General features: G+C 71.7%; 53 protein-coding genes (2 of these 53 only partly in view). 19 read left to right on the forward strand and 34 right to left on the reverse strand.

Annotation, left to right across the window (positions count from 1 at the left end):
* Both rarD and IE096_RS28475 read left to right on the forward strand, forming a co-directional pair.
* On the forward strand, positions 1-408 hold the 3' end of the coding sequence (rarD, locus tag IE096_RS28470; protein WP_189456548.1) for an EamA family transporter RarD. The gene continues 597 nt to the left of window position 1, outside the view; only the last 408 of its 1,005 coding nucleotides appear in the window; its start codon lies beyond the left edge, outside the window; its stop codon occupies positions 406-408.
* Between the two features lie 111 nt (positions 409-519).
* Entirely contained in the window at positions 520-1,899 is a 1,380-nt protein-coding gene (locus IE096_RS28475; protein WP_189456550.1) for a M20/M25/M40 family metallo-hydrolase, read from the forward strand.
* Positions 1,900-1,935: 36 nt separating this feature from the next.
* Here the strand turns inward: IE096_RS28475 and IE096_RS28480 are convergent, their stop codons facing one another.
* The 6 genes from IE096_RS28480 to IE096_RS28505 form a co-directional block, all read right to left on the reverse strand.
* Positions 1,936-2,808, reverse strand: a complete 873-nt coding sequence (locus IE096_RS28480) for an ABC transporter permease (protein WP_189456552.1) — start codon at positions 2,806-2,808, stop codon at positions 1,936-1,938.
* Positions 2,795-3,772, reverse strand: a complete 978-nt coding sequence (locus tag IE096_RS28485) for an ABC transporter ATP-binding protein (RefSeq protein ID WP_229820669.1) — start codon at positions 3,770-3,772, stop codon at positions 2,795-2,797. Before IE096_RS28485 ends, IE096_RS28480 begins: the two co-directional genes overlap by 14 nt.
* 95 nt (positions 3,773-3,867) lie before the next feature.
* Positions 3,868-5,178: a LolA family protein gene (locus IE096_RS28490; protein WP_189456557.1), complete on the reverse strand. Its 1,311-nt coding sequence runs from the start codon at positions 5,176-5,178 to the stop codon at positions 3,868-3,870.
* 164 nt (positions 5,179-5,342) lie between these two features.
* A complete protein-coding gene (locus tag IE096_RS28495; protein WP_189456559.1) occupies positions 5,343-6,356 on the reverse strand; it encodes a polyprenyl synthetase family protein in 1,014 nt (337 codons plus the stop codon).
* A 218-nt stretch (positions 6,357-6,574) separates the two neighbouring features.
* Complete coding sequence (locus tag IE096_RS28500) at positions 6,575-7,798, reverse strand: FAD-dependent oxidoreductase (protein WP_189456561.1); 1,224 nt, start codon at positions 7,796-7,798, stop codon at positions 6,575-6,577.
* 138 nt (positions 7,799-7,936) lie between these two features.
* Positions 7,937-9,229, reverse strand: a complete 1,293-nt coding sequence (locus IE096_RS28505; protein ID WP_189456563.1) for a carboxylate--amine ligase — start codon at positions 9,227-9,229, stop codon at positions 7,937-7,939.
* A 330-nt stretch (positions 9,230-9,559) separates the two neighbouring features.
* Between IE096_RS28505 and IE096_RS28510 the strand changes: the two genes are divergently transcribed.
* From IE096_RS28510 to IE096_RS28520, 3 genes are all read left to right on the forward strand, one after another.
* Positions 9,560-10,747: a fumarylacetoacetate hydrolase family protein gene (locus IE096_RS28510; RefSeq protein ID WP_189456565.1), complete on the forward strand. Its 1,188-nt coding sequence runs from the start codon at positions 9,560-9,562 to the stop codon at positions 10,745-10,747.
* On the forward strand, positions 10,744-11,514 hold the full coding sequence (locus IE096_RS28515) for a GOLPH3/VPS74 family protein (protein ID WP_189456567.1): 771 nt from the start codon (positions 10,744-10,746) through the stop codon (positions 11,512-11,514). The genes IE096_RS28510 and IE096_RS28515 overlap by 4 nt, the downstream gene beginning before the upstream one ends.
* A 73-nt stretch (positions 11,515-11,587) precedes the next feature.
* Positions 11,588-12,118: a hypothetical protein gene (locus IE096_RS28520; protein WP_189456569.1), complete on the forward strand. Its 531-nt coding sequence runs from the start codon at positions 11,588-11,590 to the stop codon at positions 12,116-12,118.
* A gap of 81 nt (positions 12,119-12,199) precedes the next feature.
* Here the strand turns inward: IE096_RS28520 and nuoN are convergent, their stop codons facing one another.
* Genes nuoN through IE096_RS28590 form a run of 14 tightly spaced genes read right to left on the reverse strand, consistent with a single transcriptional unit; the run spans position 12,200 to position 28,337 of the window.
* Entirely contained in the window at positions 12,200-13,855 is a 1,656-nt protein-coding gene (nuoN, locus tag IE096_RS28525; RefSeq protein ID WP_189456571.1) for an NADH-quinone oxidoreductase subunit NuoN, read from the reverse strand.
* Positions 13,852-15,474 carry an NADH-quinone oxidoreductase subunit M gene (locus IE096_RS28530; RefSeq protein ID WP_189456573.1) on the reverse strand — a complete coding sequence of 541 codons (1,623 nt, stop codon included), beginning with the start codon at positions 15,472-15,474 and terminating at the stop codon, positions 13,852-13,854. The genes nuoN and IE096_RS28530 overlap by 4 nt, the downstream gene beginning before the upstream one ends.
* Before the next feature lie 2 nt (positions 15,475-15,476).
* A complete protein-coding gene (gene nuoL / locus IE096_RS28535; RefSeq protein ID WP_189456575.1) occupies positions 15,477-17,417 on the reverse strand; it encodes an NADH-quinone oxidoreductase subunit L in 1,941 nt (646 codons plus the stop codon).
* Positions 17,418-17,430: 13 nt separating this feature from the next.
* The gene (gene nuoK, locus IE096_RS28540) at positions 17,431-17,730 is read right to left on the reverse strand and encodes an NADH-quinone oxidoreductase subunit NuoK (RefSeq protein WP_126914763.1); all 300 of its coding nucleotides are present in this window, start codon (positions 17,728-17,730) and stop codon (positions 17,431-17,433) included.
* Positions 17,727-18,566, reverse strand: coding sequence for an NADH-quinone oxidoreductase subunit J (locus tag IE096_RS28545; RefSeq protein ID WP_189456577.1), 840 nt, complete (start codon positions 18,564-18,566; stop codon positions 17,727-17,729). The genes nuoK and IE096_RS28545 overlap by 4 nt, the downstream gene beginning before the upstream one ends.
* Positions 18,563-19,174 (reverse strand): NADH-quinone oxidoreductase subunit NuoI, encoded by a 612-nt coding sequence (gene nuoI, locus IE096_RS28550; RefSeq protein ID WP_189456579.1) that lies wholly within the window; start codon positions 19,172-19,174, stop codon positions 18,563-18,565. Before nuoI ends, IE096_RS28545 begins: the two co-directional genes overlap by 4 nt.
* Entirely contained in the window at positions 19,167-20,504 is a 1,338-nt protein-coding gene (gene nuoH / locus IE096_RS28555; protein WP_189456704.1) for an NADH-quinone oxidoreductase subunit NuoH, read from the reverse strand. Before nuoH ends, nuoI begins: the two co-directional genes overlap by 8 nt.
* Before the next feature lie 38 nt (positions 20,505-20,542).
* The gene (locus tag IE096_RS28560) at positions 20,543-23,053 is read right to left on the reverse strand and encodes an NADH-quinone oxidoreductase subunit G (RefSeq protein WP_189456581.1); all 2,511 of its coding nucleotides are present in this window, start codon (positions 23,051-23,053) and stop codon (positions 20,543-20,545) included.
* Positions 23,050-24,420, reverse strand: coding sequence for an NADH-quinone oxidoreductase subunit NuoF (gene nuoF / locus IE096_RS28565; RefSeq protein ID WP_189456583.1), 1,371 nt, complete (start codon positions 24,418-24,420; stop codon positions 23,050-23,052). The genes IE096_RS28560 and nuoF overlap by 4 nt, the downstream gene beginning before the upstream one ends.
* Positions 24,417-25,223 carry an NADH-quinone oxidoreductase subunit NuoE gene (nuoE, locus tag IE096_RS28570; RefSeq protein ID WP_189456705.1) on the reverse strand — a complete coding sequence of 269 codons (807 nt, stop codon included), beginning with the start codon at positions 25,221-25,223 and terminating at the stop codon, positions 24,417-24,419. The genes nuoF and nuoE overlap by 4 nt, the downstream gene beginning before the upstream one ends.
* A gap of 17 nt (positions 25,224-25,240) precedes the next feature.
* Positions 25,241-26,617 carry an NADH-quinone oxidoreductase subunit D gene (locus tag IE096_RS28575; RefSeq protein WP_189456585.1) on the reverse strand — a complete coding sequence of 459 codons (1,377 nt, stop codon included), beginning with the start codon at positions 26,615-26,617 and terminating at the stop codon, positions 25,241-25,243.
* Positions 26,617-27,414 carry an NADH-quinone oxidoreductase subunit C gene (locus IE096_RS28580; RefSeq protein ID WP_229820670.1) on the reverse strand — a complete coding sequence of 266 codons (798 nt, stop codon included), beginning with the start codon at positions 27,412-27,414 and terminating at the stop codon, positions 26,617-26,619. Before IE096_RS28580 ends, IE096_RS28575 begins: the two co-directional genes overlap by 1 nt.
* The gene (locus IE096_RS28585) at positions 27,411-27,965 is read right to left on the reverse strand and encodes a NuoB/complex I 20 kDa subunit family protein (RefSeq protein ID WP_189456587.1); all 555 of its coding nucleotides are present in this window, start codon (positions 27,963-27,965) and stop codon (positions 27,411-27,413) included. The genes IE096_RS28580 and IE096_RS28585 overlap by 4 nt, the downstream gene beginning before the upstream one ends.
* Positions 27,966-27,977: 12 nt before the next feature.
* Positions 27,978-28,337 (reverse strand): NADH-quinone oxidoreductase subunit A, encoded by a 360-nt coding sequence (locus IE096_RS28590; protein ID WP_126914770.1) that lies wholly within the window; start codon positions 28,335-28,337, stop codon positions 27,978-27,980.
* 781 nt (positions 28,338-29,118) lie between these two features.
* Here IE096_RS28590 and IE096_RS28595 point away from each other — a divergent pair.
* Complete coding sequence (locus tag IE096_RS28595; protein WP_189456589.1) at positions 29,119-29,940, forward strand: C40 family peptidase; 822 nt, start codon at positions 29,119-29,121, stop codon at positions 29,938-29,940.
* A gap of 255 nt (positions 29,941-30,195) precedes the next feature.
* Here the strand turns inward: IE096_RS28595 and IE096_RS28600 are convergent, their stop codons facing one another.
* On the reverse strand, positions 30,196-31,476 hold the full coding sequence (locus IE096_RS28600) for an AAA family ATPase (RefSeq protein WP_189456591.1): 1,281 nt from the start codon (positions 31,474-31,476) through the stop codon (positions 30,196-30,198).
* A gap of 82 nt (positions 31,477-31,558) precedes the next feature.
* Here IE096_RS28600 and IE096_RS28605 point away from each other — a divergent pair, with 82 nt between their 5' ends.
* Complete coding sequence (locus IE096_RS28605) at positions 31,559-31,747, forward strand: hypothetical protein (protein ID WP_189456716.1); 189 nt, start codon at positions 31,559-31,561, stop codon at positions 31,745-31,747.
* Here IE096_RS28605 and IE096_RS28610 read toward each other — a convergent pair whose 3' ends face one another.
* Positions 31,748-32,194 (reverse strand): ATP-binding protein, encoded by a 447-nt coding sequence (locus IE096_RS28610; RefSeq protein ID WP_189456593.1) that lies wholly within the window; start codon positions 32,192-32,194, stop codon positions 31,748-31,750.
* A gap of 269 nt (positions 32,195-32,463) precedes the next feature.
* Here IE096_RS28610 and IE096_RS28615 point away from each other — a divergent pair, with 269 nt between their 5' ends.
* From IE096_RS28615 to IE096_RS28645, 7 genes are all read left to right on the forward strand, one after another.
* Positions 32,464-33,312, forward strand: coding sequence for a helix-turn-helix domain-containing protein (locus tag IE096_RS28615; RefSeq protein WP_189456596.1), 849 nt, complete (start codon positions 32,464-32,466; stop codon positions 33,310-33,312).
* A gap of 10 nt (positions 33,313-33,322) precedes the next feature.
* Positions 33,323-33,511, forward strand: coding sequence for a DUF397 domain-containing protein (locus IE096_RS28620; protein WP_189456598.1), 189 nt, complete (start codon positions 33,323-33,325; stop codon positions 33,509-33,511).
* The gene (locus IE096_RS28625) at positions 33,508-33,696 is read left to right on the forward strand and encodes a DUF397 domain-containing protein (RefSeq protein ID WP_189456601.1); all 189 of its coding nucleotides are present in this window, start codon (positions 33,508-33,510) and stop codon (positions 33,694-33,696) included. Before IE096_RS28620 ends, IE096_RS28625 begins: the two co-directional genes overlap by 4 nt.
* Entirely contained in the window at positions 33,693-33,881 is a 189-nt protein-coding gene (locus tag IE096_RS28630; RefSeq protein WP_189456602.1) for a DUF397 domain-containing protein, read from the forward strand. Before IE096_RS28625 ends, IE096_RS28630 begins: the two co-directional genes overlap by 4 nt.
* A gap of 85 nt (positions 33,882-33,966) precedes the next feature.
* The gene (locus tag IE096_RS28635) at positions 33,967-34,317 is read left to right on the forward strand and encodes a DoxX family protein (protein WP_189456604.1); all 351 of its coding nucleotides are present in this window, start codon (positions 33,967-33,969) and stop codon (positions 34,315-34,317) included.
* 43 nt (positions 34,318-34,360) lie between these two features.
* Positions 34,361-34,810 carry a hypothetical protein gene (locus tag IE096_RS28640; protein WP_189456605.1) on the forward strand — a complete coding sequence of 150 codons (450 nt, stop codon included), beginning with the start codon at positions 34,361-34,363 and terminating at the stop codon, positions 34,808-34,810.
* Positions 34,811-34,852: 42 nt separating this feature from the next.
* Complete coding sequence (locus tag IE096_RS28645) at positions 34,853-35,446, forward strand: DUF4291 domain-containing protein (RefSeq protein ID WP_189456608.1); 594 nt, start codon at positions 34,853-34,855, stop codon at positions 35,444-35,446.
* Here the strand turns inward: IE096_RS28645 and IE096_RS28650 are convergent.
* On the reverse strand, positions 35,425-36,105 hold the full coding sequence (locus IE096_RS28650) for a DUF4232 domain-containing protein (RefSeq protein WP_189456610.1): 681 nt from the start codon (positions 36,103-36,105) through the stop codon (positions 35,425-35,427). The genes IE096_RS28645 and IE096_RS28650 overlap by 22 nt on opposite strands.
* Positions 36,106-36,334: 229 nt before the next feature.
* On the opposite strand from IE096_RS28650, the gene IE096_RS28655 reads away from it, so the two are divergent.
* Complete coding sequence (locus tag IE096_RS28655; protein ID WP_189456612.1) at positions 36,335-37,741, forward strand: helix-turn-helix domain-containing protein; 1,407 nt, start codon at positions 36,335-36,337, stop codon at positions 37,739-37,741.
* A gap of 15 nt (positions 37,742-37,756) precedes the next feature.
* Here IE096_RS28655 and IE096_RS28660 read toward each other — a convergent pair whose 3' ends face one another.
* The 7 genes from IE096_RS28660 to IE096_RS28690 form a co-directional block, all read right to left on the reverse strand.
* Positions 37,757-38,446, reverse strand: a complete 690-nt coding sequence (locus IE096_RS28660; RefSeq protein ID WP_189456614.1) for a hypothetical protein — start codon at positions 38,444-38,446, stop codon at positions 37,757-37,759.
* Positions 38,447-38,547: 101 nt separating this feature from the next.
* Complete coding sequence (locus IE096_RS28665) at positions 38,548-39,834, reverse strand: geranylgeranyl reductase family protein (RefSeq protein ID WP_189456616.1); 1,287 nt, start codon at positions 39,832-39,834, stop codon at positions 38,548-38,550.
* A gap of 75 nt (positions 39,835-39,909) precedes the next feature.
* The gene (locus IE096_RS28670; RefSeq protein ID WP_189456618.1) at positions 39,910-42,186 is read right to left on the reverse strand and encodes a serine/threonine kinase C-terminal domain-containing protein; all 2,277 of its coding nucleotides are present in this window, start codon (positions 42,184-42,186) and stop codon (positions 39,910-39,912) included.
* 216 nt (positions 42,187-42,402) lie between these two features.
* A complete protein-coding gene (locus IE096_RS28675) occupies positions 42,403-43,101 on the reverse strand; it encodes a demethylmenaquinone methyltransferase (RefSeq protein WP_189456619.1) in 699 nt (232 codons plus the stop codon).
* Positions 43,102-43,465: 364 nt separating this feature from the next.
* Positions 43,466-44,149, reverse strand: coding sequence for an amidohydrolase family protein (locus tag IE096_RS28680; RefSeq protein WP_189456621.1), 684 nt, complete (start codon positions 44,147-44,149; stop codon positions 43,466-43,468).
* 12 nt (positions 44,150-44,161) lie between these two features.
* On the reverse strand, positions 44,162-45,373 hold the full coding sequence (gene mqnC, locus IE096_RS28685; RefSeq protein WP_189456623.1) for a cyclic dehypoxanthinyl futalosine synthase: 1,212 nt from the start codon (positions 45,371-45,373) through the stop codon (positions 44,162-44,164).
* Between the two features lie 113 nt (positions 45,374-45,486).
* Positions 45,487-47,064 carry a protein kinase domain-containing protein gene (locus IE096_RS28690; protein WP_189456625.1) on the reverse strand — a complete coding sequence of 526 codons (1,578 nt, stop codon included), beginning with the start codon at positions 47,062-47,064 and terminating at the stop codon, positions 45,487-45,489.
* Between the two features lie 164 nt (positions 47,065-47,228).
* Here IE096_RS28690 and IE096_RS28695 point away from each other — a divergent pair, with 164 nt between their 5' ends.
* Positions 47,229-48,617, forward strand: a complete 1,389-nt coding sequence (locus IE096_RS28695; RefSeq protein WP_189456627.1) for an alpha/beta hydrolase — start codon at positions 47,229-47,231, stop codon at positions 48,615-48,617.
* A 92-nt stretch (positions 48,618-48,709) separates the two neighbouring features.
* Here the strand turns inward: IE096_RS28695 and IE096_RS28700 are convergent, their stop codons facing one another.
* A complete protein-coding gene (locus IE096_RS28700; RefSeq protein WP_229820671.1) occupies positions 48,710-49,600 on the reverse strand; it encodes a menaquinone biosynthetic enzyme MqnA/MqnD family protein in 891 nt (296 codons plus the stop codon).
* 283 nt (positions 49,601-49,883) lie between these two features.
* On the opposite strand from IE096_RS28700, the gene IE096_RS28705 reads away from it, so the two are divergent.
* Positions 49,884-50,087 carry a cold-shock protein gene (locus IE096_RS28705; protein WP_126914791.1) on the forward strand — a complete coding sequence of 68 codons (204 nt, stop codon included), beginning with the start codon at positions 49,884-49,886 and terminating at the stop codon, positions 50,085-50,087.
* Between the two features lie 149 nt (positions 50,088-50,236).
* Here IE096_RS28705 and IE096_RS28710 read toward each other — a convergent pair whose 3' ends face one another.
* Positions 50,237-52,057, reverse strand: a complete 1,821-nt coding sequence (locus tag IE096_RS28710) for an AMP-dependent synthetase/ligase (RefSeq protein WP_189456630.1) — start codon at positions 52,055-52,057, stop codon at positions 50,237-50,239.
* Between the two features lie 159 nt (positions 52,058-52,216).
* On the opposite strand from IE096_RS28710, the gene IE096_RS28715 reads away from it, so the two are divergent.
* Positions 52,217-53,245 carry an AraC family transcriptional regulator gene (locus IE096_RS28715; protein ID WP_189456632.1) on the forward strand — a complete coding sequence of 343 codons (1,029 nt, stop codon included), beginning with the start codon at positions 52,217-52,219 and terminating at the stop codon, positions 53,243-53,245.
* Positions 53,246-53,338: 93 nt separating this feature from the next.
* Positions 53,339-54,493, forward strand: coding sequence for a lipase family protein (locus IE096_RS28720; protein ID WP_189456634.1), 1,155 nt, complete (start codon positions 53,339-53,341; stop codon positions 54,491-54,493).
* 31 nt (positions 54,494-54,524) lie between these two features.
* Here the strand turns inward: IE096_RS28720 and IE096_RS28725 are convergent, their stop codons facing one another.
* Entirely contained in the window at positions 54,525-56,441 is a 1,917-nt protein-coding gene (locus tag IE096_RS28725; protein WP_189456635.1) for an AMP-dependent synthetase/ligase, read from the reverse strand.
* A 156-nt stretch (positions 56,442-56,597) separates the two neighbouring features.
* Positions 56,598-57,034, reverse strand: the 3' portion of a protein-coding gene (locus IE096_RS28730) for a TetR/AcrR family transcriptional regulator (protein WP_189456637.1). Its footprint extends 211 nt past the window's final position; only the last 437 of its 648 coding nucleotides appear in the window; its start codon lies beyond the right edge, outside the window; the stop codon is at positions 56,598-56,600.

The raw sequence follows: 57,034 nt of genomic DNA on the forward strand, positions 1-57,034 counted from the left end.
GTCCTCGGCGCGCAGGGGAAGTCGAGCTTCGTCTCCGAGGGCGGCGGGCACACCCTGCTCCTGCTGGGCACCGGTGTGATCACCGCGATTCCGCTGGTCTCCTTCGGCGCGGCGGCGGTACGGCTGCCGCTGTCGGTGCTCGGGATGCTCCAGTACCTGGCGCCGGTCTTCCAGTTCGCCCTGGGGCTGCTGGTCTTCCACGAGGCGATGCCGGCGGAGCGCTGGGCGGGCTTCGCGCTCGTCTGGCTCGCGCTGGCCGTGCTCACCTGGGACGGGCTGCGCACGGCGCGGCAGTCCCGGGTGGAGCTGAAGGAGGCCCAGGAGCGGACGGTCACAACTGGCAACACAGAAAACACAATTGCCACTGAGACCTCTCAGGACACAGAAACCACAGCTCAGCGCGGTTGAGCGGACGACCGATATCCGGAAACCGGTGATCGGTGTCCGAAACGCGCTCTTGACGTGCTTTCAGGGGGCCCTCAACATCATGGCCACGTCAAACAGAGTTGGGAGCCCCCCATGCTTGCACTCAACGGACCAGCCCTGACCCCGCCCCGAAGAGCCCGTACCGCCACCGCCGCCCTGTTCGCCTCGGGCGCGGCCGTCACGGCGGCCCTCCTGGGCATCTCCTCCGTCCCGGCGACCGCGGCTCCCACCACCGCGACCGCCGGCCGGAGCACCGCCGCCAAGTCCGTGGCGGCACCGGACATATCCGGGGCCAACGTCAAGGCCCACCTGACCCAGCTCCAGTCGATCGCCACCGCCAACGGCGGCAACCGCGCCCACGGCCGCGCCGGCTACAAGGCGTCCCTCGACTATGTGAAGGGCAAGCTGGACGCGGCCGGCTTCACCACGACCGTCCAGCAGTTCACCTCCTCCGGCTCGACCGGCTACAACCTCATCGCCGACTGGCCGGGCGGCGACACGAGCCACGTCGTCTTCGCCGGCGCCCACCTCGACTCCGTCACCCGGGGCCCCGGCATCAACGACAACGGCTCCGGCTCGGCGGGCATCCTCGAGGTCGCCCTCACCGTCGCCAAGCAGAACTACAAGCCCGACAAGCACCTCCGCTTCGCCTGGTGGGGCGCCGAGGAGCTGGGCATGGTCGGGTCGAAGTACTACGTCAACAACCTGCCCGCCGCCGAGCGCTCGAAGATCGACGGCTATCTGAACTTCGACATGATCGGCTCGCCCAACCCGGGCTACTTCGTCTACGACGACGACACGCGGCTCGAAGGCGTCTTCAAGGACTTCTTCGCCACCCGCAACATCCCCACCGAGATAGAGACCGAGGGCGACGGCCGCTCCGACCACGCGCCCTTCAAGAACGCGGGGATAGCCGTCGGCGGCCTCTTCAGCGGCGCGGACTACATCAAGACCGCCGAGCAGGCCCAGAAGTGGGGCGGCACGTCGGGCCTGGCGTTCGACCGCTGCTACCACGCCTCGTGCGACTCGATCTCGAACATCAACGACACGGCGCTCGACAACAACAGCGACGCGATCGCCTACGCCATCTGGAACCTGAGCGGCGGCTCCACCACCCCGCCCAGCGGCACCGTCTTCGAGAGCAAGGCCCAGGTCGCCATCCCCGACGCGGGCCCGGCCGTGGAGTCCCCGATCTCCGTCTCCGGCGTCACCGGCAACGCGCCCGGCGCGCTGAAGGTCGGCGTCGACATCAAGCACACCTACCGGGGCGACCTGAACGTCGACCTCGTCGGCCCGAGCGGACGCGCCTACCGGCTGAAGTCCGCCGACTCGAACGACTCGGCGGCCGACATCAGCACCACCTACACGGTCAACGCCTCGACGGAGACCGCGAACGGCACGTGGAAACTCCGCGTCCAGGACGTCGCCGCCCAGGACGAGGGCTACGTGGCGGGCTGGAAGCTCACGTTCTGACCGGGCTCCGCCCCGGACCTCGTCCGGGGCGGAGGCTCACACCGTCACGTCCCGTGACGTAAAGCGCGCCCACGCCGCCGAACCGAAGACGGCCACGTAAAGGGCCTGCAACCCCAGGTTCCGCGCGATCTGATCCCAGTACACCGGATCCCGCAACAGATCCGCGAACCCCAACCAGTAGTGCGGAAAAAGATACGGCTGCACCGCACTCAACTGCGGAAACTGATCAAGTATCTGCACCGTGATCAGCAACCCCACCGTCGTGGCCATCGCCGCGATCCCGCTGTTGGTGAGCGTCGAGACGAACAGCCCCAGCGCCGCGAGCCCGGTCAGCGACAGGGCGACCACCCCGGCGATCGCCAGCGCGCGCAGCAGCCCCTCGCCGAACGACACGGTCGTGCCGCTGATCAGCGTCACCTCGCCGACGGGGAAGAGCAGCGCGCCCACCGCCAGCGCCGAGGCGGCGACGACGAGCGTGGCGGCGAAGGCGAAGAGGACGGTCGTCGTGAACTTGGCGAGCAACAGCCGGGTCCGCCCGGCCGGGGCGACCAGCAGATAGCGCAGCGTGCCCGCCGAGGCCTCGCCCGCCACGGAGTCGCCCGCGATCACCCCGATCGCCATCGGCAGGAAGAACGGCAGGGTCGCGGCGAGCGAGGCGAAGACGAGGAAGAGGCCGTTCCCGGCGACCTGCCCGATGAACGCCGGACCGCCACCACCGCCACCGTCGCCACGCCCGCCGCCACCGCCACGGCTCGTCTCGATCCGCACCGCGATGCCGACGAGCACCGGCACGGCCGCCAGCACGCCCAGCAGGGCGAGGGTGCGCCAGCGCCGGAAGGTGGTCGTCACCTCGCTGCGGAACAGCGACAGCGACGGCATCCCGATCGGCAGTGTCTCAGCCCGCGACATCGAAACCCTCCCCCGTCAGCGCGACGAACGCGTCCTCCAGCGAGGCGCGCTCGGTGCCGAAGGACCGCACGCGCACGTCCGCCCGGACGAGCGCGGCGTTGAGGTCGGCGAGGTCCACGGGGGGAAGTTCGCCGGTGACGCGGTCGTCGGTGACCGTCAGGTCGTGCACGCCGTGCTCCTTCAGGACCCGCACGGCGTCCGCCGTGTCGGGAGTGGTGACGGCCAGCCGGGCGCGGGCCGAGGCGGCCAGCTCCCGGACCGTGCCCTGGGTGAGGAGCCGGCCCTGCGCCATGACGGCGGCGTGGGTGCAGACCTGCTCGATCTCGTCGAGGAGGTGGGAGGAGAGGAAGACCGTGGTGCCCTCCGCCGCCAGCCCGCGCACCAGGGCGCGGATCTCGCGCATGCCCTGCGGGTCGAGGCCGTTGGTGGGCTCGTCCAGGACGAGGAGCTCGCGCGGCCGGAGCAGGGCGGCGGCCAGGCCGAGCCGCTGCTTCATGCCGAGGGAGTAGGCGCGGGCCTTCTTCCCGGCCGCGCTCGTCAGCCCCACCCGTTCCAGCGCGGCGCCGACGCGGGCGGCGCGGGTGCGGGGGGCGGCGGTGGGGTCGGCGGCGTCGAACCGTAGGAGGTTGTCGCGGCCGGAGAGGAAGCCGTAGAGCGCGGGGCCCTCGATCAGGGCCCCCACCCTGGGCAGGACGCGCCGCCCGGCGCGCGGCATCTCCTGGCCGAGCACCCGGGCGGCACCGGAGGTGGGCTCGATGAGGCCCATGAGCATCCGGATGGTGGTGGTCTTCCCGGAACCGTTGGGACCGAGGAAGCCGAAGACGCTGCCGCGCGGCACGACGAGGTCGAGCCGGTCGACGGCGAGCTGACCGCCGCGGTAGCGCTTCGTCAGCGCGGCCGTCTCGATCACGGCACCCTCCCCCACGGCCCCGGGCCACGGACCCGGCTTGGACCGGCCCTCCACGGTGTCTCCTCTCGCGTGCGGCCCGGCGCCACCAGGTGGCCCTGGGGCGCCGGGCACGCCGGCGCCCGCGGGCCATGGCAGGAGCAGCAGCCTGCTTACTTCGCGTTCGCGGCCTTGACCAGCGCGTCCTTGGTGACCGCGCCGATGTAGACCTTGCCGTCGTCCGTCATCAGGGCGTTGACGATCCGGGTGCTGTAGACGCGGCCGGAGCCGAAGTCGCCCGAGACCTTGGTGCCGAAGCCGTCCAGCAGGGCCTGCGCGTCCGCGCCGCCCTTGCCGCCCGCGCTCTTCTTCCCGGCGCCCTTGCCGTTCAGCGCGGACCCGGCGTCCTTGCCCGCGTCGAACTCGGCGATGGAGCTCCAGCCCTTGCCGAGGACCTTCGACTTGCCGGCGCCCGCCGCGTCGGTGCCGGGCATGCCCAGCATCCCGGGGAGGCCGCCCTCACGACCGTCCTTGTGGTCGGCCTTGTGGTCGCGGTCGGCCTTCTGGTCGTGACCGGCCGCGCCCCCCTCGGTCACCTTGGCGCCCTTGGGCGGGGTGAAGTCGAACGTACCGGCGCCCGGCTTGCCGAAGTCGACCTTGGTGAAGGCCGCGTCGACGACCGCCTTGCCGCCGCCCTTCGCCGCGAGGGTGAACTTCAGCGGCACGCCGTTCTTCGCGTCGACCGCGATCCGGATCGAGCCGACCGTCGTGTCGTCCGCCTTGGGCTTGATCAGCAGCTGGTAGGCGTCCCGGCCGGCCACCTTGGCCGTGCCGTCGACCGTGACGGCCGTGGTCTCGTCGGCGGCGGCGAGGACCTTCTTGGCCAGCTCCTGCGGCGAGGCGCCGCCCAGGTCCTTCGGCAGGACGTCGTCCTTGGCGCCCTTGCCGTGGCTGCGCTGCGCCTCGGGCGCCTTGGAGTGGTGCACGGTGTTGCTCGAGCTGTCGTACGCCCACACCTCGTCGCCGTTGCGGACGACGCTGTACTCGGCGGCGCGCTCGACGATCGACACCCGCTGCTTGTCGGGGCCGTCCACGGCCAGCCGCAGGGTGTGCGAACCGGCGGCGAGCTCGGTGAGCTTGGACTGCGGGGACGGCGCGGAGCCGCCCTTCTTCCCCTCGCCCTTGTTGCCCCCGTCGCCGAAGGAGAGGCCCGACGGGAGCGAGGGCAGGCCCAGATCGGTGTTGATCTTGACGCTTCCGGACATCTGCTGGGTGTCCGACTGCGCCATCTTGGCTATGAGGTCCTGCGCGCTGATCTTCGGCAGATCCGGGTCACCGGTGCTGGCGAGCGCCGACCCGATCCCGATCGTGGCCGCCGCGACGCCCGCCACCGCGACCGGCACGGCGTAGCGGACGGCTTTGCGACGGCGCCGGGCCGGGCCCTCGAAGTCCTGGACCTCTGATGTCGGCTGGTTCCCTGCCATGTGCTCTACCCTCCGTCGTCGGCAGCGGCCTTACCCTTCGATTCCATCAGGGTGGCGGCTTCCCGTCGTCAGCCGACGGGATCAACTCCCCGTACGCCTTGGGTATGACGCGCGAGCCGAGCGGCGGAGTTCCCCCGGAGCCGTCGGGCCATCAGCCGCGGCCGCTAGCCCGCGCGGTGCACCACCGCGTCGCACAGCTCTTCGAGCGCCGTCCGCGCGGCGCACGCGGGCAGCGGGGCCAGGGTGGCCCGCGCCTCCTCGGCGTAGCGGACGGTGTCCCGGCGGGCCTGCTCCAGCGCCGGGTGGGCGCGCAGCCGGCGGAGCACCTCGGCGTGGCGGGCGTCGTCGTCGAGGTCGCCCTCGAGCATCCGGCACAGCTCCAGGTCCTCGGGGTCGCCGGTGGCGGCGGCCCGGGCCCGCAGGTGGAGGACGGGCAGGGTGGGGATGCCCTCACGGAGGTCGGTGCCGGGGGTCTTGCCGGACTCGTGGGAGTCGCTGGCGATGTCCAGCACGTCGTCGGCGAGCTGGAAGGCGATGCCCAGGCGCTCGCCGTAGTGGGTGAGGATCTCGACGATGCGCTCGTCGGCGCCGGACATCATGGCGCCGTAGCGGCCGGCGACGGCGACCAGGGAGCCGGTCTTGCCGGCGAGGACGTCGAGGTAGTGGTCGATGGGGTCGCGGCCGTTCTGGGGGCCGGCCGTCTCCAGGATCTGGCCGGTGACCAGGCGCTCGAAGGCCTCGGCCTGGATCCGCACGGCCTCGGGGCCGAGATCGGCGAGGATCCGGGAGGCGCGGGAGAAGAGGAAGTCGCCGGTGAGGACGGCCACGGAGTTGCCCCAGTTCACATTGGCGCTGGGCACACCGCGGCGGACGTCGGCCTCGTCCATGACGTCGTCGTGGTAGAGGGTGGCCAGATGGGTGAGCTCGACGACGACGGCCGAGGGCACCACGCCGGGGGCGTAGGGGTCGCCGAACTGCGCGGCGAGCGACACCAGCAGGGGGCGGAACCGCTTGCCTCCGGCCTTGACCAGGTGCTGGGCGGCCTCGGTGATGAAGGGCACGCCGCTCTTGGTGGCCTCGATGAGGCCCTCCTCGACAGCGGCCAACCCGGCCTGGACATCGGCTTCAAGAGCCTGGTCCCGCACGCTCAGCCCAAAGAAAGGCCCGACGACGGTCACGAGGGTCACTCCTGTCTGCCTGCGAACACGGGGATTGTCGATGTGTCGCTGTCTTCACCAAAAGTCAGCGTATCCGGTCGGCTGTCGATCACCGTGGGCACCCTCAGCCACCACAGCAGGACAGTGGCCCCGGCGCCGCCGTTCGGCAGCGCCGGGGCCACTGTTCTTTTTCCAGCCAATACTCCCCTGAAAGGCACGGCCCCCTAAACCACGGGCCATCACCCCAGCCCCGCCACCGCCCTGGCCAGCCGGGGGGAGGCGTACGCGGTGCCGCAGACGAAGCGCATGACGGGCCCGTAGCTGGCGGCGGCGGGCAGGCCGGTGAAGTGCAGTCCCGGTACGGAGGAGCGATATCCGGCCATCAGCCGGGGCCCTCCGGCGCTCACCTGGAGGCGGGTGCGCAGCCCGGTGCCGAGGAAGTCCATGGCCGCCACATCCATCCGGTAGCCGGTGGCGGCGATGACGTGGTCGGCGCGGAGTTCGCTCTCGGTGCCGTCCCGGTCGGGGCCGTCGCCCGACGCTGTCAGCGTAAGAACTGGACGGCCTGATTCCACTCGGGCGCGGACGATCCGCTTCCCCTCGGTGACCTCCACCCGGCCCACGAAGCGCTCGCGCAGCCACCACGCGCCCAGCGGCCCCAGCACCCGGCGCACCAGGTACTGCCGGGTGGGCGCGGGCAGCCGGCGGAAGCCGTCCGCGTAGTACGAGAAGGCGTACAGCGACCAGGCGCGCCCGAAGGGGGTGTCGGGCTTGAACAGCGGCTGCCCGTCGGGCGCCGCACCGAAACGGACCGCGCCCCGCCGCCGGGCCAGCACCCGTACGGACGCCGCGCCCGCCTCGGCCAGCAGCACGGCGGTCTCCAGCGCCGACTGCCCGGCACCCACGACCACGACGTCCTTGCCCACCAGCGGCGAGAGGTCGCGGTGCTGGGAGCTGTGCGAGATCGGCCCGCTCGCCGAGGGCCCGCCCGGGACGGCCGCCGCGAGCTCGGGCGGCAGCTGGGCGAGCCCGCTCAGCCCCGTGGCGACGACCACGGCCCGTGCCGTGAACTGCTCCCCCGAGTCCAGCTTCAGCTCGAAGCCACCGCCGGGGCCGCGCCGGTCGACCGACACCACCCGCTCCCGCTCCAGCTGGGGCACCAGCCGCTGCTGGAACCACATCCCGTACCCGGCGAAGGTCTCCACCGGAATGGCGTCCCAGTCGGACTCGAAGCGGCGCTCGCCGACGTCCTGGCAGTAGTCGAAAAGGGTGTGACCGGGCTGAGGGGCGTCGATGTCGGAGGCGGCGGGAGTGGATTTCAGCAGCATCCCGGCGGGCATGTGCTCCCGCCAGCTCACCATGGGCGAGCCGAAGACGCGTGTCGGCACGGCACGCGCTTTGAGGTGGGCTGCGGTCGAGAGGCCGTACGGACCGGCCCCGATGACGGCTACGGGAAGTGTCACGGATCCCCTCCCAGGGCACGCGGGGTGTTCGGCGTGGCGAATACGGGCGTTGTCGCGTTCTCGGGTGGTGCTCGTTACCGCTGGTGCTCGTTATCGGTGCAGATCGTTATCGGTGCTGATCGCTATCGCTGGTGCTCGTTATCGGTGGTGCTCGACGGACGAGGCCGCCGAAGCGGCCGAGGCAGCCGAGGCGGCGCGGCGCCGGCTGCGCCACAGCTGCCACAGATGCCGGGCACCCGGTCGTACGAACCGGGCGAGCATGGTGAAGAAGGGCTTCATGTCGTCACGGGCGGCCCACGCCAGCTCGGTGCCGCTGGCCCGGGCGGGGGCGTGCGGCGTGGTGTAGCCGCTGCGCCGGTAGGCGGCGAAGGCGGGCAGGTCGATGTTCTCCACGATGAAACGGCGGCCGGTGAGCTGCTCGGCCTCCGGGACGGCCCGGCCGGTGAGGTCCAGGTGCTGGGCCCGGACGACGTCGATGCCGGCCTCGTTCTCGAAGAGGCGGAACTGGGCGCCCATGCGGGGGTTGAAGTCCAGCAGCTTGTACCGGCCGTCACGCCGGTCGAAGCGCCAGTCCAGGTCGATGATCCCGCAGAAGCCGATCTGCTTGATGAACTGCGCCGCCATGGCCGCCAGTTCCGGGTTGTCGACGACGTAGGCGTTGGCGGTCATGCCCGCGTGCGGCGGCCAGGAGCGCACCTTCACGCCCGTGAACATCGCCAGCGGGGTGGACTCGGCGTCGAAGTAGGCGTGGACGATCCAGTCCTCGGCGTCCTCGCGCGGCAGGTACTCCTGGAGGATCACCCCCGGGGAGGGCCCCCAGCCGCGCGCCAGCTCCAGCAGCTCCCGCGGCCCGCCGATCCGGGTGGTGCCGTGCACCGCGGGGCGCCGCCGCCGCTCGAACGCCTCGCGGTTCTTGGCGACGACCGGGTACGTGGCGATCGCGGCGTACTTCTCGATCTCCTCGAACGACGCGGGGAACAGCGTGGCCGGGGCGGGCACCCCGTGCTCCACGCACAGCTCGTGCAGCCCCTGCTTGCTGGCCAGCCGGCGCGGCAGCGCGGGCTCCACGGGCGGGAAGAGGAAACGGCCCGCGAGCGACTCGGCGTGCTCGGCGATCAGGACCGCCGCCTCCTCGTCGGTGGGGATCAGCACGGCCGGGCGCCCGATCCGCCGCCCGATCCCCAGCAGGCCCGCCACCAGCTCCTCCGCCCGCTCCGTACCGGTCGTCGGCCAGACGAAACCGGAACGCAGATAGCGGGAGAGGGCGGCGGGGGTCCATCTGTCCTCGGTGACGGCGTACATCGGAACGCCCAGCCTGCCGAGGCTGCGGATGGCGCCGACGCCGCCATGGTGCAGGGGATAGTCGCCGATCTTCACAATCAGCCCGGGTACGGACCGGTCCGCCGCCACGGGCGCGATCCTGCTCGCCACCAGCACCCCCCTCGGCCACCCAGCCTCAGCGGCCCCCCACTGTGTGTGACCCGACTTAGGACGCTACTTCGGAATCGACTACTCCAGCAAGGAGTTACCGGACATTGCCCTCCCTTTAGCCAGCGGTCGGACACCTGTCGGACACCTCGTGCCCGGACGGCTTCACCCTTGCGGTGTCTTCCGGGGGACAACCCCCGGACCCCCGGCCGGAACCGCAGGCCCACGGGGGCTGCCGAACCTATATCGCGGAGGGAAACGTAAGTACTGTGTGGATCAGGTCACCGGGCCCATCAGGCCCCTGAGCTCACCGGAAGGCGAGGCAGCGTCCCCATGCCCCAGAACCGCCCCGAGCTGCCCGAAGGCGACCCCTTCGGCGCGGACACCCTCCCGTACGGCGTCTTCACCACCGCGGACGCTCCCGACCGCCCCCGGATCGGCGTGCGCTACGGCGCGTACGTCCTGGACGTCGCCGCGGCCGCCGCCGACCACGGCTCCGCCCACGCCGAGCTGCTCGCCGCGCCCACGCTCAACCCCCTGCTGGCCGCCGGCCGCCCCACCTGGCAGGCTGTGCGCGCGGAGATCCGCGGCTGGCTGGACGGGCCGTACTTCCACCCGCTGGCGGAGGTCACGCTGCGGCTGCCCTTCGAGGTCGCCGACTACGTCGACTTCTACGCCAGCGAGCACCACGCCTCCAACGTGGGCCGCATCTTCCGCCCCGACGCGCCGGAGCCGCTCACCCCGAACTGGAAGCACCTGCCGATCGGTTACCACGGCCGCGCCGGCACGATCGTCGTCTCGGGCACCGACGTCGTCCGCCCCCAGGGCCAGCGCAAGGCCCCCACCGACACCACCCCCACCTTCGGCCCCTCCCTGCGCCTGGACATCGAGGCCGAGGTCGGCTTCGTCGTCGGCACCCCCGCCCCCGAGAACACCCCCGTGCCGCTCGACGCCTTCCGCGAGCACGTCTTCGGCGTCTGCCTCGTCAACGACTGGTCGGCCCGCGACCTCCAGGCCTGGGAGTACGTGCCGCTGGGCCCCTTCCTCGGCAAGTCCTTCGCCACGTCCGTCTCCGCGTGGATCACCCCGCTGGACGCCCTCGACGCGGCGCGCACGCCCGCGCCGGAGCGCACCCACCCGCTGCTCCCCTACCTGGACGACGCGAAGGCCGAGCCCGGCGGCATCGACCTGCGCATCGAGGTGCGGATCAACGACGAGCTCGTCTCCCGGCCGCCCTTCTCCGCCATGTACTGGACGGCCGCCCAGCAGCTGGCCCACATGACGGTCAACGGCGCCTCGCTGCGCACCGGCGACTTCTACGCCTCCGGCACGGTCTCCGGCCCCGAGCCGGACCAGCTGGGCTGCCTGCTCGAACTCACCAAGGGCAAGGGCCCCTGGCTGGCGGACGGCGACGTGGTGACCATCACCGCGTGGGCGCCCGGCGCGAACGGCGCGCGCGTCGGCCTGGGCGAGGTCACCGGGCGGATCGCCCCGGCGCGCGAGGCGGCGCCCGGCGCATGAGCACCACCCCCTCCTCCGGCCTCACCTTGCCGGAGGAGCTGATACTCCTCTCCCACGCCCCGTCCGACGGCAAGCGGCTGTGCGCCACACGGAACCTGGCGTACGGCCTGGCCGGGGCGGTCCTGGCCGAGCTGGAGCTGCGCGGGCTCGCGGCGGAGGACCGCGGCGGCCCCGTCAGGGTCCCCGGCATCCCGCCGGCGGACCAGCGGCTCGCCCTGCCGCTGGCGAGCCTGCCCGAGCTCGGCAAGCCCGGGTCGAAGGGCCGCTCGCGCCTCTTCCGGCTGGGTACCTCGACGCACCGGTGGGTCCGGACGGCCGCCCGGCACGTGGAGGAGCCCTGGATCGTCGGACTGGTGGAGCGCGGGATCCTCACCCCGAAGGCTCCGGAGCGGTTCGCCGTCGTCCGGCAACTGCGCTACGCCGTGGGGCCGAACGACCTCACCACCGCGGCCCGGCAGCGCTTCGCGGAAGCCCGGGAGGCCGGTTTCCCCGTCCGGCGGGACCGGATGCTCGCCGGGCTGGTGTCCGCGACCGGTGTCGGCGCGGCCCTCTACCCGGGCTGGGGCCGCCGGGCCGACCGCAAGGAGCTGCGGCGCCACATGCGCGACGAGTGGACCGCCTACGCCGTGTACCGCAACGTCTCGGCGGACTCCTCCTCCAGCGGCAGTAGTAGCGGCGGTGACGGTGGCGACGGCGGTGGTCACTCCGGCGGGCACGGCTGCGGAGGCGGTGGCGGCTGCGGTGGGGGCGGCTGCGGAAGAGGTTGACCCACCGGCGTGCTGCTAGCTTGTCGTGCCCGGCCCCACCGGGTCGGGACATGACAAAAGAAAGGGCGCACACGTGCGCAAGGCAGTACAGATCACGGGGGCGGCCGCGGTGGCCGCTGTGCTGATGACCGGCTGCGGCAGCAGCAGCGACAAGGGCGGGGACAAGAGCAAGGAGACCGGGGCCACCGCCCCGGCGACCGCCGACAGCGGCAAGCCCACCCCGGGCGGCGCCGCGACGAGCGCCCCCGCGCAGCGCGTCTCGGCCGCCGACCTCAAGGGCGGCTGGTCGAAGGGCAAGCTGTCCGACCAGAGCCTGCTGATCCTGTCGTTCGCCGGCAACAAGGTGGGACTCAGCGGGAAGACGGCGTGCTCCGGCACCGTCGTCGACAACGCGCAGCCCGTCACGCTGGAGATCACCCACTGCCAGGACGGCAGCACCGACTACAGCAAGGGCACCGTCAAGAGCTTCGACGGCAAGTCGCTGACGATCGCCTGGGCCTCCGGCAAGGAGGACACCCTCACCAAGGCCGTGGGCGCCGACGGCAAGCCCGCGGGTCTGCCCGCCGGCCTGCCGGCCGGCATCCCGGCCAAGCCCGCCGGCTGACGTCGCCCCTGACGTACGGACGGACGTATGACGGCGCCCGGCACCCCTCGCGGGGGTGCCGGGCGCCGTCACGTCGTACGACTACCGTACGAAGACGCCCGCCTGACCGGCCAGTTCCAGGAAGTACTGGGGGGCCAGGCCGAGGACGAGGGTGACCGCGACGCCGATGGCGATGGCCGAGGACGTCAGCGGGCTGGGCACCGCGACGGTGGGCCCGTCGGCCTTGGGCTCGCTGAAGAACATCAGCACGATCACCCGGATGTAGAAGAACGCCGCGATCGCCGAGGACAGCACGCCGACGATGACCAGCGGCGCCGCGCCGCCCTGCGCGGCCGCCTTGAACACCGCGAACTTCCCCGCGAAGCCGCTGGTCAGCGGGATTCCCGCGAAGGCCAGCAGGAAGACCGCGAAGACCGCCGCGACCAGCGGCGAACGCCGCCCGAGCCCCGCCCACTTCGACAGGTGGGTGGCCTCGCCGCCCGCGTCCCGCACCAGCGTCACCACCGCGAACGCGCCCAGCGTGACGAAGGAGTAGGCGGCCAGATAGAAGAGGACCGACGAGACGCCGTCGGGGGTGGCCGCGATGACACCGGCGAGGATGAAGCCCGCGTGGGCGATGGAGGAGTAGGCCAGCAGCCGCTTCACATCGGTCTGGGTGACGGCCACGATCGCGCCGACGAGCATCGTGACGATCGCGACGCCCCACATCACGGGCCGCCAGTCCCAGCGCATCCCCGGCAGGACCACGTAGAGCAGCCGCAGCAGCGCGCCGAAGGCCGCGACCTTGGTGGCCGCCGCCATGAAGCCGGTGACCGGCGTGGGGGCACCCTGGTAGACGTCGGGCGTCCACATGTGGAACGGCACCGCGCCGACCTTGAACAGCAGCCCCATCAGCACCATCGCCACGCCGACCAGCAGCAGCGCGTCATTGGCCGTGCTCCCCGCCAGCGCCGGGTCCATGACCCGCGTGGTGCCGCTGACCACGTCGGCGATGCCCGCGTAGGTGACGGTGCCCGCGTAGCCGTAGAGCAGAGCGATCCCGAAGAGGAGGAACGCGGAGGAGAAGGCGCCCAGCAGGAAGTACTTGACGGCCGACTCCTGCGACAGCAGCCGCTGGCGGCGGGCCAGGCCGCACAGGATGTACAGCGGGAGCGAGAACACCTCCAGGGCGACGAACAGCGTCAGCAGGTCGTCGGCGGCGGGGAAGACGAGCATGCCGCCGACGGCGAAGAGCACCAGCGGGAAGACCTCGGTGGTGACCATGCCCGCCGCCACCGCCTCCCGCTCGGCGTCCCCGCCCGGCACGGCGGCGGCCTGCGCGGCGAAGGAGTCGACGGGCCGGCCGTCGGCCGCCGGGTCGAGCCGGCGCTCGGCGAAGGTGAACACGGCCACCAGGGCGACGAGGAGAATGGTGCCCTGCAGGAACAGCGCGGGCCCGTCGACGGCGACGGCGCCCATGGCCGCCACGTGGGACTTGTCCGACGCGTAGCCGCCCGCCGCCAGGGCGACGACGGCGGCGAAGGCCGCCGCCAGGCCGAGGGCGGCCAGCCCGAGCTGGGCGCGGTGCCGGACGCCGCGCGGCAGGAAGGCCTCGGCGAGGACGCCGAGGAGCGCGGCGCCGAGCACGATCAGCGTGGGGGACAGCTGGACGTACTCGATGTGCGGGCCGGGGATCTTCTTCGGCGCCTCGGCCGCCGCCAGTGTCCACAGGCTGTGGACAGTTTCCACGTGGCTCACTTGGCGGCCTCCACATCGTTCACGTGGGCGTCGTTGACATGCACAGCGGGCTGGGGATCGCTCTCGTGGACCTGCGACATGGTGTGCGCGACCGCCGGGTCCAACAGCTGCGTCACGGGCTTGGGGTAGACGCCCAGGAAGAGCAGCAGCGCGATCAGCGGCGCCACGACGGCCAGTTCCCGCGCCCGCAGGTCGGGCATCTCCCGCACGGGCTCGGCGACCGGGCCCGTCATCGTCCGCTGGTAGAGCACGAGGACGTAGAGCGCGGCGAGCACGATGCCGACGGTGGCGACGGCACCGGCGACCGGATAGCGGCTGAAGGTGCCCACCAGGACCAGGAATTCGGAGACGAAGGGCGCGAGCCCCGGCAGCGACAGGGTGGCCAGACCGCCGATCAGGAAGGTGCCGGCGAGCACGGGGGCCACCTTCTGCACCCCGCCGTAGTCGGCGATGAGCCGGGAGCCGCGCCGGGAGATCAGGAAGCCCGCGACCAGCATCAGCGCGGCGGTGGAGATCCCGTGGTTGACCATGTAGAGCGTCGCGCCGCTCTGGCCCTGGGTGGTCATCGCGAAGACGCCCAGGACGATGAAGCCGAAGTGGGAGATCGAGGCGTAGGCGATCAGGCGCTTGATGTCCCGCTGCCCGACGGCCAGCAGCGCCCCGTAGAGGATGCTGATCAGCGACAGCACGAGGATCACCGGCGTCGCCCACTTCGACGCCTCCGGGAAGAGCTGGAGGCAGAAGCGGAGCATCGCGAACGTGCCGACCTTGTCGACCACCGCGGTGATCAGCACGGCGACGGGCGCGGTGGCCTCGCCCATGGCGTTGGGCAGCCAGGTGTGCAGCGGCCACAGCGGCGCCTTGACGGCGAAGGCGAAGAAGAAGCCGAGGAACAGCGCCCGTTCGGTGGTGGTCGCGAAGTCCAGCTTCCCGGCCGCCCGCGCCTGGACAATCTCCGTGAGGGAGAAGGTGCCGCTGCCCAGCTGGTCGGCGGTGACCGCGTACAGCCCGATGACGGCGGCCAGCATGATCAGCCCGCCGACGAGGTTGTAGAGCAGGAACTTCACCGCCGCGTACGAGCGCTGGGTGGCGCTCTCGGCCTCGCCGCGCTCCCCCGCCCGGTCGCCGAAGCCGCCGATGAGGAAGTACATCGGGATGAGCATGGCTTCGAAGAAGATGTAGAAGAGGAAGACGTCGGTGGCCTCGAAGGCGATCACCACCATCGCCTCGACCATCAGGATCAGCGCGAAGAAGCCCTGGGTGGGCCGCCACCGCGAGGAGTGGGTCTCCAGGGGGTCGGCGTCGTGCCAGCCGGCGAGGACGATGAAGGGGATCAGCAGCGCGGTCAGCCCGATCAGGACGACCGAGATGCCGTCCACGCCCAGGTCGTAGCGGACGCCGAACGCGGCGATCCAGGCGTGCGACTCGGTGAGCTGGAACGGGCCCTTCGCGTCCGGGTCGAAGCGCACGAGCTGCGTCGCCGCCAGCACCAGCGTGACCAGCGAGACGGCCAGCGCGAGCCACTTGGCGGCCGCGCGCCGCTCGGCCGGGACGGCGGCCGTGGCGACCGCGCCCAGCGCGGGCACCGCCGCCGTGGCCGTCAGCAGGGGAAATGACATGACTAGACCGCCCTCATCAGCAGGGTCGCGGCGATGAGCACCGCCGCACCGCCGAACATCGAGACCGCGTACGACCGCGCGAAGCCGTTCTGGAGCCTGCGCATCCGGCCCGACAGCCCGCCGACGGCGGCGGCCGTGCCGTTGACGACGCCGTCCACCAGCGTGTGGTCGACGTAGACCAGGCTCCGCGTCAGGTGCTCGCCGCCGCGGACCAGCACGATGTGGTTGATGTCGTCCTGGAGGAGATCGCGGCGGGCGATCCGCACCGGCAGGCTCCCGGGCGGCGCGGTGACGGGCACCGGCCGGCGCCCGTACTGCGCCCAGGCGAGCGCCACGCCGACGAAGAGGACCACCAGGGTCGCCGTGGTGACCTGCACGGCGGTGACGGGCGAGTGGCCCTCCTCATGGCCGGTGACGGGCTCCAGCCAGGTGAGGAAGGCGTCGTTGAGGCTGAACAGGCCGCCCGCGAGAACCGAGCCGGCGGCGAGCACGATCATCGGGATCGTCATCACCTTGGGCGACTCGTGCGGGTGGGGCATCCGGCCCTCGCCACGGGTCTCGGCGGCCGGTTCGGCGCCGGGCTCCTCGGGCGAGGGCGCGGGCTGCCAGCGCTTCTCGCCGAAGAAGGTCAGCAGCATCACGCGCGTCATGTAGTACGCCGTGATGGCCGCGCCCAGCAGGGCCGCGCCGCCCAGGATCCAGCCCTCGGTGCCGCCCTTGGCGAAGGCCGCCTCGATGATCTTGTCCTTGGAGAAGAAGCCGGACAGGCCGGGGAAGCCGATGATGGCGAGGTAGCCGAGGCCGAAGGTGACGAAGGTGATGGGCATGTAGCGGCGCAGTCCGCCGTAACGCCGCATGTCGACCTCGTCGTTCATGGCGTGCATCACCGAGCCCGCCCCGAGGAAGAGGCCGGCCTTGAAGAAGCCGTGGGTGACCAGGTGCATGATCGCGAAGGGGTAGCCGATCGGGCCCAGCCCGGCGGCCAGGACCATGTAGCCGATCTGGGACATCGTCGAGCCGGCGAGGGCCTTCTTGATGTCGTCCTTGGCGCAACCGACGATCGCACCGAACAGCAGCGTCACCGCGCCGACCGTGACGACGGCCGTCTGGGCGTCCGGCGCCCCGTCGAAGATCGCCCCCGAGCGGGTGATCAGGTACACCCCGGCGGTGACCATCGTCGCCGCGTGGATGAGCGCGGAGACCGGCGTGGGGCCCTCCATCGCATCCCCGAGCCAGGACTGCAGCGGCACCTGGGCCGACTTGCCGCAGGCGGCCAGCAGCAGCAACAGCCCGATGGCCGTCAGCCTGCCCTCGCCCGCCTTGTCCGCGTTCTCCAGCACCGGCCCGAAGGCGAAGGTCCCGAAGGTGGTGAACATCAGCATGATGGCGATGGACAGGCCCATGTCGCCGACGCGGTTGACGAGGAACGCCTTCTTCGCCGCCGTGGCCGCGCTGGGCTTGTGCTGCCAGAAGCCGATCAGCAGGTACGACGCGAGGCCGACGCCCTCCCACCCGACGTACAGCAGCAGGTAGTTGTCGGCGAGGACGAGCAGCAGCATCGCCGCGAGGAAGAGGTTGAGATAGCCGAAGAAGCGCCGCCGCCGCTCGTCGTGGGCCATGTAGCCCACCGAGTAGAGGTGGATCAGCGAGCCCACGCCCGTGATCAGCAGGACGAAGGTCATCGACAGCTGATCGAGCTGGAAGCCCACGTCGGCGCGGAATCCGCCGACGGGCACCCAGCTGAACACGGTCGCGGCCAGCTCGCGGTCCTCGCCGCTCCGGCCCAGCATGTCGGCGAAGAGCACCACGCCGATGACGAACGACAGGGCGGCCGCGAACGTGCCGATCCAGTGGCCCGCGCGGTCGAGCCGCCGCCCGCCGCACAGCAGCACGCCCGCGCCCAGCAGGGGCACCAGGACGAGCGTTCCGATGAGGTTCTCCACCGTCAGTGTCCCCTTACAGCTTCAGCAGGCCGGCGTCGTCGACCGAGGCGGAGTGGCGGGACCGGAAGATCGTCACGATGATCGCGAGGCCCACCACGACTTCGGCGGCGGCCACGACCATCGTGAAGAACGCGATGATCTGGCCGTCGAGATTGCCGTGCATCCGGGAGAAGGTGACGAACGCCAGGTTGCAGGCGTTCAGCATCAGCTCGACGCACATGAAGATGACGATCGCGTTCCGCCGGATGAGCACGCCGGTGGCACCGATGGTGAACAACAGCGCCGCCAGATACAGGTAGTTGACGGGGTTCACTTGGCTCCCTCCTCGGTGCGCTCCCCGGCACGGCGCTTGTCCCGCTCCAGCCAGTCCTCGGAGCGCTGCTCCAGCGCGGCCAGCTCCGCGAGCGCCTCGCCCGACACGTCACGGATCTGGCCCCGCGCGCGCAGCGTCGGGTTGACGGTGAGCTCGGAGGGCGTGCCGTCGGGCAGCAGGCCGGGGATGTCGACGGCGTTGTGCCGGGCGTAGACGCCGGGGGCGGGCAGGGGCGGCAGCTGCTTGCCGCCGCGCACGCGCCGCTCGGCCAGCTCGCGCTGGGTGGCGGCGGGCCCGGTGCGCTCGCGGTGGGTCAGCACCATCGCCCCGACGGCGGCCGTGATGAGCAGGGCGCCGGTGATCTCGAAGGCGAAGACGTACTTGGTGAACAGGAGCGCGGCGAGCCCCTGGACGTTGCCTCCGGCGTTGGCCTGGCCCAGCCCGTCGAAGTCGCGCAGCGCGGCGTTGGCGATGCCGGCGGTCAGCAGGACGCCGAAGCCCAGGGCGCACAGCCCGGCGAGGAGCCGCTGGCCCTTGATGGTCTCCTTCAGCGAGTCCGCGGCGGTGACGCCGACGAGCATCACGACGAACAGGAACAGCATCATGATCGCGCCGGTGTAGACGACGATCTGCACGACGCCCAGGAAGTAGGCGCCGTTGGCGAGGTAGAACACCGCCAGGACGATCATCGTCCCGGCGAGGCAGAGCGCGCTGTGCACGGCCTTCTTCATCAGCACCGCGCCGAGCGCGCCGGCCACGGCGACGACGGCCAGGATCCAGAACTGGACGGCCTCGCCCGTCGACGTCAGGTACGAGGCGGCGGCGAGACCGCTCATGCCTCCACCCCCTCGTCCTCTTGCTTCTCCCCCTTGGAGACCGCTACCTGCCGGGTCGTGCCCGGGGCGGCGCCCGTCACCAGGCCCCGGTAGTAGTCCTGTTCGGTCATCCCGGGGAAGATCGCGTGCGGGGTGTCGACCATGCGGTCCTCGAGGCCCGCGAGGAGCTGCTCCTTGGTGTAGATCAGCGACTCGCGGCTGGCGTCGGCCAGTTCGTACTCGTTGGTCATCGTCAGGGCGCGGGTCGGGCACGCCTCGACGCACAGGCCGCACAGGATGCAGCGGAGGTAGTTGATCTGGTAGACGCGGCCGTAGCGCTCACCGGGCGAGTAGCGCTCCTCGTCGGTGTTGTCCGCGCCCTCGACGTAGATCGCGTCCGCCGGGCAGGCCCAGGCGCACAGCTCGCAGCCGATGCACTTCTCCAGGCCGTCGGGGTGGCGGTTGAGCTGGTGGCGGCCGTGGAAGCGCGGCGCGGTGTGCTTCTTCTCCTCCGGGTACTGCTCGGTCAGCCGCTTCTTGAACATGGCCTTGAAGGTCACGCCGAAGCCGGCCACGGGATTCTGGAAGGGAGCCCGGGGGGCGTCCCCCCGGGAAGACTCGCTAGACACCGTCGGCCTCCTCTCGGTCACTCTGAGTGTCCACCCCACCACTGACAATCAGCTCCCGGTCCTGGCGGGACCGGCGCCGGGGCACGGGCGGCAGGCTCTGGCCGGGCAGCGGTGGCACCGGGAATCCCCCCGCCATGGGGTCGAAGACGGGCGCCGGCCCCTCGGCCCCCTCCCCCGCCTCCTCGCCGTCCTTCTCGCCCCTGCCCCCGTGGAACAGGTCGAAGAGCAGCGACAGCAGGAGCAGCCCGAGGACCCCGCCGCCGACGTACAGCACGATGTCCTGGAAGGCGTAGTTCTCGTTCCGCAGCGCCCGCACGGTCGCGACGAGCATCAGCCAGACCACCGAGACCGGGATGAGCACCTTCCAGCCCAGCTTCATCAGCTGGTCGTAGCGCACCCGGGGCAGCGTGCCGCGCAGCCAGATGAAGAAGAACAGCAGCAGCTGCACCTTGATGACGAACCACAGCATCGGCCACCAGCCGTGGTTCGCGCCCTCCCAGAACGCGGAGAGCGGGTACGGGGCCCGCCAGCCGCCCAGGAAGAGGGTGGTCGCGACCGCCGAGACCGTCACCATGTTCACGTACTCGGCGAGCATGAACATCGCGAACTTGATGGACGAGTACTCGGTGTTGAAGCCGCCGACGAGGTCGCCCTCGGACTCCGGCATGTCGAAGGGGGCCCGGTTGGTCTCGCCGACCATCGTGGCGATGTAGATGACGAAGGAGACCGGCAGCAGCAGGATGTACCAGCGGTCGTGCTGCGACTCGACGATCGCCGAGGTCGACATCGAGCCGGAGTAGAGGAACACCGACGCGAAGGCCGCGCCCATCGCGATCTCGTACGAGATCATCTGCGCGCAGGAGCGGAGCCCGCCGAGCAACGGGTACGTCGAGCCGGACGACCAGCCGGCCAGCACGATGCCGTAGATGCCGACCGAGGCGACCGCGAGGATGTACAGGATCGCGATCGGCAGGTCGGTGAGCTGCATCGTCGTGCGGTGGCCGAGGATCGAGACCTCGTTGCCGGACGGGCCGAAGGGGATCACCGCGATGGCCATGAACGCGGGGATGGCGGCGACGACCGGCGCGAGGACGTACACGATCTTGTCCGCGCGGCGGACGATCACGTCCTCCTTGAGCATCAGCTTGACGCCGTCCGCCAGCGACTGCAGCAGCCCCCAGGGGCCGTGCCGGTTGGGGCCGATGCGCAGCTGCATCCAGGCGACGACCTTGCGCTCCCAGACGATCGAGAAGAGCACCGTCACCATCAGGAACGCGAAGCAGAAGACCGCCTTGATCACCACCAGCCACCAGGGGTCCCTGCCGAACATCGACAGGTCCTCCGTGGCCAGTTGAGTCAGCGCAGGACTCACGACCGCACCTCCGGCCTCATCGCTCCACTCTCGTCACCGGCGTCGGCGCCGATGCGCACCACCTCGCCCGGCCGCGCCCCGACGTCGGAGGCGACGCCCCCGCCGACGGAGTTCAGCGGGAGCCACACCACCCGGTCGGGCATGGCCGTGATCCGCAGCGGCAGCCGCACCGAGCCGTACGGGCCCGTCACGGCGAGGAGTTCGCCGTCGCGCACCCCCGCCTCGGCCGCCGTCGCCGCCGACACCCGGGCGAGCGCCGGATGGCGGGTGCCGGCCAGCGCCTCGTCCCCGTCCTGGAGCCGCCCCCGGTCCAGCAGCATCCGGTGCCCCGCGAGGACCGCCTCGCCGCGCTCGGGCCGCGCCGGGGCCCGGCCGGGCTCCGCGGGGCCGGCCGGCCGCTCGCCGTCCCAGGCCCCCAGCCGCGTCAGCTCGGCCCGCACGGCCGGGAGGGCGTCCAGGGCGAGGGGCACGTCCATGGCGTCGGCCAGCATGTGCAGCACCCGGAAGTCCGGCTGGGTGTGCCGCACGGCGAGCTGGTCCGGCTTGAGCGCCGCCTCGAACGGCCGTGCCCGGCCCTCCCAATTGAGGAACGTCCCGGACTTCTCGGCGACGGCCGCGACCGGCAGCACCACGTCCGCCCGGTCCGACACCTCGCTCGGCCGCTGCTCCAGGCTGACGAGGAAGCCCACCGCGTCCAGCGCCTCGCGGGCCCGCGCCGGATCGGGCAGGTCCGCGACCTCCACGCCGCCCACGAGCAGCGCGGCCAGCTCTCCCGTGGCCGCCGCCTCCACGATCTGCCCGGTGTCCCGGCCCGCGCCGCGCGGCAGCCCGGCCACGCGCCACACCGCCGCCGTCTCCTCCCGCGCCCTCGGGTCGGTGACGGGCCGGCCGCCCGGCAGCAGCCCCGGCAGGGCCCCCGCCTCCAGCGCGCCCCGCTCGCCCGCCCGGCGCGGCAGCCACACCAGCCGCGCGCCCGTCGCCCCGGCCGCCGCCACGGCGGCCGACAGCCCGCCGGGCACCCCGGCCAGCCGCTCGCCGACGAGGATCAGCGCACCCGGCGCGCGCAGCGCCTCCGACGCCGCCCGCCCGGCCGCGTCCAGGCCCGACGAGTCCGCCAGCGCCCGCAGCCACTCCGGCTCCGTGCCGGGCGCGGCCGGCAGCAGCGTGCCGCCCGCCTTCGTCAGGCCCGGGGTCGCGTAGGGGGCCAGCGAGAACAGGCGCTGCCGGCGCTTGCGCCACGCCTTGCGCAGCCGCAGGAAGACGCCCGGCGCCTCCTCCTCGGCCTCCAGCCCCACGAGCAGCACACCCGGCGCCTGCTCCAGGGCCGTGTACGTCACCCCCGTGCCGTCGAGGTCCCGGCCGCGCCCGGCGACGTGGGCGGCGAGGAAGTCGGCCTCCTCGGCGCTGTGCGTCCGCGCCCGGAAGTCCACGTCGTGGGTGTCGAGGGCGACGCGGGCGAACTTGGCGTAGGCGTACGCGTCCTCCACCGTCAGCCGGCCGCCGGTCAGCACCCCGGCCCGGCCGCGCGCGGCCGAAAGACCACGGGCCGCGATCTCCAACGCCTCCGGCCAGCTCGCCGGCGTGAGGACGCCGCTGTCGTCACGCACCAGCGGGGTGTCGAAGCGCTCGGGCCGCTGCGCGTAGCGGAAGGCGAAGCGGCCCTTGTCGCACACCCACTCCTCGTTGACCTCGGGGTCCTCCGCGGCCAGCCGGCGCATCACCTTGCCGCGCCGGTGGTCGGTGCGCAGCGCGCAGCCGCCCGCGCAGTGCTCGCACACCGACGGCGAGGAGACCAGGTCGAAGGGGCGGGCGCGGAACCGGTACGCCGCCGAGGTGAGGGCACCCACCGGGCAGATCTGGATGGTGTTGCCGGAGAAGTACGACCGGAAGGGGTCGCCCTCGCCCGTGCCGACCTGTTCGAGCGCGCCGCGCTCCAGCAGCTCGATCATCGGGTCGCCCGCGATCTCGTTGGAGAAGCGGGTGCAGCGCGCGCACAGCACACAGCGCTCGCGGTCCAGCAGGATCTGCGTGGAGATGGGGATCGGCTTCTCGTACGTGCGCTTGCGGCCCTCGAAGCGGCTGTCCGCCTGGCCCGCCGACATGGCCTGGTTCTGCAGGGGGCACTCGCCGCCCTTGTCGCAGACGGGGCAGTCCAGCGGGTGGTTGATGAGCAGCAGCTCCATCACGCCGCGCTGCGCCTTCTCGGCGACGGGCGAGGTGAGCTGGGTCTTCACCACCATGCCGTCGGTGCAGGTGATGGTGCAGGACGCCATGGGCTTGCGCTGGCCCTCGACCTCGACGATGCACTGTCTGCACGCGCCCACCGGATCCAGCAGCGGATGGTCGCAGAAGCGCGGGATCTCGATGCCCAGCAGCTCGGCCGCCCGGATGACGAGCGTGCCCTTCGGCACGGAGAGCTGGATGCCGTCGATGGTGACGGACACCAGGTCCTCCGGCGGGACGGCCGCGTTCCCTCCTCCGGAAGGGGCGGACGTGGTCACTGTCATGCGTTCACCCCCAGGTGAGCGTGCTGGTTGGTGGCGGGACCGTCGGCCCACACCGTCGACTTCGCCGGGTCGAAGGGGCAGCCCTTGCCCTTGATGTGCTGCTCGTACTCCTCGCGGAAGTACTTCAGCGAGGAGAAGATCGGGCTGGCGGCGCCGTCTCCCAGCGCGCAGAACGACTTGCCGTTGATGTTGTCGGCGATGTCGGCGAGCTTGTCGAGGTCGGCCATCCGCCCCTTGCCCGCCTCGATGTCGCGGAGCAACTGGACGAGCCAGTACGTGCCTTCGCGGCAGGGCGTGCACTTGCCGCAGGACTCGTGGGCGTAGAACTCGGTCCAGCGCGTTACGGCGCGCACGACGCACGTCGTCTCGTCGAAGCACTGGAGGGCCTTGGTGCCGAGCATCGAACCGGCGGCGCCCACCGCCTCGTAGTCCAGGGGGACGTCGAGGTGCTCGTCGGTCAGCAACGGGGTCGAGGAGCCGCCGGGCGTCCAGAACTTGAGCCGGTGACCGGGGCGCATCCCGCCGCTCATGCCCAGCAGTTGCCCGAGGGTGATCCCCAACGGGGCCTCGTACTGGCCGGGGTTGGCGACGTGGCCGCTGAGGGAGTACAGCGTGAAGCCGGGCGACTTCTCGCTGCCCATCGAACGGAACCATTCCTTGCCCCGGTTGAGGATCGCGGGAACCGAGGCGATGGATTCGACGTTGTTCACCACTGTGGGGCAGGCGTAGAGACCTTCGACCGCGGGGAAGGGGGGCCGGAGCCGGGGCTGGCCGCGGCGGCCCTCCAGCGAGTCGAGCAGGGCGGTCTCCTCGCCGCAGATGTAGGCGCCCGCCCCCGCGTGCACGGTGACGTCGAGGTCGAGTCCGCTGCCCAGGACGTTCCGGCCGAGGAAGCCCGCCGCGTACGCCTCGCGCACGGCCTCGTGCAGCCGGCGGAGCACGGGGACGGTCTCGCCGCGCAGATAGACGAAGGCGCGGTCGGAGCGGATCGCCCAGCAGGCGATCACCATGCCCTCGATGAGGGAGTGGGGGTTGGCGAAGAGGAGGGGGATGTCCTTGCAGGTGCCGGGCTCGGACTCGTCGGCGTTGACGACGAGGTAGTGGGGCTTGCCGTCGCCCTGCGGGATGAACTGCCACTTCATCCCGGTGGGGAAGCCGGCGCCGCCGCGGCCGCGCAGCCCGGAGTCCTTCACGTACGCGATGACGTCGTCGGGGGTCATCGCGAGGGCCTTGCGCGCGCCCTCGTAGCCCTCGTGCCGCAGATAGGTCTCCAGCGTCCAGGAGCGCGGCTCGTCCCAGAAGGCGCTGAGGACGGGTGAGAGCAGCTTCTCGGGGCTGGTCTCGAAGATCTCGGGCGCCATGGTCATTCCTCCCCCTCCTCGGTGACCGGTCCGCTGGGGTGCGCGGGGTCCGAGGCGGACGTCTCCTGCGGCGCGTCGTGGGAGCTGAGGTGCTCCGCCGGGCGCTCGTCCTGCGGCGGCTCGCCGCGCGGCGGCACCACCCGATGCCCGCCCTCGCCCCTGGCCAGCCGCAGCCCGGCCAGCGAGGCGGAGCCGGCCCCGCCGCCCGCCTCGACGGCACCCGGCCGCCGGTCGGGGAAGCCCGCCAGGATGCGGGCCGTCTCCTTGTACGTGCACAGCGGCGCCCCGCGCGTGGGCTCGACGGTGCGGCCGGCGCGGAGGTCGTCGACGAGCCGTTTGGCGCTCTCGGGCGTCTGGTTGTCGAAGAACTCCCAGTTGACCATCACCACGGGCGCGTAGTCGCAGGCCGCGTTGCACTCGATGTGCTCCAGCGTGACCTTGCCGTCGTCGGTGGTCTCACCATTGCCGACGCCGAGGTGGTGCTTGAGCTCGTCGAAGATGGCGTCGCCGCCCAGCACCGCGCACAGGGTGTTGGTGCACACCCCCACCTGGTAGTCGCCCCCGGGCGCGCGCCGGTACATGGTGTAGAAGGTCGAGACCGCCGTGACCTCCGCCGTGGTGAGCCCGAGCCGCTCGGCGCAGAAGCGGATGCCGGTGCGGGTGACGTGCCCGTCCTCGGCCTGCACGAGGTGCAGCAGCGGCAGCAGCGCGCTGCGGCTGTCGGGGTAGCGGGCGATCACCTCGTCGGCGTCAGCGTCCAGCCGGGCGCGGACGTCGGCGGGATAGTCGGGGGCGGGGAGCGCGGGCATCCCCAGGCTGACGTCACTCACCGGTCGACGCCTCCCATCACGGGATCGATGGACGCCACCGCCACGATGACGTCGGCGACCATGCCGCCCTCGCACATCGCCGCCATGGCCTGGAGGTTGGTGAAGGAGGGATCCCGGAAGTGGACCCGGTAGGGGCGGGTGCCGCCGTCGCTGACGACGTGGACGCCCAGCTCCCCCTTGGGGGACTCCACGGCGACGTACGCCTGCCCCGGCGGCACCCGGAAGCCCTCCGTCACCAGCTTGAAGTGGTGGATCAGGGCCTCCATCGAGGTGCCCATGATCTTCTTGATGTGGTCGAGGGAGTTGCCGAGCCCGTCCGGCCCGAGGGCCAGCTGCGCGGGCCAGGCGATCTTCTTGTCGGCGACCATGACCGGGCCGGGCTGGAGCCGGTCCAGGCACTGCTCGACGATCCGCAGCGACTGCCGCATCTCGTCCAGCCGGATCAGGAAGCGGCCGTAGGCGTCGCAGGTGTCGGCGGTCGGCACGTCGAAGTCGTAGTTCTCGTAGCCGCAGTAGGGCTGGGCCTTGCGCAGGTCGTGCGGGAGCCCGGCGGAGCGCAGGATCGGCCCGGTGGCGCCCAGCGCCATGCAGCCGGTGAGGTCGAGGTGGCCGATGCCCTCCATCCGGCCCTTGAAGATGGGGTTGCCGGTGGCGAGCTTGTCGTACTCCGGCAGGTTCCGGCGCATCTTCTTGACGAACTCACGGACCTGGTCGACCGCGCCGGGCGGCAGGTCCTGGGCGAGGCCGCCGGGGCGGACGTACGCGTGGTTCATCCGCAGGCCGGTGATGAGCTCGAAGATGTCGAGGACCATCTCGCGGTCGCGGAAGCCGTAGATCATGATCGTGGTGGCGCCGAGCTCCATGCCGCCGGTGGCGATGGCCACCAGGTGGGAGGAGATTCGGTTCAGCTCCATGAGCATCACCCGGATGACGGAGGCCCGGTCGGGCACCTGCTCCTCGATGCCGAGCAGCCGCTCCACGCCCAGGCAGTACGCCGTCTCGTTGAAGAACGGCGTGAGGTAGTCCATGCGCGTCACGAAGGTGGTGCCCTGGGTCCAGTTGCGGAACTCCAGGTTCTTCTCGATGCCGGTATGGAGGTAGCCGATGCCGCAGCGGGCCTCGGTGACCGTCTCGCCGTCGATCTCCAGGATGAGCCGGAGCACTCCGTGGGTGGAGGGGTGCTGGGGACCCATGTTGACGACGATCCGCTCGTCGTCGGCCCGCTTGGCGGCGTCGGCGATCTCGGCCCAGTCGCCGCCGGTGACGGTGTAGACGGTGCCCTCGGTGGTCTCGCGCGCGCCGGCGGGGGCGCCGCTGTCGTTGGCGGTGCCGTTGGGGGTGGTGCCGTTGGCGGTCCCGTTGGGAGTGGACATCACGAGTACGACCTCCGCTGGTCGGGGGCCGGGATCCGGGCGCCCTTGTACTCGACGGGAATGCCGCCGAGGGGGTAGTCCTTGCGCTGCGGAAAGCCCTGCCAGTCGTCCGGCATCATGATCCGCGTGAGCGCCGGATGGCCGTCGAAGATCAGGCCGAAGAAGTCGTACGTCTCGCGCTCGTGCCAGTCGTTCGTCGGATAGACGTCGACGATCGACGGGACGTGCGGATCGGCGTCGGGAGCGCTCACCTCCAGCCGGATCAACCGGTTGTGGGTGATCGAGCGCAGGTGGTAGACGGCATGGAGCTCGCGCCCCTTGTCCCCGGGAAGGTGCACCCCGCTGACCCCGGTGCACAGCTCGAAGCGGAGCGCCGGGTCGTCGCGCAGCGTCCGGGCGACGCGCGGCAGGTGCTCGCGGGCGATGTGGAAGGTGAGCTCGCCCCGGTCGACCACGGTCTTCTCGATCGCGTTCTCGGGGAGAAGCCCCTGCTCCTCCAGGGCCCCTTCCAGCTCGTCCGCCACCTCGTCGAACCAGCCGCCGTAAGGACGGGTGGCCTCGCCCGGCAGCCGTACGGTGCGGACGAGCCGGCCGTAGCCGGTGGTGTCGCCGCCGTTGTTCGGGCCGAACATGCCGCGCCGGACGCCGATGACCTCGCCGTGGTCGAGGCGCTGGCCGGGCAGGTTCTGGGCGCCGAGGTCCTTGTCGGGGTTGACGCCGTTGGGAGGCTTGGGACCCTCGGTGGGCTTGGGGCCTTCGGCGGGCTTGGGACCCTCGGTGGGCTTCGGGTCGCTCATCGCAGCAGCCCCTTCATCTCGATGAGGGGCAGGGCCTTCAGGGCCGCCTTCTCCGCCTCGGCCTCCGCCTCCGCGCGCTGCGGGCCGAGCTTCTCGTGCTGGATCTTCTTGTGCAGCTTGAGGATCGAGTCCATGAGCATCTCGGGCCGGGGCGGGCAGCCGGGCAGATAGATGTCGACGGGCACGATGTGGTCGACGCCCTGCACGATCGCGTAGTTGTTGAACATGCCGCCGCTGGACGCGCAGACCCCCATGGAGATCACCCACTTGGGGCTGGGCATCTGGTCGTAGACCTGACGCAGCACGGGCGCCATCTTCTGGCTCACCCGCCCCGCCACGATCATCAGATCGGCCTGGCGGGGGGAGCCCCGGAAGACCTCCATGCCGAAGCGGGCGAGGTCATAGCGCCCCGCTCCCGTCGTCATCATCTCGATGGCGCAGCAGGCCAGGCCGAAGGTGGCCGGGAAGACGGACGCCTTGCGCACCCATCCCGCGGCCTGTTCGACGGATGTCAGCAGAAAGCCGCTCGGCAGCTTCTCCTCGAGTCCCATGCGACGAGCCCCCTAGTCCCATTCCAGGCCGCCGCGCCGCCATACATAGGCGTAGGCGACGAAGACGGTGAGCACGAAGAGGAGCATCTCCACGAGCCCGAACAGCCCCAGGGAGTCGAAGGTGACCGCCCAGGGGTAGAGGAAGACGACCTCGATGTCGAAGACGATGAAGAGCATCGCCGTCAGGTAGTACTTGATCGGGAACCGGCCGCCACCGGCCGGGTGCGGGGTCGGCTCGATGCCGCATTCGTACGCCTCGAGCTTGGCGCGGTTGTAGCGCTTGGGCCCCACGAGCGAGCCCACGACCACGGAGAAGATCGCGAAGCCCGCACCTAGGGCTCCCAGTACGAGGATGGGCGCATAGGCGTTCACCGCTCCTCGCTCCTTCCAGTCTGTCGACGCTGACTGCTGGCTGACCGGACCCGGTGGATGGAGGCCCTCCGAAGATCACCGCCATGTGAGGCAGTTCACAAGCCCGGGTCGCCTGCATCCTATGCCCGCCGGTCTGTGATCTGCGACACGGCGTACACGACCGCGTTTGTGATCTCCACCACCTGACGAACGATCATTAAGTCGGATGAGCGGTGATCTACGTACGCGAAGCGGTTGAGTGATCACCAGAGGTGACATTCGGGGGCTGCGGTGCTGGTCGGGGCGGGTGAGCCATTATCAAGCCATGGCGGGATCGGGCAAATTGGCAAGGGGCCCGATGAACTGATATAGGGCCGTGACGAGCTGAGGGGCCGACGGACGGCGCCACCCCCTCCCCCGCCACTCCGCCGGGCACCCGACGGACCGTCACCGAAACGCGCCCGGGACGGGTGGCCGACGCCCGGTACGCGCGTCGCTTCACAAGCCGCGCCCGGGAGACCGGACGGACGCGCGATACGTGAGTTGCGCCACGCGCCGGAAGGTTCGGCGACCGGATTTCGTGGGTAGCCTCGACGCGCGGGCTGTAAAGGTGATAGGACGCCCGCCGCACGTCACCGATGGCCAAATGCCATGCTGAGGCGCTTGATCGCCCATCCGGACGCCCCTCGCGCCGTGACCTCTCTGTGATCAAAAGGCCCGTTTTCCAAGCGCGTACACGTCAATTGTGGCGCAGGTCACTTATCTTGAACTCAACCAGCGCGGACTGATAGTCCGTTGTCCCATGTCCCCGAACGCGCATATAACCAGCCACCGGAAGCACCGTCGCCCGGCGACCCAGTCCTGGGTCGTCCGCACGGGTGTGGCCGGTGGCGTCCTCAGCACCCTGGCTGTGGCCGGCACCGCGTCCGCCGCCACCGCCACCGCCGAGAAGCCGGCCGAGGCGACCCAGGAGATCCCCGCGTTCAACGCGGCCCTCTCCACCTCCATCGCGCAGAGCGCGGTCGCCACGCAGCAGGCGGCCACGGACACCCAGATTCGCGCGCAGGTGGACGAGGCCGTCGACGTCGCCAAGGCGCAGGCCAAGAAGGTCAAGGACGAGGCGGAGCGCAAGGCCGAGGCCGAGCGCAAGGCCGCCGAGGCCGAGGCCAAGCGTGCCGAGCAGGACCGCGCCTCCCGCGACAGCGACCGCTCGGACCTGGGCACGAAGTCGACTTCCGGCTCCAGCACCGGTTCCAGCTCCCACGCCAGCGGCAACGCCGCCACCCTGGTCTCCTTCCTGGAGGCCCAGGTCGGCAAGGCGTACATCATGGGCGCCACCGGCTCCTCCGCGTACGACTGCTCCGGCCTGGTCATGTCCGCGTACAACCAGATCGGCATCGACCTGCCGCGCGTCTCCCAGGACCAGTCGACCGCCGGCACCCAGGTCGGTCTCGACAACCTCCAGGTCGGCGACATCCTCTACTGGGGCCCCGCCGGCAGCGCGTACCACGTCGCCGTTTACATCGGCGGTGGCAAGTTCATCGGCGCGCAGAACCCGAGCACGGGTGTCGTCGAGCGCAGCCTGAGCTACTCCCCGCCCACGGGCGCCGTCCGCGTCATGTAGTCACGCGGATTCGCAGGCTCCAGCAGGCTTGCAGACTCCAGAAGGGCCGCCGCTCCCCCCGCTCGGGACGGCGGCCCTTCGGCGCATCCGGGTCCCGGGTGCCCACCCCCGTTACCCTCGGGCACCCGGCCCCCGCGCCGATGATTGGAGTCTGGGACGGTCACGGTCCGCTCGGCAAACCCCTTCGGGTGGGATCGAAACCGGGCCGCCTCGCGGCGGAGAGTTTGCAGGTGGGGGTGCCTTCGCCTCCGGCGGTCAGCCGGGGGGTTCGAGGTTCAGGGATTCGAAGTCCAGGAGGGCCTCGGCGGGGATGAGATGGCCCCTGGACCGGTCCGCGTGTGTGCTCCCGCGCACCAGGCCGACCAGTTCCCCCGTTTCCACGTGGAAGGCCGGCGCCCCGACCAGCCCTGGGTCGAGTTCCCCTTCGACGCGTACCCACTCGGCGGACCGACCCTTCACTTCGAGCAAGCAGGAGTGCGGCTGAGCCAGTCCCCTGTCGCCGAACGCGTAGCCGTTGACGAGCAGACGGGATGCGGGGGCGGGCCATCGCCCCAGGGTGAACGACGGCACCGGGCCCGGCAGGGGCTCGGCCAACCGCAGAACCGACAGGCCGAACCACGAACGGGAACGCTCGATGGCTTCCGCGCGGACCCCTTCACCAGCCTGCGAATGCACCCGGCACTCAAACTCGACGATCTCGGGTGTCCCCTGCGGCACAACCACCGTGCTCGCATCGACAAGCAGTCCACTGCTGGTCTTCCACACCCACCGGTCGCCGTCCCGTACGTATGGCTGTCTGACCAGTACCGTCAGAGAGGCGACGAACGACTCGTCGACCGCCCACCGGCTCGGGTCATTGACATACACATCGCCGTTGAAGACGTTCCGCACACCGGGACCCTCGAATGCACCGACGGCCAGCTCACCCCTGGGATCGGTCCGCCGCTCCGCGTCGGCCAGCCTCCGTTCGAGCCGCTCGCACCGCTCCTCCGCCTGCCGGTGCGCCTCGCGGGCCTCCTCCAGCTCATCCTTCAACTGCTGGATCTCGGCGATCAGTCGTGACCGATCGGCGTCGACCTCGGGACCGACCCGAAACTGTCCGATCTGCAACTGAAGCTCCCGGACGCGGCGTTCGCGATCGCGGAGGGTGTCCTCCAGCCACCGTTCGCGCTGGGCGGCCCGGCGGGCGTCCTCGTCCGCCACGGCGAGCTGCTGCTGCAACAACTGCACCTTGTGCGTAGGGCTCTTGCCCGCCTTGAGCGCCGCGTGGTGCAGGGCGCGCAGCATCTCCGTCGTCTCCGGCGTCGGCACTGTGCCCCGCGTTTCCGCGACATCGTTCAGCAGGTTGAGTGCGAATTCCCATGGCGGAAGGCGCTGTCCGCTCAGGTAGCGGGAGACCGTGGACGAGTCGTAGCTGCGACGGGCCGCGTAGCGCCGCTCGGAGATCTCCAGCCCCGCGAAGAGATCGCGCAGCGCCTGCGCCAGCGCGCGCATCTCCGGCGAGAGCCCCTCCCCGAACGCCTGCAGTTCACTCACGCTGCCACCTGCCTGTCAGCACCGCTGCGGCTGCCGCAGCGTATCCGTTCCCATCGACCCTGAGTCGTACCATCACCGACTCATGGGAGGGGCCTCAATGGCCAACGACGGCAAGCGCGTTCATGATCTAGTCGTTTTCCTCGCCGTCCTGACAGCGGGGATCCTGCTCGTGCTGCTGGGCGTATCGCCCGGCGCGCTGGCGACCGTCACCGCGTCCCTGTCCGGGCTCTACGCGACCTGGCGCGGCGGTGGCGGTCGCCCCACGCCGTGATCACCGTTCCCGCAGCTCGAACCACACGCGCTTGCCGATGACGTGCAGCCCGTCCCAGACGAGGTTCACGCCGAAGGCGTGCGACAGCTTGTTCATCAGGACGAGCCCCCGGCCCCGCTCGTCGCCCGGTTTCGCGGCGAGCCGGCCGTACGGGCGCCTCACCGGGTCGTCGTCCCGCACGGCGACGACCACCCGGTAGGGCCTGACGGTGACTTCCACTGACAGCGCGGACACGCGCGCGTGCTGCACGACGTTCGCGACGGCGTCCGACACGCAGACGCACGCGTCATCGATGAGGGCGGGGTGGTTGGTCGCCTGCAACGTTCCGCGTACGAACTGGCGAGCGAGGCGAGCGGTTGTCGCCGTCGCCGGTGCGGCGAGCTCGTAGTACGTGCCGGGTGTGTAGTACGGCGCGGTACGTGGGTCGTTGACCACGGTTGCGCTCATGGGGCGCCTCCCTATTCGGGTTGCCGATGTCCTGTGCGGTTTCGCTTTCGCGCGCCGCCGCCGTCATCCGTGGCCCGGCCACCAGCTTTGGCCTCAACTTGCGTGCAGGTGGCTGCACTTCGGGTCTTCCCGAGCGGCTGCGCGGTGCCAGTAGGACGGTAGGGCACATGCATGTGACCACTCAAGCGCAGGCCAAAGCCTGCACGCCGGAAGGTGGACCCGCGAGACTGGGGCGCGCACACTTGACACGCGAGAGGAGAGGGACGTCCATGCCACCCCGGAGCAACCCGACCGCCAGGCAGGCGCGCCTAGGTGCCGAACTCCGCAAACTTCGAGAAGCCTCCGGGCTCCCCGCTCGCGCCGTCGGCGAATTCCTCGGCGGGAATCAAGCCACGGTCAGCCACATCGAAGCCGGTCTCTGGGGCGTCAGCGCGGAACGGGTCCGCCGACTCGCGGCCTTCTACTCCGCCGACGACCAGGAACTGGTTGACGCACTATGCGCGATGACCGAGGCGCGCGGAAAGGGTTGGTGGGAGGAATACCGTGGCGTCCTGCCCGCCAGCTTCCTCGACATCGCCGAACTCGAAAACCACGCGTCCTTTCTGCGGTCCATCCGGATGCTGCATGTGCCTGGCATCCTTCAGACATCGGATTACGCCCGAGAACTGATCGGCAGCGGGGTGCTGGGGCTGCCTGAACGCGAGGTGGCCGCACGGGTCGAGCACCGAATCCGCCGACGCGAGATCTTCCGCCGTGCCGCCCCGCCGAAGTTCGACGCGTTCATCCACGAGGCGGCCCTACAGATGCGCTACTGCAGCAGCGATGTCATGCGTTCTCAGCTTGAGCTGCTGGAGGAAACCGCTGGCTGGCCGAGCGTCCACATCCGCGTCATCCCATTCGACACACGGATCACAGGCTCAGTCCACTCGGTGCTCTATGCGGGTGGCCCGATCCCGCAGCTCGACACCGTCCAGCTCGACAATGCCTTTGACGGGAACTTCCTCGACGCCGAGGATCAACTGAATGAGTACCGATCGCTGTTCCGCACGATCGACGAGATCGCACTCGATGCGAACGAGTCCCTGAAATACATCCACCGCATCGCGCAGGAATTGTGAGCTGACCGACATGAAGAGAACCCTCTGGCAGAAGTCCTCCTTCTCCGGCCCCGACAACAACCCCGACTGCTTAGAGCTGGCAGCGGCCCCGGGAGCGGTACTCGTGCGCGAGAGCGACGCTCCATCCGTCGTAATCACGACGGCCCACACCGGCGTTCGTGCGCTGATCGCAAGCGTCAAGGCCGGTCGGTTGAGGTGAACGCTGACACACGCTGGCAGAAATCTTCCTTCTCGGGAGCCGAGGGCCCGAACTGCGTCGAAGTCGCCACCTGCGCCACCGCGATTCTGCTGCGCGAGAGCGACGCCCCCGAGGCCGTCATCGCAGCAGCGCACGTCAAAGTGCGGGCGCTGATCACGCGCATCAAGGAAGGGGCGTTGCAGTGAGCCCAGAGCCCGCGTGGCAGCGCTCGTCCGCCTGCGGCGGAGGTGGCAACAACTGCCTGGAGGTACGCGCGATGACCGCGCTGGTACTGCTGCGCGAGAGCGACGCGCCCGGCATCGTGATCGCCACACCACGCGCGCAGATGGCAGCGCTCATCACCCGCATCAAGGCCGACGGGCGAAGGTAACCGCTCCCCAACAACCGGCGGTTTGAACGGACCCGGGACGGAAAGTCAGGACATCGGACGAACTCGCCCGGGACGAGGAGCCGCCATGTCCACCTCCTACGTCGTCGTGACCGTCCTCGCCGCCGGCATGGCAGCCGTCTCCGCCGGGACGTTCATATTCCGCGCCCCGGCGGTCGTGCGGTCGATCACCGCCTACGGCGTGCCCGAAGCGTGGCTGCCCTGGCTGGGGGCGGCCAAGGCCGCGGGGGCCGTGGGCCTGCTCGTCGGGCTGGCCGTACCGGCCATCGGCGTGGCGGCCGGCGTCGGGCTGGTGCTGTACTTCGCCGGGGCCGTCGCCACCGTCGTCCGCGCACGCGCGTACGCGCACGTGCTCATGCCCCTGCTGTACGCGGCGCCGGTGATCGCGTCCCTAGTGCTGCTGAGGGCGAAGTCCTGACCGCCCGCCGGGGATTGTCAGTGGTGTCACTTACCGTAAGGACATGGGAACGCGTCTGAGAGAGACCGCCAGTGAAGTGGCCGCCCTGCTGTGGCGTGAGCACGTCGTGTACCGCGAGCGGGGCGGGGGCGTGGTCATCCGGGGCGAGCACGTGCAGCGGTGGATCAGCATGGCCCCGAGCGGCGGTCGGGACGAGATTCTGCTGCGCGCGGGGCGGATACTCGACGGCGGTACGACCGCGCCCGCGCGTACGGAGGCCCTCGCGAGCCTCGACGCCGGAACGAACGAGCTCGCCGCGACATGCCGGCGTCTCCTCGCCGAGGTCACCACCGACACCGCGCGGCCCGCGCCGCCGCCCCGGCGGGTCCGGAAGCGGGACCGGCGAATACGCAAGGGCCGGCACACGAGCTTCACCTCGTGGGTGGTCATCGTGGGCGTGATCGCCCTCGTCGGCCTCTACGCGTACAACGCGGTGGTCGCGCGCCTGCGGTAATTCGTTGGCGCACAAGAAACCGCGGCGCTCACCCTGTTCACCGTGGCAGAACCCAAACACCGGATCCGAGCCCTGCACACGGACTCCACCGTCACCGTCTACCAGGCCTACGCGCCGCACATCGGCCTCCCCGCCGCCCGGGAGGGCCGGTTTCCGGCCGCGTGGAAGCGGGACCGGATGACGTGGATCAAGCCGTCGTTCCTGTGGATGATGTACCGCTGCGGGTGGGGCACGAAGGAGGGCCAGGAGACCGTTCTCGCCGTCGAAATCTCCCGCGAAGGCTTTGAGTGGGCGCTGGAAAACGCATGCTTGTCGCACTACGAGCGCGGGCTCCACGCCGACCAGGCCGTGTGGAAGCGGCAGCTACGGCATTCCCCTGCCCGGGTCCAGTGGGACCCGGAACGCGACCTGCGCCTCCAGCCCCTCCCTCACCGTTCGCTGCAGCTCGGTCTCGCCGGCGAGGCCGCGCGCCGCTACGCCGACGAGTGGGTCGTCTCCATCACCGACGTCACCGCGCTCGCCCACGCGATCCACACGCACGTACGGGACGGGGACCTGGACGCCGCGCGGCAGCTCCTGCCCCGCGAAAGCCCGTACCCCCTAAAGGCGGGCGTTCACCACTTGATGGCGTCCTGAAGGTCCGACTGCCAGTAGGTGACGGCGGCCGAGTCGTCGATGTGCGTGTCCTTGGGGAGGGCGAGGTGGGCCGGGGTGCCCGTGGAGTCGTTGCCCGAGCGGCCGGAGAAGTAGACCGTCAGGTCGTGGGCGGTGCGGCCGTGGGCGCCGCTGCCGTCGGCGGACGAGAGGCGGATGCCCGCGTAGGCGGACTGCCCCGGCTCCAGCATGACGACGGACTGCGGCACGCTCTCCCGCACGGCCTGGATGGCGGCCTGGGCGTCGTCGAAGATGAGGGCGGGGGAGCTGTACGCGGCGCAGCGCTTGCCGCTGGTGTTGGTGACGGTGAGGGCCAGGTGGTTGATGGGGCGGCTGATGGCGTTGGCGGTCACCTTGGAGTTGGCGGCCGAGCAGGCGACGATGCGGTCGGCGGCCTTGCCCTTGTCGGCGGCCGGAGTGGCAGCCGGAGTGGTGGCGGCGGGCTTGGCGGCCGGGGTGCCCGGACGGGCCGCGCTGTCGGAACCGGGGGTCGCGGTCGAGGACGCGAGCTCCTTGGCGGCGGAGGTGGCGGGCGCGGGGCTGACCTGGTTCGAGGCGACACTCTGGCCCTGGCAGGCGGTGATGGTGACGACGGCGGCGGCCACGAAGGCGGCGGCGGTGATACGGCCGGCGGTGGGCATGAGTGTCTCCTGTGCGAATGGACGCGGGTGCGGTGTGGTGAGTCGAGGGCGAGATCCGGCGGCCGGCCGAAGGGCGGTCCGCTCGTCGCCCTCACAGCCTGCGGCGCCCGGCGAGTCGACCGCAATGGCGTTCGAACCATCCGGGAAAATGGAATGGTCGAACGCGTTCTGACCTGGGGAAATGCCATTCCCCTGGAACGCGGTCCTGGGATGGGGAGGGGCACGGCCGATGGCCGAGGAGACCGAGGAATTCGCCGAACTGCTCCGTGAGCTCAAGGCCCGCTCCGGGCAGAGCTACGCGGGACTGGCCAAGCGGCTGCACATGAGCACGTCGACGGTTCACCGCTACTGCAACGGGGACGCCGTGCCGGCGGAGTACGCCCCCGTGGAACGTTTCGCCAGGGTGTGCGGAGCGAAGCCCGAGGAACTCGTCGAGCTCCACCGCCACTGGATTCTCGCGGATGCGGCCCGCCGCCGGAAGGCGGCGACGAGCCGGGCGGTGGCCGCCCCGGCCGCCGCCCCGGCCGCCGCCGAAGGCGCGGCCGAGGCCGACGCCTCCCCGGTACCGGGCGTGCCCGCGCAAGGCGCCGCGGCCACGTCCGTTTCGTCGGCGGCTGCCGGCCCGTCGTCGGGTGCTGCCCACCCGTCCCGCCCTGCGGGACGATTGCCCACCACCAGGCTCGCCCTTCTCGGGGCCGCCGTCGTGGCCATCGCCGCGACCTCGGCCGTCATGGTGGGCCACGCGGCCTCCCCGGACCGTGGCAGCGCTGACCACGACGACGCCCGCCGCCCCCAGCAAGCACAGCCCTACGCCGCGCCCAGCCGGGCGAGCACCCCGAAGCCGCTCACCGCATCACCCCCTTCGGCCTTGCCCCTGCTCCCCTCCCCCGCCCTCTCCGGGGGCACCGCCACCCCCGCGCCGGGGATACCGAGCGAGGCCCCCACCCCCAGCGCCGGGCCCAAAAAGCCGGACGGAGGCGGCGGGGGCGACTCCGCCGCCGGCATCCCCCTCACCGTCGCCACCCGCCCGTACGTCTGGCAGGACCACTGCGACCAGTACTACCTGACGGACCGGCAGCCGCCGTTCATGCCTCCGCCCCCGGAGGAACAGGACGCGCCCGGCTGGGCGGCCAACCTGCGGGCCGTGGCGGGTGGCCGGACGGACGTCGAGCTGTCCGTACAGGGCAAGGGCCGTGAGGCCGTCGTGCTGCACGCCCTGCGGGTCCGGGTCGTCGAGCGGTCGGCGCCGCTCTCCTGGAGCGCGTACGCGATGGGCAGCGGCTGCGGCGGCGGTCTCACGCCCGCCTTCCACGACGTCGACCTCGACGCCGGGCAGCCGCAGGCCCGGGCGAAGGGCGGCATGCAGGGCGACATCGCGATCCCGGCCACCGACTTCCCGTACAAGGTCAGCTCGACCGACCCCCAGGTGCTCAAGGTGACCGCGCACACCGAGGGCCATGACGTCAGCTGGTACCTGGAGCTGGAGTGGAGCAGCGGGGACCGGCACGGCACCGTCCGCGTCGACGACCACGGGCGCCCGTTCCGTACGAGCGCCATCAAGGACCGTCCGCAGTACTTCTACTGGCTGGGGAAGAACGTCTGGTCGCCGGTGGAGGGCGAGAACCGCTCCAAGTGAGCTCCAAGTGAGAGCTCACGGGCAGTTCAGGGGCTGATTCCCGCTGTCGACGGTGCACACGTCCGTGCCGTCGCCGCCGTCCACCTCGCCCTGGTTGACGTGGACGTGGAGGGTGTCGTCCCCGTCGTCGCCGTGCACCTTGCCCGTGGGGGCCACGGTGCCGTTGATGTCGATGAAGTCGTTCTCACCGACGCCCTCCACGAGGCCGCGGATGGTGACGGCGCCGTCGGCGAGGATGACGTCCGCGCCCCGCGCGCCCCGGATGATGCTTGTCTCGCCGGTCGTGGCGGTCTTGAAGAGGAGGATGAGGTCGTCGTCCTGACCGCCACGGACCGTGCCGAGGACCGCGCCCCTGAGATCGATCTCGTCCCGCCCGGCCTGACCGTCGATGACACCCCGCTCGGTCAGCCGGGCGCCTTCCGCGAGGACGATGTGGTCCGCGCCGTCGCCGCCGAGGACGCTGCCGGAGACGTCCCCGGTGAGGGTGATCGTGTCGGCGCCGCCCCGGGCGTCGACGGTGGCACCCGCGTCCAGCCCGCCGCAGATGATGACGTCGTCGCCGTCGGTGCCCGTGATGTCCGGGCCGGGCACCGGGGCCCCGTTGACCGTGCAGGAGGTCGCCGCGTGGGCGGCGGGCCCCGCGAGGAAGGCGACAGGGAGGAGCAGGGCTGCCAGTGTGAGGCGTGCGAAACGCTTGCGGTTCATGGCGAGCACATCCCCTTCACAACGGGACTCCGGCTCTCCCCCATTACCTTCCGTGGAGCCGACGCGCCGAAACGGCGCGAAAGCCCCACGAAAGGATGAACCTACGAGCGAGGCGCCACCTTGCTCAGGCCGTTGATGATGCGGTCCATCGCGTCGCCGCCCGTCGGGTCGGTCAGGTTGGCCAGCATCTTCAGCGTGAACTTCATCAGCAGCGGATGCGTCAGGCCGCGCTCCGTCGCCAGCTTCATGATCTTCGGGTTGCCGATGAGCTTCACGAAGGCCCGGCCGAGCGTGTAGTAGCCGCCGTAGGTGTCCTTGAGGACCTTCGGGTAGCGCTGGAGGGCGAGTTCCCGCTGCGCGTACGAGGCACGGGCGTGCGCCTGGACGATGACGTCGGCGACGATCTGGCCCGACTCCATGGCGTAGGCGATGCCCTCGCCGTTGAAGGGGTTGACGAGCCCGCCCGCGTCGCCGACGAGCAGCAGGCCGCGGGTGTAGTGCGGCTGACGGTTGAACGCCATGGGGAGGGCGGCGCCGCGGATGGGACCGGTCATGTTCTCCGGGGTGTAGCCCCAGTCCTCGGGCATCGAGGCGCACCACGCCTTGAGCACCTCGCGCCAGTCCAGCTCCTTGAAGGAGTCGGAGGTGTTGAGGACGCCGAGGCCGACGTTGCTCGTGCCGTCGCCCATGCCGAAGATCCAGCCGTAGCCGGGCAGCAGCCGGTCCGGGCCGGGGCCGCGGCGGTCCCAGAGCTCCAGCCAGGACTCCAGGTAGTCGTCGTCGTGGCGCGGGGAGGTGAAGTACGTGCGGACGGCGACGCCCATCGGGCGGTCCTCGCGGCGGTGGAGGCCCATGGCCAGCGAGAGGCGCGAGGAGTTGCCGTCGGCGGCGACGACCAGCGGGGCGTGGAAGGTGACGGGCCGCTTCTCCTCGCCCAGCTTCGCCTCGACGCCGGTGATGTGGCCCGTGCGGTCGTCGATGACGGGCGCGCCGACGTTGCAGCGCTCGTACAGCCGGGCACCGGCCTTGACGGCCTGCCGGGCGAGCTGCTCGTCGAAGTCGTCGCGCTTGCGGACCAGTCCGTAGTCCGGGAAGGACGCCAGCTCCGGCCAGTCGAGCTCCAGGCGGACGCCGCCGCCGATGATGCGGAGGCCCTTGTTGCGCAGCCAGCCCGCTTCCTCGGAGATGTCGATGCCCATCGCCACGAGCTGCTTGGTGGCGCGCGGGGTGAGGCCGTCGCCGCACACCTTCTCGCGCGGGAAGGCCGTCTTCTCCAGGAGGAGGACGTCGAGGCCCGCCTTGGCCAGGTGGTACGCGGTCGTGGAGCCGGCCGGGCCCGCCCCGACGACGATCACATCAGCGCTGTGTTCGGAGGGGGACTCGGTCACGGCGGGGACTCCCGAAGACTCGTCGATTGCGGACGAGTGCAGTCTATGGGGGCGCCCCCGCCGGGCCCGTGGGGGTCAGTCGAAGTCGACGGGGATGACCGACCAGGTGGCCAGGGCCGTGTCGAACACCTTGCGCGAACCCGCCCAGTACTCGTCGCGCGCCTGGAAGTAGACGGCGTACTCCGTGGCGGCCTCGTTCACGTACGCCTGGTCGACGGCGTGCATCGTCCTGCCCGTGTCCCGCTGGACCCAGGTGAACTCCCAGCGCGCGCCGGGACGGCCCTGGAAGGTGTTGGCGTCGAGCGCGACCCGCTGGTACGTGTCGTTCTTCTCCTTGAGCGTCTTCTCCAGCTCCAGGAAGTGGTCGTACGCGGTCTGCGAGCTCTTGGGGACGAGCCCGACGCGGAGGTACGAGCCTCCGGTGCCCGGCTCGTAGTCGATCTGGTGGTTGCCCTTGTCGCCGCGCTTCCAGCCGTCGGGGACGGCGAGCCTGAAGCCGAGTGAGTCGTCCCGCATGGCGTAGCCGGGCGGGACGGAGGGCGTCGCGCCCGGGTTCGAGGCCGGGTCGGGGGCCGGGGCGGTCGGTGAGCCGGTGGGGCCGGTGCGGCCGGAAGGGCCGGAAGGGCCGGAAGGGCCGGAAGGGCCGCTGGAAGCGGACGGCTCGGCGGGGCCTGCCGAGGGGGTCACGACGACGCGCCCGCCCCGGTTGTCGCCGTCGTGGCGCGCGCTGTCCTGCCGCCCGCCGTCGGTCCGGCCCACCAGCATCACCCCGGCCGTCGCGGCACCGCCGACCAGGAACGCCGCCAGGCCGATGGCCGCCCACACGATCGGGCCGCGAACAGCCCCGGCACGCGGGGGAACGGGGGCGGGGACAGGGACAGGGACGGGGGTGACAGCAGGTGCGAACGCGGTGTGCGGCGGGGGCACCACGGCCGTCGGCGCCTCGGACGGCGCGGGAGGCACGACGGCCGTCGGCGCCTCGGACGGCGCCGGGGGCGCGACGGGCGGCGCGACAGGCGGAACGACCGGAACGGCCGGAACCGGCGGAGCCGTGGGCGGCTGGGCGGGTACGGGCGGCTGAGCCGCCACCGGCGGCCGGCCCGGCACCGGCGGCACCACGGCCGCACCCACACCGACGCCCGGCGCACCCGGCAGCCCCGACGCGCCCGACACACCCGTCCCGCCCGTCCCCTGACGGCCCAGCACCCCCGCCAGCAGCACCGCGCCCGCCGTCCACAGCAGCCCGAACAGCAGCAGTTCCCCGGCGTTCGTGCCGACCGACGCCTCCATGCCGCGCAGGCGGCCCGAGAAGGAGGACGGACCGGAGGTCATCCGCATGTCGCCGCCGGAGACGAACGACAGCACCCACACCGCCGCCAGGAAGAACACCCCGGAGAGCACCTGCTCCACCCGGTCCGCCGAGCGCCGCGCCGCCAGGACGGCGAGGATCACCGCGCACACCACGCCCAGCGCCACGGCGCCGGCCTGGGCCCAGCCGCCCGCCAGTTCACCGATCTCGGAGAGGCCGAGGGTGCCGCCCACATGACGGCTGTGCTCGGTGGACGATGCCTCGACGCCCGCGCCCCAGGAGACGCCGAGCGCCATCAGGCCGAGGTTGACCAGCACGGGGAGCGAGCCGACGACGGTCCAGCCGCCGACCTCGTCCTGGTGCGTGGCGAGGACGACGAACGCGACCAGCGCGCAGAGCGCCACCGACAGGGCGAGGGCGCGAAGGGCGGTGCCCCACGCCCGTATGACCACCTGGGCGCCGGCGCCCAGGCGCGCGACGAGCCGGTCGCGACACAGCATCGCGCCGCTGACCGCGCCCGCCAGCGCGCAGGAGAACAGCGCGGCGAGGCCGGGCGAGGTGGAGACCGACAGGTTCTCGACGTCCGGCTGCCCGCAGAGGGCGAGCACGAGCACCGCCGCCCCGCACAGCAGCGCGACCCGCACGGCGGCCTCGGCCGCACCGTCCGTCGCTCCCGCCGCGCGCCGCAGCCGGGCCGTGCCCAGAGCCACCGCTCCGGCCCACAGGATCGTGACCGTCAACGGCCATACGGAGAGATAACCGCTGCCGCGCAGGAACATCGACAGCAGCGAGTCCCCGCCGCGCAGCTCCACGTCCAGCGTGCCGCCGAGGCCCTGGACGAGCAGGGCGAGGACGACCTGGAAGCGGTCGGACCAGTCGCCGAGGCGCGCGCGGTCGAAGTCGTCCGAGGACGGCAGCGAGATCGCGACCGCGAGGACGAGGAGCAGGGCGGACGGCCACAGCGCCGCCTTCGCCGCCCCCGCCCAGTCCCCCGCGACCGTACGGCGCAGGAACAGCGCGCCGCGCGAGGGCGGGGCGTGCATGGGGGGCGGGGGGTACGACGGCGGGGGTGGCGCGGTCGGCACGGTGCCTCCGGGGCTCGGCGACGATCAAGCGATCAGACGATCATGGGCAGGGCGGTCAAGATCGTAGCGACCTTGACCGCCCTGCCCATGACAAACGCTCCCCGGATCGACCCGGCCGAGCGACCGACCGAACGACCGGGCGAACCCCCGCCCGCCCGGCCGACCGAACGGGCGTCAGTCCTGCGGCTTGAATCCGCGGTGCAGCGCGACGACGCCGCCCGTCAGATCGCGCCACGCCACCTTCGACCAGCCGGCCTTCTGGAGCCGCGCGGCGAGCGCGGGCTGGTCGGGCCACTCGCGGATCGATTCGGCGAGGTAGACGTACGCGTCGGGGTTGCTGCACACCGTGCGGGCGATCGGCGGCAGGGCGCGCATCAGGTACTCGCTGTAGACCGTGCGGAACGGCCCCCAGGTGGGCTGGCTGAACTCGCAGATCACCACGCGCCCGCCCGGCTTGGTCACGCGCAGGAGCTCGCGCAGCGCGGTGTCCGTCTCCTGGACGTTGCGCAGCCCGAAGGAGATGGTCACGGCGTCGAAGACGCCGTCCGCGAAGGGCAGCTTCGTGGCGTCGCCGGCGGTCAGCGGCAGCCAGGGGTTGCGCTTCTTGCCCTCGCGCAGCATGCCCAGCGAGAAGTCGCACGGGACGACGTAGGCGCCGTCCATGGCGAACGGGAGCGAGGACGTGCCCGTACCGGCGGCGAGGTCGAGGACCTTCTGCCCCGGGCGGGCGTCGACGGCGCGTGCCACGGCCTTGCGCCAGAGCCGGGCCTGACCGAGCGAGATGACGTCGTTGGTCAGGTCGTACTTCGCCGCCACGTCGTCGAACATCGCGGCGACTTCGTGCGGCTGCTTGTCCAGGGTTGCTCGGGTCACGGACCCATTCTTCACCACGGCCCAAAAGACCTTGGACGGGGACGGCCGCCCCGGGAAGGACCGGCCGTCTCGCGGTGCCGACTGCGCTCGCTCCTGTGGGCCCGCCCCGAGAACACCGGTCCCCCCACCCATGGCCCCCTCGGCAACAGGTTTCCGACCGGTCGTGCGCGTCCTCGCGGCCTGTCCGACGACTGGGCCCGCCACACCTTCGCACCGCGGGACGACCGAAGCGGCCGTCCCCGCGATCACCATCCTGCCGGGTGAAGCGGTACGAACGGCTCCTCTTGACGGCGCCCTGACGTGCGGGAACGCGCTCCTGACGGATCACTGACGGGCCGTCGCGGCACGCCCTCCCAGCGCCCCCTCAGCGGCGCCGGTGCACCAGCCGCCCCGCCAGCACCGTGGCGACGCACGTGCCCGCGCCCGCCTCCAGCAGCGCCGCCTCGTCGAACGCATCCGGCACGTCGGTCACGTCGGGTACGTCCGGCACGTCGAAGACGGCGAAGTCGGCGCGGCCGCCGACGGTCAGGGGGGAGGCGACGGCGTCCGCGAGGCCGTACGCGTTGCGGAAGGGGTCGAGGTTCGGCTCCTCGAAGAGGATGCCCGGGGCGCCGAGGGCCGGGACGGCCGTCAGGCCGGACCGCGCGACCGCCGTCGCCACCACCGGGTTCGAGCCGATCGCCACCGCTGTCGTGCCGTGCCGCAGCATCTGCTGCACCCCGCGCCGGACACTGCCCGCCCAGCGCGTGTCGGTCATGTCGAGCGCTTCGAGCCGCTCCCCCGTCAGCGGCCGGTCGCCCAGCTCCTCGTGCTCGCGGGGATCCGGGTGGTAGGCGCGCTCCAGCAGCCACGTGCCGTGCCACTGCCGCAGCCCCGGCGTGAGCACCCCCGGCCACCGCCGTACCCGTGCCCGGGGATACGCCGCCGCGAGCTCCTCGTACGGGCCGAGCGCCGCGACCGTGTCACCGTCGACGACCACCGCCCCGTCCGGCACGGGAGCCGTGCCGGGGACGGCGATCAGCAGGTCGGCGGCGTGGAGCGTCAGCAAGGAACCGGGCCGTCAGCTCGCCTGGACGATCTTCAGCTCGGGGTGGGCCGTGCCGCCCTCGATGGCCGTGGACGACAGGTGGGAGACGACGCGGTCGTCGACCGGGTCGTTCGCCGGGTCGTCGTGGACGACCAGGTGCTCGTACGTCGTGGCGCGCTGCGCCGGGACGCGGCCCGCCTTGCGGATGAGATCGATGATCTCCATCCGGTTGGAGCGGTGCTTGGCGCCGGCCGAGGAGACCACGTTCTCCTCCAGCATGATCGAGCCGAGGTCGTCCGCGCCGTAGTGCAGCGACAGCTGGCCGACCTCCTTGCCCGTGGTCAGCCAGGAGCCCTGGATGTGGGCGACGTTGTCGAGGAAGAGCCGCGCGATGGCGATCATGCGCAGGTACTCGAAGATGGTCGCCTGCGTCCGGCCCTTCAGATGGTTGTTCTCGGGCTGGTACGTGTACGGGATGAACGCGCGGAAGCCGCCCGTGCGATCCTGGACGTCACGGATCATGCGGAGGTGCTCGATCCGCTCGGCGTTGGTCTCGCCCGTGCCCATCAGCATCGTGGAGGTCGACTCGACGCCCATGGTGTGGGCGATCTCCATGATCTCCAGCCAGCGCTCGCCGGACTCCTTCAGCGGCGCGATGGCCTTGCGCGGCCGCTCCGGCAGCAGCTCGGCGCCGGCGCCCGCGAAGGAGTCCAGGCCGGCGGCGTGGATGCGGCGGATGGCCTCCTCGACGCTCACACCGGAGATCCGCGCCATGTGATCGACCTCGGACGCGCCGAGGGAGTGGATCACGAGCTGCGGGAATTCCTTCTTGATCGCCGCGAAGTGCTCCTCGTAGTACTCCACGCCGTAGTCGGGGTGGTGGCCGCCCTGGAACATGATCTGGGTGCCGCCCAGCTCGACCGTCTCCGCGCAGCGGCGCAGGATGTCGTCCATCGGGCGCGTCCAGACCTTCTCGCTCTTGGGCGGGGCGTAGAAGGCACAGAACTTGCACGCGGTGACGCAGGCGTTGGTGTAGTTGATGTTGCGCTCGATGATGTACGTCGCGATGTGCTCGGTGCCCGCGTAGCGCTTGCGGCGCACGGCGTCGGCGGCCGCGCCCAGGGCGTGCAGCGGCGCGGAGCGGTAGAGCTCGAGCGCCTCCTCCGGGGTGATCCGGCCGCCGGCCGCGGCGCGGTCGAGGACGGCTGTGACATCAAAGGACTTGAGGTCGGCGTTCTCGGTCACCGGGCGTCCCTTCGGAGGGGGTATGCGAATACCGGGTCAGCCTACGCGAGGCGGCCGTACGGGCCGGATACCGGGCCGGATACCGAGCGGCTACCGAGCGGCTACCGAGCCGGTCAGCGACCGCTCCGGGTCAGCGTCGCCCTGACCTTGCCGCCCTTCTCGTCGTCGGAGGCGAAGGCGACGGTGCCGTCCGGGGCGAGGGTGTACGTCACGGCCGCGGTCTGGCCCGTGCAGCCGGGCCCGGCGGTGCCGTCGGTGCTCTCCTCCAGGGTGATCCTCCCGGTGGTGGCCGAGGTCAGTTTCGCCTTGCTGTGGCACTGGATGACGCCGAGCACGTCGTAGGTCGTGCGGACCGCGTAGGGGGCCTGGGGGTCGTCGGTGATGACGCTGGTCATGGTGCCGTTGGGAGTGCCGTCGGACTGGACGACCTGGCCGGTCCAGGTGCCCGCGAAACCCCCGAGGACGGTGGCCTGCCGGGAGGGGACCGCGCTGGCGGCCGGGCGCCCGGCCGCCCCGTCGCGGCCGCTCCCGCCCGTGCCGGGCAGCAGGCCGAGGACGACGGCTGCCGTGGTGGCGATGGCCAGGACACCGGCGATGGTGAGGACGAGGGCGCGGCCTCTTCCCTTGCGGGTGGAGGAGGTTTGCCCCTGTCCCGCCCTTTCACCGTTTCCCTCGGGGGCTCCGCCCCCGGGCCCCCGCTCCTCAAACGCCGGAGGGGCTGGAATCGGGCTCCGGACCCGGGCCCGCTCCTCGAACGCCGGAGGGGCTGGATGATCCGCCGGAAGGGCTGAGGTCTCCAGGTCCAGCAGCTCCACCGCCTGCCTGCTCACCCTCTCCACCAGCGGGCCCGGCAGCCAGCCCGGGCGGATGAGGGCGGACGCGCCCGTCGGGCCGCTCAGACCGCGGGCGAGCTCGGCCGGGGTAGGGCGGGACGTCGGGTCCTTGGCCAGGCAGGCCGCCACCAGCTGCCGCAGCTCGCCCGCCAGGGCCGGGCCCAGGACGGGCTCCTCGTGGACGACCTTGTAGAGGAGGGCGGCCGAGCTGTCGCCCGTGAAGGGCGGCTCGCCCGTGGCCGCGTACGTGAGGACCGCGCCCAGCGAGAAGACGTCGGCGGCGCCCGTGACGTCCTTGCCCACGATCTGTTCGGGGGCCATGTAGCCGGGCGAGCCGATGGAGACGCCGGTCGCGGTCAGGGACGCGGTGCCGTCCGTGGCGCGGGCGATGCCGAAGTCGATCAGGCGGGGGCCGTCGAGGGCGAGCAGCACGTTGGAGGGCTTGACGTCGCGGTGGACCAGCCCCAGCCCGTGCACCGCCGTCAGCGCCTCCGCCAGGCCCGCCCCGATCGCCCGTACCGCCGCTTCCGGCAGCGGGCCCACCTCGGCGACGGCCTCGGTCAGCGAGGGCCCGGCGACATAGCCCGTCGCCACCCACGGAACGGCGGCGTCCGGATCGGCGTCGAGGACGGGCGCCGTCCACGCGCCACCGACTTTCCGGGCGGATTCCACTTCTCGCCGGAAACGCGCCCGGAATTGCGTGTCCAGGGCGAAATGCGGGTGCACGGCCTTGACGGCGACCGTGCGGCCGCCGGCGCTACGGCCCAGGTACACCCGGCCCATACCGCCCGCCCCGATCCGCCCCAGCAGCCGGTACGCGCCTATGACCTGCGGGTCTTCCTCGGACAGCCGTTGCATCGGGACCTTCGCCTCCCCCTGGAGCGGGCCCTGCGGCCCCGATTTTCAGCCTATGACTCAATTCACGGGTCGTCCGAGGAACCCCGGACCCTGGTTTGCCCATCAACTAGGACGGAACAAACCGTCATGTCCTTCGGGGCAGCAGCATCATCCGGAGCGACGCGATGGCGCACTCACCCAACGGGGGCTACCGGCCCAACGGGGGATACCAGCAACAGGGCGGCGGCCACCCGCAGGGTGGTGGCTTCGGCCCCCGGCCGGGCGGCTACCCGCAGCAGGGCGGCGGCTACGGCGGTCAGGACCGCGGCTACCAGCAGCAGGGCGGTGGCTACCGTCAGCAGGGCGGCCCGGGCACCTACCCGCCGGCCGACGGCTACGGTCCGTACAACGGCCGGGACGGCCGCGACGGGCGGGACGACCAGTACGGGGACCAGTACGGCGGTCAGTACGACGACCAGTACGACGGTCAGTACCAGTCGCAGGGGCGCCAGCGGGCCTCCCGCGCCAAGTTCTGGACGATCGTCGTGGCGTCCATAGCCATAGTCGGTCTGCTCACGGGTGGTGTGCTGAAGTACCTGGAGGTCGGCCCGTTCTCCAAGAAGGGCGACCCGGTCAGCTTCGGTCCGGGCGGCGACAAGAACGGCGGCCAGGCCGGCGGCGCCACCGGCGGCGACTCCGGTGACTCCAAGACGCTGATGCCGACGGGCCCGGCGGCTCAGTTCAAGAACGCCAACACGCTCGGCGACGGCACCGAGATCGGCGTCGTGACCATCACGGGCAAGAAGTCCGGTTTCACGGGCAAGGTCTGGGTCTGGGCGCCCAAGCAGTACAAGGACCCCAAGTACGCCAAGAGCGGCTTCCCGGTCCTGATCGCGCTGCCCGGTGGCCCCGGCTACCCGAACAACTACTGGATGGGCACCGACCTCGGCCTGGAGTCCTCCATCGCCAAGTGGGCGGACGAGGGCAAGAGCAAGCCGTTCCTGCTGGCCATGCCCATCCTCAACCCGAACGACAAGAACTACTACGACGGCAGTGACATCCCCGGCCAGGCCAAGATGGGCACCTGGCTCACCGAGGACGTCCCGGACCTCATGAAGCAGAACTTCCGCACGCTGAAGTCGCGCGACGGCTGGGCGTTCATGGGCTCCTCCTCCGGTGGCTTCGCGGGCTTCAAGGCCGTCATGAAGCACCCGGACAAGTTCAAGGCCGTCATCGCCTCCGGCCCGGACATCGTCCCGGACTCCCCGCTGTGGAAGGGCTACGACGCCGAGAAGCGCGAGAACAACCCCGAGGTGCTCTCGCAGCGGCTGATCGACACCAAGTCGAAGAACGACGTCTACATCGCGTTCCAGTACGGAACGCTCGAAGCCGCCATCACACGGCAGGGCGTCGACAAGTACATCGCCACCTACGGCAACAAGGGCCCCATCCACACCCATCTCGAGGTCATCCAGGGCGGCAAGCACGACGCCAAGACCTACGTGAAGGGCATGGGCAACAGCAGCATCCAGTGGATCAGCGAGCAGATGGAGGGGCCGACGCCCTCCTCCTGACCGTCCACGCAGACGGCCGGGCCCCGGTGGTTCCACGGGGCCCGGCCGTCGGCGTATGGAGCCCTGATTCCTCCCCGGACTCCCCGGAGGGATCAGGGCTTCAGCAGTTCCACCCGGATGTCGGCGGGGAAGCCGGTCGTCGGGCCGGTGCGGCGGGCGAACTCCGACACGCCCGCCAGCTGGTCCGGGCCGAAGCGGAAGTCCAGCGTCGTGAAGTAGCGCTCCAGCAGCTCGGCGTCGAAGGACTCCCAGCGGGCGGCCTGGTCGGCGACCTTGCCGACCTCCTCCAGGGAGAGGTCCCGGGAGGCCAGGAACGCCTGGTGGACCTGGGCGACGAGCTCCGGCTCCCGGGCCAGGTAGTCCTTGCGGGCGGCCCAGACGGCGAAGACGAACGGCAGGCCCGTCCACTCCTTCCACATCGTCCCCAGGTCGTGGACGGTCAGCCCCAGCCTCGGCGCGTCGTGCAGCGAGGCCCGCAGGGCGGCGTCACCGATCAGGACGGCCGCGTCGGCCTCCTGCATCATCGCGGCGAGGTCCGGCGGGCAGGTGTAGTAGTCCGGGGACACGCCGTAGCGCTCGGCGAGCAGCAGCTGAGCGAGCCGGACGGAGGTGCGCGAGGTGGAGCCGAGGGCCACCCGGGCCCCGTCCAGCCGGTCCAGCGGCAGCTGGGAGACGATGACGCAGGACATGACGGGGCCGTCGCAGCCCACCGCGATGTCGGACAGCGCGACGAGGTCGTCGGCGTTTCTCAGGAACTCGACGAGCGTGACCGGCGCGATGTCCAGCTCCCCGGCGATCAGCTGCTCGCTGAGCTTGTCGGGGGTGTCCTTGGTCAGGTCCAGGTCCAGCAGCGTGCCCGTGCGGGCGAGCCCCCAGTAGAGGGGCAGGCAGTTGAGGAACTGGATGTGGCCGACACGCGGACGGCTGCGCGGCCGCTCCGGAGCGTCGACGGCGATCGCTACATCTGAGGCTGAATTGTCCACATCCGGAGGCTAGCCCCGACGCCTCCCGGCCGCCGGGCCGGGGTGCCCGCTACAGGTGCCCGACCGGCAATCTTTTCCGCCCGCAAGGGCCGGAAAACCCTCCGTGGGCGTGATCTTCAACTCCTTCCCCGGAACAACGTCGCGTGCTAGGCTCGCCGCAAGTTGCAGTTTGGTTTCCCTTGCAGTACAGAGCCTGCGGAGCATGTGACCCCGCAGGCTTTTGTAGTTTTCAGACTTCTCGCAGGTTCTGGAGCAGGGCAACCCTTTGGCCCAAGGAGGGCTTATGGCTACCGGAACCGTGAAGTGGTTCAACGCTGAAAAGGGCTTTGGCTTCATCGCCCAGGACGGCGGGGGCCCCGACGTCTTTGTCCACTACTCCGCGATCAACGCCGCTGGCTTCCGCTCCCTCGAGGAGAACCAGGCGGTCACCTTCGACGTCACGCAGGGCCCCAAGGGCCCGCAGGCGGAGAACGTCACCCCGGCGTGATTTGCCGATCCCCGGTTCTCCGGGGATCACCCAAGGAGCCCTGCCTTCCGCTTCGGCGGAGGGCGGGGCTCCTGCCTTTTGGGCGGGTCCGGCCGGTCCATGGCTTGTTCACAAAGTTTTTATCCGGTCATCTTCGACCGGCAAAGTGATCACCCACTGGCGCCACTTATTTCACTTTCGCACTCGTTTTCGTACCGACCTTCGTACAACGCCTCGATTTCCGCGGCATAGCGCTCCGCGACCGCCGTCCGGCGGAGTTTCAAGGTCGGCGTCAGGGTGCCGTTCTCCACGCCGAAGTCCCCGGTCAGGATCGTGAACGCCCGGACCCGGGCGGGCCGCGCCACCCGCTCGTTGGCCGCCGCCACCGCCTCCTCGCACAGCCGCCGCACCGCCGGGTGCCGGGCGGGCCCTCCGGCATCGAAAACCACCCCTTCGGAGGCCGCCCACGCCGTGATCTCCGCTGTGTCGAGGGTGAGCAGCGCCACCGGGTGGGGACGGCGGTCTCCGATCATCACCGCGCGGGAGATCCAGCGGGACTGCTGGACGGCGAACTCCCACAGCGAGGGGGTCAGGTTCTTCCCGCTGGACGTGATGATCAGGTCCTTCTTGCGGCCGGTGATGCTGAGGTAGCCGTCCGCGTCGAGGGTGCCGATGTCGCCGGTGCGCAGCCAGCCGTCCGCGTCGACCGCCTCGGCGGTCGCGGCCGGGTTGCCGTGGTAGCCGGCGAAGACGCCGGGGCCCCGGGCCAGCACCTCGCCGTCCTCCGCGATCCGCAGCTCGCAGCCGGGGATCGCCCGCCCGACCGTGCCGGGGCGCACGGCGCCCGGATGGTTGACGGTGATCACGCCGGCGGCCTCGGTCATGCCGTAGCCCTCGTAGAGGGCGATGCCGCAGGCGCGCAGGAAGTCCAGCGTCTGCGGCGCGATGGGCGCGGCCCCCGTGAGGGCCCAGCGCAGCCTGCCGCCGAAGGCCGCCCTCGCGGGGGCGAAGACGCGCTTCTCGGCCGCCTCCCAGGCGCCGCGCAGCGCCTCGTCCGGCTCCTCGCCCCGCTCGCGCAGCGCGGCCACCTCCAGGCCGATGCGGACGGCCGCCTCCAGGCGGGCCCGGCCCTCGGGGCCGTGCGCCTCGGCGAGGGCGACAACACCGGCGTGGACCTTCTCGAAGAGCCGGGGCACGGAGGGCAGGTGGTGGGGCCGGACCTCGGCGAGTTCGGCGACGACGTTCTCGACCCGGCCGCCGAAGTAGCAGAGCGTCCCGCCCCGACGGAACGTGGTCAGCTGGATGAGCTGCCCGAGGATGTGGGCGAGCGGCAGATAGAGGTAGGTGGTCTCGCCGGGGCCGCCGCCGGTGAGGTCGGCCGTGGCGTCCTGGTTGGAGACGAGATTGGCGTGGGTGAGACGGCATCCCTTGGGGAGGCCGGTGGTGCCGGAGGTGTAGACGATGGTGCACAGGTCGTCGGCCTTGCGCGCGGCGGCGCGCGCGAGGAGCTCGTCCAGGGGCGCGGCGGCGGGCAGCGCGCCGAGGAGGTGAGTACCGGGGGTGGGGTCGCCTTCCATCAGCACCAGGTGGCGCAGCTCGGGCAGTCCGTCGCGGACGGCCGTCACGCGGGCGGCCTGGGCGGCGTCCCCGCAGATGACGACGGAGGCGCCGGAGTCGCCCAGCACCCAGGCCACCTCCTCCTGCCCGGCCGTGGGGTAGACGGGCACGACGACCGCGCCGGCGGCCAGCGCGGCGAACTGGGCGTGGGTCCACTCCGGGCGGGTCTCCGCCAGGATCGCCACCCGGTCGTCCGGGCGCACCCCGAGCCCGATCAGGCCCCGGCCGAGGGTGCGCACGGTCTCGCGCAGCCGGTCGTAATCCGTCTCCGCCCAGCCGTCGCCGTGGCGGAAGCGCAGCGCGGGCAGGCCCCCGTACCGCTCCGCCGCCCATTCGGTGAACTCGGCGAAAGTGTCGGGGCGTTGCTGCGGCATGGGACCTCCCGTACAGACATGCGGACGAGGAACGCGCGAACAGGAATGCTGCGTAACGATGTACCCATCCGGCATGGTCCACCCCACCCGCCCCCGCGGGGATGACCGGAATCGTCGGCCCCGCTGACCCGGGCGTTCAACGGGGTTACCGTGCGGTGCATGAGCAGCCGGACGATCACCGTGCACCAGGTGCGGGCCGCGCTCGGCGGGGCGCGGCGGCAGGGGCTCGACAGCGTGCCGCTGCTCCAACGGGCCGGGATTCCGCCGCTGTCGCTGGGCGACGAGCGGGCGCGGGTGACCGCCGAGCAGTTCGCGCTGCTGGTCCGCGCGGTGCAGCGGGCCACGGAGGACGAGTTCATGGGGCTGGGCTCGGTGCCCAGCAGACCGGGGACGTTCGCCATGATGTGCTACGCCAGCATCGGCTGCCGGGACCTGGGCGCGGCGCTGGAGCGGGCCGTGCGGTTCTACGGGCTCTTCCCCGGCGGCCCGGACCTCGCGCTGGAACGCAGCGGCGAGGACGCGGAGTTCGCCGTCCGCAACGATCTGCGCGACCACGCCGAGGGGCGGTTCCTGGCCGAATGCGTGCTGGTCATCTGGCACCGGCTGGCGAGCTGGCTGATCGGCCGGCGGATCCCGCTGCGCCGGGTCCGCTTCGACTGCCCGCCGCCGCCCCACGCGGGCGAGTACGGACCGCTGTTCGACTGCCCGGTGGGCTTCGGGCCGGGGCGGACGTTCCGGGCGGGCGCCCTGTTCGACGCCCGGTGGCTGGCGGCACCGCCGGTGCGGGACGAGGCGGCGCTGGAGGAGCTGCTGCGGCGGGCGCCCGCCGTGCTCATCGGCCGCCACGAGTACGGCACGACGGTGACGGAGCAGGTGCGGCGGACGTTCGCGCGCGCCCTGCGCGAGGGCCGCCCGGCCCGGCTGCCGGAGCTCGACCGGCTGGCGGCCCGGCTGGCGCTGAGCCCGGCGACGCTGCGGCGCCGGCTGCGGGAGGAGGGCACCTCGTACCGGCGGCTGAAGGACCAGGTGCGGCGGGAGGCGGCGCTGGCCGGGCTGGCGGGCGGCCGGGAGCCGATCGTGGAGCTGGCGGCGCGGCTGGGCTTCTCGGAGGACGCCGCCTTCCACCGGGCGTTCCGCCGCTGGACGGGGACGACGCCGGGGGCGTACCGGCGCGGCCAGGAAAGCTGAGCGTTCCGGTCAGCGCCGCCTTACCGGCGGGTCACTACGGTCACCAACCAGCCGTTTTCACACGACAGTTGATCCTCCAGTGGGGAGAGCCGCATGCACCTGCGCAGAACGGCCCTCGCGGCGGTGGCCGCGCTGATCGTCACGTTCGGCCTGTCGGGCGCCGCCTCGGCGGCCGGCGGTACGGACACGGGGGCGCCGGGCGACATCGTCAGCGCCGCGCCGACCTCCTTCCACCCGCTCCCGGGCCAGCCCACGAACACCCGCGCCTGGCACGTCACCTACCGCTCCACCACGGCCAAGGGCGCCCCGAACGTCGTCTCCGGCACCGTGATCGTCCCCCGGGACGGGCGCACCGGCCCCCGCCCGCTGATCACCTACGCCGTGGGCACGGTGGGCATCGCCGACCAGTGCGCGCCCTCGGCCGGCTTCCCGCGCGGCACCACGCTGGAGGCCAACCTCATCCAGCTGCTGACCGCGCGCGGCTGGGCCGTCGCCGTCACCGACTACGAGGGCCTGGGCACCCCCGGCGACCACACCTACACCGTCGGGCGCGCCGAGGGCCACGCCGTCCTCGACGCCGCGCGCGCCGCGCTGCGGCTGCCGCAGGCGGGGCTGGGCCCGGACACGCCCGTCGGCATCATGGGCTACTCCCAGGGCGGTCAGGCCACCAGCTGGGCGGCGGAGCTCCACGACTCGTACGCGCCCGAACTCGACGTCCGCGGCACGGCGACGGGCGGCGTGCCCGCCGATCTACTGAAGACCGCCGACTTCAACAACGGCAACGTCGGGGCCGGGCTGATCCTGATGTCCGCCGTCGGCCAGAACGCCGCCTTCCCCGAGCTGGGGCTCGACAAGTACCTCAACGACAGGGGGCGTTCGTACATCGACTTCCTGAAGAAGCACTGCGTGGTCATCGACGTCGCGGCGGGGCTCTTCAAGCGGATCGGGGACGTGACGGTCAGGAACCCGCTGTACGAGGCGGACTGGCAGCGGGTGCTGCGGGCGTCGAGGCTGGGCACCCACGCGCCCGATCACCCCGTGTACCTCTACCACGGGGCGATCGACGAGCTGATTCCGTACGAGGTGGGGCGCGGGCTGCGGGCGGATTGGTGCGCGAAGGGGGCGACGGTGCAGTGGAAATCGCTGCCGCTGGCCGAGCACGTGGCAGGTGTGATCGCGGAGTCGGTCCCGGCCGCGAACTGGCTGGCCGACCGCTTCGCGGGACGGCCGACACGAGGTAACTGCTAGGGGCTGTACCCCGGTTACGGCCGGGGCACCCTCACCGCTCGTACAGGCTCGCGATCTCCGCCGCGAAGTCCCGCGCGATGACCTCCCGCCGCAGCTTCAGCGACGGCGTCAGATACCCGGCCTCCACCGAGAACTCCACCGGCAGCACCGCGAACCGCCGGATCGACTCCGCCCGCGACACGTACCCGTTCGCCTCCTCCACCGCCGTCCCCAGCTCCCTCCGCAGCGCCTCGTCGTGCACGAGCTCGTGGACGGGCACGTCGTCCAGGCCGCGCATGCGGGCCCAGTGGTCGAGCCCGTCCGCGTCGAGGGTGAGCAACGCCGTGACGTACGGCCGATCGTCGCCGATGACGACGCACTGGTCGACGAGCGGGTGGGCCCGGACGCGGTCCTCCATGGGGGCCGGGGCGACGTTCTTGCCGCCGGAGGTGACGATGAGTTCCTTCTTCCGGCCGGTGATCGTGAGGTAGCCCTCGGCGTCCAGCGCGCCCAGGTCGCCGGTGGCGAACCACTCGTCCGCCCCGGACACCGGGACCGCCTCCGCCTTCTCCGCGTCCCAGTAGCCGGCGAAGACGTGGGGGCCGCGCAGCAGGATCTCGCCGTCGGCGGCTATGCGGACACCGCCGCCGGGCAGCGGCCAGCCGACGGTGCCGGGGCGGGGGAGCAGCGGCGGGGTGAGGGTGGCGGCGGCGGTGGTCTCGGTGAGGCCGTAGCCCTCGAAGACCCCGATGCCGGCGCCGGCGTAGAAGGCGGTGAGCCGGGTGCCCAGCGGGGAGCCGCCGCTGATGACGTAGCGGACGCGGCCGCCGAGCGCGGCCCGGATCCGGCGGTAGACGAGCGGGTTGTAGAAGGCGTGGGCGGCGCGCAGCCGGGGCCCGGGGCCGGGTCCGGTGCCGGCCAGGCCGGCGGCCGTGGCCTCGGCGTGTTCCCTGGCCACGGCGGCCGCGCGGTCGAAGGTCTCGGCGCGGCCGAGCCGTTCAGCCGTCGCCCGGCCGGTGTTGTAGATCTTCTCCAGGACGTAGGGGATGGCGAGGAGGAACGTCGGCCGGAACCCGGCGAGTTCGGCACGGAGTTCGTCGCCGCGGAGGGAGTCGGTGTGGCCCAGGCGCACCCGGGCGCGGACGCAGCCGACGGCGAGCATGCGGCCGAGGACGTGCGCGAGCGGCAGGAAGAGCAGGGTGGAGGCGGGGTGCCTGCTGACGGCGGTGAAGACGGGGTGCAGCAGGGCGATCGCGTTGTCGACCTCGGCGAAGAAGTTGGCGTGGGTGAGGACGCAGCCCTTGGGGCGGCCGGTGGTGCCGGAGGTGTAGACGAGGGTGGCGATGTCCTCGGGGGTGCGGGTGGCCCGGCGTTCGGTGATCACCCGGTCGGGCAGCTGCCGCCCGGCGGCGACGAAGCGTGCCACGGCCCCGGTGTCGAGCTGCCAGACGTGGGCGAGGGCGGGTAAGTCGGGGCGGGCGGCGGCGACGAGCTTCAGCTGCTCGGGCGTCTCGACGACGCACGCGGCGGCGCCGGAGTCCTGAAGGATCCAGCGGACCTGGTGGCCGGAGGAGGTGGGGTAGACGGGCACGGTGACCAGGCCGGCGGCCCAGGCGGCGAAGTCGAGCAGCGTCCACTCGTAGCGGGTGCGGGCCATGATGGCGAGCCGGTCGCCGGGCCGCAGGCCGTGGGCGACGAGGCCCTTGGCGACGCCGCGCACCTCGGCGGCGAAGCGGGCGGCGGTGATGTCGCGCCAGATAGGCCGGCCGGGGCTCCCGGGTTCCTTGCGGCTGAAAGCGACGGCGTGGGGGTCCTCGGCCGCGTTGTCGAAGGGCAGGTCGCCGAGCGTGCCGTGGTGGACGCGCGGGGCGAGCGCGGGGACGGCCGCCTCGCGGACGGTCCCGGCGACGGTGGTCGTACGGGGCAGGACGAGCGGCGGGGGCGCGGCGGCGCCGGGCGTTGCGGACACGTGCGGCTCCTGTTCGGGACGGCAGGCGAACGACAGGCGAAACCGGCAGGCGACATTACTCGGCAGTAGATGCCTGGCCGTAAAGGTACGCCTGCGCGCCCGTGCCGACCACCCCCTCTCCCCGAGCCTTCCGGGTCCGGGGAGGAGGGGGACGACTCAGGGCCGGGCGGCGCGTGTCCAGCGCCGGCCGGCCCTGAGGTTCTCCAGCCCCACCCAGGCGACGTTCATCAGCGTCGCGGCGGTCTCCTTCGCCGAGGGGACGGCGCCCGTGCGGGTGTTGGCCCACCCGGCGAGCGACTCGGCGGCGCCCACCAGCGCGTGCGCCAGTCCGGAGGCCTCGTGTCCCGCCAGGGCGGCGCTCCCGTCCCCGTCCGCGCCCTCGGCGGCGGTGGCGGCGGTGGCGGCGATGAGCCGGGTGACGAGGCCGACCATCTCCTGCCGCAGTTCGTCCACGACGGGCGCGGCCGGCTCCCCGTTCGTCCGGGCCTGGCAGCTGAGCACCGCCCAGCCGTCGGGGTGTTCGGCGGTGTGGGTGAAGAAGGCGCGCAGTCCGTGCCACAGCCGGTCGTCGGCGGAGGCGTCGGGCTCGATCG

Source organism: Streptomyces abikoensis, assembly GCF_014648775.1.
GTDB classification, from domain to species: domain Bacteria; phylum Actinomycetota; class Actinomycetes; order Streptomycetales; family Streptomycetaceae; genus Streptomyces; species Streptomyces abikoensis.

Coding starts and splice junctions, on each gene's coding strand:
- IE096_RS28475 (WP_189456550.1), top strand. CDS start 520: ATGCTTGCACTCAACGGACCAGCCCTGACCCCGCCCCGAAGAGCCCGT.
- IE096_RS28480 (WP_189456552.1), bottom strand. CDS start 2,808: ATGTCGCGGGCTGAGACACTGCCGATCGGGATGCCGTCGCTGTCGCTG.
- IE096_RS28490 (WP_189456557.1), bottom strand. CDS start 5,178: ATGGCAGGGAACCAGCCGACATCAGAGGTCCAGGACTTCGAGGGCCCG.
- IE096_RS28510 (WP_189456565.1), top strand. CDS start 9,560: ATGCCCCAGAACCGCCCCGAGCTGCCCGAAGGCGACCCCTTCGGCGCG.
- IE096_RS28515 (WP_189456567.1), top strand. CDS start 10,744: ATGAGCACCACCCCCTCCTCCGGCCTCACCTTGCCGGAGGAGCTGATA.
- IE096_RS28530 (WP_189456573.1), bottom strand. CDS start 15,474: ATGTCATTTCCCCTGCTGACGGCCACGGCGGCGGTGCCCGCGCTGGGC.
- IE096_RS28545 (WP_189456577.1), bottom strand. CDS start 18,566: ATGAGCGGTCTCGCCGCCGCCTCGTACCTGACGTCGACGGGCGAGGCC.
- nuoH (WP_189456704.1), bottom strand. CDS start 20,504: ATGTTCGGCAGGGACCCCTGGTGGCTGGTGGTGATCAAGGCGGTCTTC.
- IE096_RS28560 (WP_189456581.1), bottom strand. CDS start 23,053: ATGACAGTGACCACGTCCGCCCCTTCCGGAGGAGGGAACGCGGCCGTC.
- nuoF (WP_189456583.1), bottom strand. CDS start 24,420: ATGACCATGGCGCCCGAGATCTTCGAGACCAGCCCCGAGAAGCTGCTC.
- nuoE (WP_189456705.1), bottom strand. CDS start 25,223: ATGCCCGCGCTCCCCGCCCCCGACTATCCCGCCGACGTCCGCGCCCGG.
- IE096_RS28575 (WP_189456585.1), bottom strand. CDS start 26,617: ATGTCCACTCCCAACGGGACCGCCAACGGCACCACCCCCAACGGCACC.
- IE096_RS28580 (WP_229820670.1), bottom strand. CDS start 27,414: ATGAGCGACCCGAAGCCCACCGAGGGTCCCAAGCCCGCCGAAGGCCCC.
- IE096_RS28585 (WP_189456587.1), bottom strand. CDS start 27,965: ATGGGACTCGAGGAGAAGCTGCCGAGCGGCTTTCTGCTGACATCCGTC.
- IE096_RS28595 (WP_189456589.1), top strand. CDS start 29,119: ATGTCCCCGAACGCGCATATAACCAGCCACCGGAAGCACCGTCGCCCG.
- IE096_RS28605 (WP_189456716.1), top strand. CDS start 31,559: ATGGGAGGGGCCTCAATGGCCAACGACGGCAAGCGCGTTCATGATCTA.
- IE096_RS28610 (WP_189456593.1), bottom strand. CDS start 32,194: ATGAGCGCAACCGTGGTCAACGACCCACGTACCGCGCCGTACTACACA.
- IE096_RS28615 (WP_189456596.1), top strand. CDS start 32,464: ATGCCACCCCGGAGCAACCCGACCGCCAGGCAGGCGCGCCTAGGTGCC.
- IE096_RS28620 (WP_189456598.1), top strand. CDS start 33,323: ATGAAGAGAACCCTCTGGCAGAAGTCCTCCTTCTCCGGCCCCGACAAC.
- IE096_RS28635 (WP_189456604.1), top strand. CDS start 33,967: ATGTCCACCTCCTACGTCGTCGTGACCGTCCTCGCCGCCGGCATGGCA.
- IE096_RS28640 (WP_189456605.1), top strand. CDS start 34,361: ATGGGAACGCGTCTGAGAGAGACCGCCAGTGAAGTGGCCGCCCTGCTG.
- IE096_RS28650 (WP_189456610.1), bottom strand. CDS start 36,105: ATGCCCACCGCCGGCCGTATCACCGCCGCCGCCTTCGTGGCCGCCGCC.
- IE096_RS28655 (WP_189456612.1), top strand. CDS start 36,335: ATGGCCGAGGAGACCGAGGAATTCGCCGAACTGCTCCGTGAGCTCAAG.
- IE096_RS28660 (WP_189456614.1), bottom strand. CDS start 38,446: ATGAACCGCAAGCGTTTCGCACGCCTCACACTGGCAGCCCTGCTCCTC.
- IE096_RS28670 (WP_189456618.1), bottom strand. CDS start 42,186: ATGCACGCCCCGCCCTCGCGCGGCGCGCTGTTCCTGCGCCGTACGGTC.
- IE096_RS28690 (WP_189456625.1), bottom strand. CDS start 47,064: ATGCAACGGCTGTCCGAGGAAGACCCGCAGGTCATAGGCGCGTACCGG.
- IE096_RS28695 (WP_189456627.1), top strand. CDS start 47,229: ATGGCGCACTCACCCAACGGGGGCTACCGGCCCAACGGGGGATACCAG.
- IE096_RS28705 (WP_126914791.1), top strand. CDS start 49,884: ATGGCTACCGGAACCGTGAAGTGGTTCAACGCTGAAAAGGGCTTTGGC.
- IE096_RS28710 (WP_189456630.1), bottom strand. CDS start 52,057: ATGCCGCAGCAACGCCCCGACACTTTCGCCGAGTTCACCGAATGGGCG.
- IE096_RS28715 (WP_189456632.1), top strand. CDS start 52,217: ATGAGCAGCCGGACGATCACCGTGCACCAGGTGCGGGCCGCGCTCGGC.
- IE096_RS28720 (WP_189456634.1), top strand. CDS start 53,339: ATGCACCTGCGCAGAACGGCCCTCGCGGCGGTGGCCGCGCTGATCGTC.